Source organism: Pseudomonas sp. BCRC 81390 (assembly GCF_030341915.1).
Taxonomy (GTDB): domain Bacteria; phylum Pseudomonadota; class Gammaproteobacteria; order Pseudomonadales; family Pseudomonadaceae; genus Aquipseudomonas.
The window spans coordinates 72122-129792 of sequence record NZ_JATAAG010000091.1 but is presented as its reverse complement, the minus strand read 5'-3'; the positions used below and the strand labels follow the sequence as shown (position 1 = coordinate 129792).

Annotated in this window: 43 protein-coding genes and 1 pseudogene (1 of these 44 cut by a window edge); 29 read left to right on the top strand and 15 right to left on the bottom strand. The window is 64.2% G+C overall.

The genetic code is table 11. From position 1 onward, the window contains the following. Positions 1-622: the 5' portion of an electron transfer flavoprotein subunit beta/FixA family protein gene (locus tag QSV36_RS25640; protein WP_225778561.1), read on the bottom strand. 128 nt of this gene lie to the left of the window's left edge; the window shows 622 of its 750 coding nt (coding positions 1-622); it begins with the start codon at positions 620-622; the stop codon falls past the left edge of the window. 537 nt (positions 623-1159) lie between these two features. Between QSV36_RS25640 and QSV36_RS25635 the strand changes: the two genes are divergently transcribed. After that, positions 1160-2842 carry an electron transfer flavoprotein-ubiquinone oxidoreductase gene (locus tag QSV36_RS25635; protein WP_289135905.1) on the top strand — a complete coding sequence of 561 codons (1683 nt, stop codon included), beginning with the start codon at positions 1160-1162 and terminating at the stop codon, positions 2840-2842. Positions 2843-2932: 90 nt separating this feature from the next. On the opposite strand, the gene QSV36_RS25630 is transcribed toward QSV36_RS25635, so the two are convergent. The 3 genes from QSV36_RS25630 to QSV36_RS25620 all read right to left on the bottom strand — a co-directional run bounded on the left by QSV36_RS25630 (position 2933) and on the right by QSV36_RS25620 (position 5453). Beyond that, positions 2933-4255 (bottom strand): MFS transporter, encoded by a 1323-nt coding sequence (locus QSV36_RS25630; protein WP_289135903.1) that lies wholly within the window; start codon positions 4253-4255, stop codon positions 2933-2935. 71 nt (positions 4256-4326) lie between these two features. Next, complete coding sequence (locus QSV36_RS25625) at positions 4327-4806, bottom strand: histidine kinase (protein WP_289135901.1); 480 nt, start codon at positions 4804-4806, stop codon at positions 4327-4329. Between the two features lie 170 nt (positions 4807-4976). Beyond that, positions 4977-5453, bottom strand: coding sequence for a sigma-70 family RNA polymerase sigma factor (locus QSV36_RS25620; RefSeq protein WP_289135899.1), 477 nt, complete (start codon positions 5451-5453; stop codon positions 4977-4979). 247 nt (positions 5454-5700) lie between these two features. Here QSV36_RS25620 and QSV36_RS25615 point away from each other — a divergent pair, with 247 nt between their 5' ends. Genes QSV36_RS25615 through QSV36_RS25605 form a run of 3 tightly spaced genes read left to right on the top strand, consistent with a single transcriptional unit; the run spans position 5701 to position 10245 of the window. Next, the gene (locus QSV36_RS25615) at positions 5701-6873 is read left to right on the top strand and encodes an efflux RND transporter periplasmic adaptor subunit (protein WP_289135897.1); all 1173 of its coding nucleotides are present in this window, start codon (positions 5701-5703) and stop codon (positions 6871-6873) included. Beyond that, entirely contained in the window at positions 6874-8838 is a 1965-nt protein-coding gene (locus QSV36_RS25610; RefSeq protein WP_289135895.1) for a MacB family efflux pump subunit, read from the top strand. A 3-nt stretch (positions 8839-8841) separates the two neighbouring features. Next, positions 8842-10245 (top strand): efflux transporter outer membrane subunit, encoded by a 1404-nt coding sequence (locus QSV36_RS25605; RefSeq protein WP_289135893.1) that lies wholly within the window; start codon positions 8842-8844, stop codon positions 10243-10245. A gap of 18 nt (positions 10246-10263) precedes the next feature. Here the strand turns inward: QSV36_RS25605 and pvdP are convergent, their stop codons facing one another. Then, positions 10264-11874: a pyoverdine maturation tyrosinase PvdP gene (gene pvdP / locus QSV36_RS25600; RefSeq protein WP_289135892.1), complete on the bottom strand. Its 1611-nt coding sequence runs from the start codon at positions 11872-11874 to the stop codon at positions 10264-10266. Positions 11875-12061: 187 nt separating this feature from the next. On the opposite strand from pvdP, the gene pvdM reads away from it, so the two are divergent. Both pvdM and pvdN read left to right on the top strand, forming a co-directional pair. Continuing rightward, positions 12062-13408: a pyoverdine-tailoring dipeptidase-like protein PvdM gene (pvdM, locus tag QSV36_RS25595; protein WP_289135891.1), complete on the top strand. Its 1347-nt coding sequence runs from the start codon at positions 12062-12064 to the stop codon at positions 13406-13408. A 16-nt stretch (positions 13409-13424) separates the two neighbouring features. Continuing rightward, complete coding sequence (gene pvdN / locus QSV36_RS25590; RefSeq protein ID WP_289135890.1) at positions 13425-14717, top strand: pyoverdine-tailoring periplasmic protein PvdN; 1293 nt, start codon at positions 13425-13427, stop codon at positions 14715-14717. A gap of 38 nt (positions 14718-14755) precedes the next feature. Here pvdN and QSV36_RS25585 read toward each other — a convergent pair whose 3' ends face one another. Beyond that, entirely contained in the window at positions 14756-15724 is a 969-nt protein-coding gene (locus QSV36_RS25585) for an alpha/beta hydrolase (RefSeq protein ID WP_289135888.1), read from the bottom strand. A gap of 139 nt (positions 15725-15863) precedes the next feature. On the opposite strand from QSV36_RS25585, the gene QSV36_RS25580 reads away from it, so the two are divergent. After that, complete coding sequence (locus tag QSV36_RS25580; protein WP_289135886.1) at positions 15864-16985, top strand: cupin-like domain-containing protein; 1122 nt, start codon at positions 15864-15866, stop codon at positions 16983-16985. A gap of 38 nt (positions 16986-17023) precedes the next feature. On the opposite strand, the gene QSV36_RS25575 is transcribed toward QSV36_RS25580, so the two are convergent. The 4 genes from QSV36_RS25575 to QSV36_RS25560 form a co-directional block, all read right to left on the bottom strand. Beyond that, a complete protein-coding gene (locus QSV36_RS25575) occupies positions 17024-18415 on the bottom strand; it encodes an aspartate aminotransferase family protein (RefSeq protein ID WP_289135884.1) in 1392 nt (463 codons plus the stop codon). 218 nt (positions 18416-18633) lie between these two features. Continuing rightward, complete coding sequence (locus QSV36_RS25570) at positions 18634-19956, bottom strand: ATP-binding protein (RefSeq protein WP_289135882.1); 1323 nt, start codon at positions 19954-19956, stop codon at positions 18634-18636. Further along, positions 19953-20636, bottom strand: a complete 684-nt coding sequence (locus tag QSV36_RS25565) for a response regulator (protein ID WP_289135880.1) — start codon at positions 20634-20636, stop codon at positions 19953-19955. The genes QSV36_RS25570 and QSV36_RS25565 overlap by 4 nt, the downstream gene beginning before the upstream one ends. Before the next feature lie 112 nt (positions 20637-20748). Next, positions 20749-21312 (bottom strand): nucleotidyltransferase family protein, encoded by a 564-nt coding sequence (locus QSV36_RS25560; protein ID WP_289135878.1) that lies wholly within the window; start codon positions 21310-21312, stop codon positions 20749-20751. Positions 21313-21574: 262 nt separating this feature from the next. Here QSV36_RS25560 and dsbD point away from each other — a divergent pair, with 262 nt between their 5' ends. From dsbD to dsbG, 3 genes are read left to right on the top strand one after another with little or no spacing between them, the layout of a single operon-like run. After that, a complete protein-coding gene (gene dsbD, locus QSV36_RS25555) occupies positions 21575-23287 on the top strand; it encodes a protein-disulfide reductase DsbD (RefSeq protein ID WP_289135877.1) in 1713 nt (570 codons plus the stop codon). Beyond that, on the top strand, positions 23287-24123 hold the full coding sequence (locus QSV36_RS25550) for a TlpA disulfide reductase family protein (RefSeq protein WP_289135876.1): 837 nt from the start codon (positions 23287-23289) through the stop codon (positions 24121-24123). Before dsbD ends, QSV36_RS25550 begins: the two co-directional genes overlap by 1 nt. A 1-nt stretch (position 24124) precedes the next feature. Then, the gene (gene dsbG, locus QSV36_RS25545) at positions 24125-24883 is read left to right on the top strand and encodes a thiol:disulfide interchange protein DsbG (RefSeq protein WP_289135874.1); all 759 of its coding nucleotides are present in this window, start codon (positions 24125-24127) and stop codon (positions 24881-24883) included. 325 nt (positions 24884-25208) lie between these two features. On the opposite strand, the pseudogene QSV36_RS25540 reads toward dsbG, so the two are convergent. Continuing rightward, positions 25209-25553: pseudogene (locus tag QSV36_RS25540) on the bottom strand (phosphopantetheine-binding protein); the annotation flags it as partial. A 381-nt stretch (positions 25554-25934) separates the two neighbouring features. Here QSV36_RS25540 and QSV36_RS25535 point away from each other — a divergent pair. The 6 genes from QSV36_RS25535 to QSV36_RS25510 all read left to right on the top strand — a co-directional run bounded on the left by QSV36_RS25535 (position 25935) and on the right by QSV36_RS25510 (position 30573). Further along, entirely contained in the window at positions 25935-26141 is a 207-nt protein-coding gene (locus QSV36_RS25535; protein ID WP_289135872.1) for a hypothetical protein, read from the top strand. Positions 26142-26207: 66 nt separating this feature from the next. Continuing rightward, positions 26208-27074, top strand: coding sequence for an McbB family protein (locus QSV36_RS25530; protein ID WP_289135871.1), 867 nt, complete (start codon positions 26208-26210; stop codon positions 27072-27074). Further along, the gene (locus QSV36_RS25525; protein WP_289135870.1) at positions 27071-27862 is read left to right on the top strand and encodes a SagB/ThcOx family dehydrogenase; all 792 of its coding nucleotides are present in this window, start codon (positions 27071-27073) and stop codon (positions 27860-27862) included. The genes QSV36_RS25530 and QSV36_RS25525 overlap by 4 nt, the downstream gene beginning before the upstream one ends. 3 nt (positions 27863-27865) lie before the next feature. Next, positions 27866-29071 (top strand): YcaO-like family protein, encoded by a 1206-nt coding sequence (locus QSV36_RS25520; RefSeq protein WP_289135869.1) that lies wholly within the window; start codon positions 27866-27868, stop codon positions 29069-29071. Further along, complete coding sequence (locus QSV36_RS25515; protein ID WP_289135868.1) at positions 29068-29826, top strand: ABC transporter permease; 759 nt, start codon at positions 29068-29070, stop codon at positions 29824-29826. Before QSV36_RS25520 ends, QSV36_RS25515 begins: the two co-directional genes overlap by 4 nt. Beyond that, positions 29827-30573 (top strand): ATP-binding cassette domain-containing protein, encoded by a 747-nt coding sequence (locus tag QSV36_RS25510; protein WP_225778586.1) that lies wholly within the window; start codon positions 29827-29829, stop codon positions 30571-30573. Between the two features lie 238 nt (positions 30574-30811). Here the strand turns inward: QSV36_RS25510 and QSV36_RS25505 are convergent, their stop codons facing one another. Next, positions 30812-43765 carry a non-ribosomal peptide synthetase gene (locus QSV36_RS25505; protein WP_289135866.1) on the bottom strand — a complete coding sequence of 4318 codons (12954 nt, stop codon included), beginning with the start codon at positions 43763-43765 and terminating at the stop codon, positions 30812-30814. Positions 43766-44058: 293 nt separating this feature from the next. On the opposite strand from QSV36_RS25505, the gene QSV36_RS25500 reads away from it, so the two are divergent. After that, positions 44059-44589 (top strand): RNA polymerase factor sigma-70, encoded by a 531-nt coding sequence (locus QSV36_RS25500; protein ID WP_225778588.1) that lies wholly within the window; start codon positions 44059-44061, stop codon positions 44587-44589. Between the two features lie 130 nt (positions 44590-44719). Here the strand turns inward: QSV36_RS25500 and QSV36_RS25495 are convergent, their stop codons facing one another. After that, a complete protein-coding gene (locus tag QSV36_RS25495; RefSeq protein WP_289135864.1) occupies positions 44720-45733 on the bottom strand; it encodes a GNAT family N-acetyltransferase in 1014 nt (337 codons plus the stop codon). Between the two features lie 64 nt (positions 45734-45797). Next, positions 45798-46598, bottom strand: coding sequence for a substrate-binding periplasmic protein (locus QSV36_RS25490; RefSeq protein WP_289135974.1), 801 nt, complete (start codon positions 46596-46598; stop codon positions 45798-45800). 170 nt (positions 46599-46768) lie between these two features. Between QSV36_RS25490 and QSV36_RS25485 the strand changes: the two genes are divergently transcribed. Together QSV36_RS25485 and ppnP are read left to right on the top strand one after the other, a co-directional pair. Further along, a complete protein-coding gene (locus QSV36_RS25485) occupies positions 46769-47320 on the top strand; it encodes a 3'-5' exonuclease (RefSeq protein ID WP_289135862.1) in 552 nt (183 codons plus the stop codon). Between the two features lie 72 nt (positions 47321-47392). Then, positions 47393-47677 (top strand): pyrimidine/purine nucleoside phosphorylase, encoded by a 285-nt coding sequence (ppnP, locus tag QSV36_RS25480; RefSeq protein ID WP_289135860.1) that lies wholly within the window; start codon positions 47393-47395, stop codon positions 47675-47677. A gap of 113 nt (positions 47678-47790) precedes the next feature. On the opposite strand, the gene QSV36_RS25475 is transcribed toward ppnP, so the two are convergent. Next, positions 47791-48483 (bottom strand): alpha/beta family hydrolase, encoded by a 693-nt coding sequence (locus tag QSV36_RS25475; protein ID WP_289135859.1) that lies wholly within the window; start codon positions 48481-48483, stop codon positions 47791-47793. 50 nt (positions 48484-48533) lie between these two features. Here QSV36_RS25475 and ccoN (QSV36_RS25470) point away from each other — a divergent pair, with 50 nt between their 5' ends. From ccoN (QSV36_RS25470) to QSV36_RS25425, 10 genes are all read left to right on the top strand, one after another. After that, the gene (gene ccoN / locus QSV36_RS25470; RefSeq protein ID WP_186674827.1) at positions 48534-49958 is read left to right on the top strand and encodes a cytochrome-c oxidase, cbb3-type subunit I; all 1425 of its coding nucleotides are present in this window, start codon (positions 48534-48536) and stop codon (positions 49956-49958) included. Between the two features lie 13 nt (positions 49959-49971). After that, positions 49972-50580, top strand: a complete 609-nt coding sequence (gene ccoO / locus QSV36_RS25465; RefSeq protein ID WP_289135857.1) for a cytochrome-c oxidase, cbb3-type subunit II — start codon at positions 49972-49974, stop codon at positions 50578-50580. Positions 50581-50585: 5 nt separating this feature from the next. Then, a complete protein-coding gene (locus QSV36_RS25460) occupies positions 50586-50777 on the top strand; it encodes a cbb3-type cytochrome oxidase subunit 3 (protein WP_225778595.1) in 192 nt (63 codons plus the stop codon). Beyond that, positions 50774-51715 carry a cytochrome-c oxidase, cbb3-type subunit III gene (ccoP, locus tag QSV36_RS25455; RefSeq protein WP_289135855.1) on the top strand — a complete coding sequence of 314 codons (942 nt, stop codon included), beginning with the start codon at positions 50774-50776 and terminating at the stop codon, positions 51713-51715. The genes QSV36_RS25460 and ccoP (QSV36_RS25455) overlap by 4 nt, the downstream gene beginning before the upstream one ends. Before the next feature lie 453 nt (positions 51716-52168). After that, positions 52169-53611, top strand: coding sequence for a cytochrome-c oxidase, cbb3-type subunit I (gene ccoN / locus QSV36_RS25450; RefSeq protein WP_170030923.1), 1443 nt, complete (start codon positions 52169-52171; stop codon positions 53609-53611). Continuing rightward, positions 53611-54219 (top strand): cytochrome-c oxidase, cbb3-type subunit II, encoded by a 609-nt coding sequence (gene ccoO, locus QSV36_RS25445; protein ID WP_289135854.1) that lies wholly within the window; start codon positions 53611-53613, stop codon positions 54217-54219. The genes ccoN (QSV36_RS25450) and ccoO (QSV36_RS25445) overlap by 1 nt, the downstream gene beginning before the upstream one ends. Positions 54220-54224: 5 nt before the next feature. Further along, a complete protein-coding gene (locus QSV36_RS25440; protein ID WP_289135973.1) occupies positions 54225-54422 on the top strand; it encodes a cbb3-type cytochrome oxidase subunit 3 in 198 nt (65 codons plus the stop codon). After that, positions 54419-55399 carry a cytochrome-c oxidase, cbb3-type subunit III gene (ccoP, locus tag QSV36_RS25435; protein ID WP_289135853.1) on the top strand — a complete coding sequence of 327 codons (981 nt, stop codon included), beginning with the start codon at positions 54419-54421 and terminating at the stop codon, positions 55397-55399. Before QSV36_RS25440 ends, ccoP (QSV36_RS25435) begins: the two co-directional genes overlap by 4 nt. Before the next feature lie 320 nt (positions 55400-55719). After that, on the top strand, positions 55720-57141 hold the full coding sequence (gene ccoG, locus QSV36_RS25430; RefSeq protein WP_289135852.1) for a cytochrome c oxidase accessory protein CcoG: 1422 nt from the start codon (positions 55720-55722) through the stop codon (positions 57139-57141). A 15-nt stretch (positions 57142-57156) separates the two neighbouring features. Further along, positions 57157-57671: FixH family protein (locus QSV36_RS25425; RefSeq protein WP_289135851.1), on the top strand; the 515-nt coding region annotated here is incomplete at its 3' end.

The following is a 57671-nucleotide window of genomic DNA, read 5'->3' as shown; positions in this document are numbered from 1 at the left end:
CCAGCGCGTCTGGAGTGATGGTCTCCAGCGGCTTCTTCTTGGCCTTCATGATGTTCGGCAGCGACGCGTAGCGTGGCTCGTTCAGGCGCAGGTCGGTGGTGACGATGGCTGGCAGGTTCAGAGCCACGGTCTGCAGGCCGCCGTCGATTTCACGGGTGACGTTCAGCTTGTCGCCAGTCACTTCTACCTTGGAGGCGAAGGTGCCCTGGGCAAAGCCGGTCAGCGCGGCCAGCATCTGGCCGGTCTGGTTGTTGTCGCTGTCGATGGCCTGTTTGCCAAGGATGACCAGTTGCGGCTGCTCCTTGTCGACAACGGCCTTCAGCGCCTTGGCCACGGCCAGGGAGTTCAGTTCGTCAGCGGCTTCCACCAGGATGGCGCGGTCGGCGCCCAGGGCCAGGGCGGTACGCAGTTGTTCCTGGGCAGTGGCCGGGCCGACGGAGACGACGACGATCTCGGTCGCAACGCCCTTTTCCTTCAGGCGCACGGCTTCTTCCACGGCGATTTCGCAGAAGGGGTTCATGGACATCTTGACGTTAGCAAGGTCGACGCCGGAGTTGTCCGCCTTGACGCGAACCTTGACGTTGTAGTCGACCACTCGTTTGACAGCTACAAGAACCTTCATGGATTCCTCGTTACTCTCCGGTGAATAGATAGTCGCCTGGGGCCATGCCCGGCGATGCGCGTGGGTACAAGGGCACCTCCAAAAACGTACCGGGAGGCAGTAACTTCACAGTGACCGAACAGTCTTGTCCGGACGCTTGCGTCAAATACTCACGGGTCATTTTCTGTCGTGGCGTGTAAACTCCACTACAAACCGGCCCAAGGCCGCAAAACCCTGCTCCACACCTGGTCTTTAGAGGTGTACCTGCGCCCGGCTGCAAGCCTACGGCGAACGTAAAACCGCTCGTATCTTGACCGTAACACCCAATCCGGTCAATACGGCAAATCGGTCACCCTCCAGCCGCGCTCCAGTGATTTTACTGGCCTGCGGCAAATTCAAACAAACGTTTGTATTGGACCCGCCAAGTGGTGTAGATATAATGCGCGGCCAAGACAAAACGGTGTAGTCCGTCATTTGCCCAGCTACAGCTCCGCCGCTGCATAGAACCGCGGCGAATGCCCTGCGCACCCATAAGACCAAGCAACAGCACGAGCCTTGATGAGTAGGAGAGAACCAGTGGAACGCGAATACATGGAATTCGACGTGGTCATCGTCGGCGCCGGCCCGGCAGGCCTGTCCGCCGCCTGCCGCCTGAAGCAGAAGGCCGCCGAAGCCGGTAGCGAAATCAGCGTCTGCGTGGTGGAAAAGGGCTCTGAAGTCGGCGCCCACATCCTCTCCGGTGCGGTGTTCGAACCGCGTGCCCTGAACGAGCTGTTCCCCGACTGGAAAGCCCTTGGCGCGCCACTGAACACCGAAGTGAAACGCGACGACATCTACGTGCTCAAGGATGCCGGCAGCGCGACCAAGGTGCCTGACCTGTTCGTGCCCAAGACCATGCACAACCACGGCAACTACATCATTTCGCTGGGCAACCTGTGCCGCTGGCTGGCCCAGCAGGCCGAGAACCTCGGCGTGGAAATCTACCCGGGCTTCGCCGCCCAGGAAGCGCTGTTCGATGACAACGGCGTGGTCCGCGGCATCGTTACCGGTGACCTCGGAGTGGACCGCGAAGGCAACCCGAAGGACGGCCTGTACACCCCGGGCATGGAATTGCGCGCCAAATACACCCTGTTCGCCGAAGGCTGCCGTGGCCATATCGGCAAGCAGCTGATCAAGCGTTTCAACCTTGACAGCGAAGCCGATGTCCAGCACTACGGCATCGGTCTGAAGGAAATCTGGGAAATCGACCCGGCCAGGCACGAACAGGGCCTGGTGGTGCACACCGCCGGCTGGCCGCTGGATGTGATGGCCAAGGACAACACCGGTGGTTCGTTCCTCTATCACCTGGAAAACAACCAGGTGGTCGTCGGCCTGATCGTCGACCTGTCCTACGCCAACCCGTACCTGTCGCCGTTCGACGAATTCCAGCGGCTTAAGCACCACCCGGTGATCAGCCAGTACCTCGAAGGCGGCAAGCGGATCAGCTACGGCGCCCGCGCGATTGCCAAAGGTGGTTTGAACTCGCTGCCGAAAATGGTGTTCGATGGTGGTGCGCTGATCGGTTGCGACCTGGGCACCTTGAACTTCTCCAAGATCAAGGGCAGCCACACCGCGATGAAGTCCGGCATGCTGGCGGCCGAAGCGGTCGCCGAAGCGCTGGCCGCCGGCAGCGAAGGCGGCGACAAGCTGAACGGCTACGTCAGCGCCTTCAAGGCCAGCTGGTTGTACGAAGAACTGTTCGCCAGCCGCAACTTCGGCGCGGCCATCCACAAGTTCGGGCCGATCCTCGGTGGTGCGTTCAACTATGTCGACCAGAACTGGTTCGGTGGCAAGCTGCCGTTCACCCTGCACGACACCAAGCCGGACTACGCCTGCCTGAAACTGGCCGCCGACTCGCAGAAGATCGACTACCCGAAACCGGACGGCAAGCTCAGCTTCGACAAGCTCAGCTCGGTATTCCTCTCCAGCACCAACCACGAAGAGGAACAACCTTGCCACCTGAAGCTGACCGACCCGAACATCCCGATCGCCAGCAACCTGCCGCTGTACGACGAGCCGGCGCAGCGCTATTGCCCTGCGGGGGTGTACGAAGTGGTGAGCCAGGAAGACGGCAGCAAGCGCTTCCAGATCAACGCGCAGAACTGCGTGCACTGCAAGACCTGCGACATCAAGGACCCGGCCCAGAACATCACCTGGGTCACCCCTGAAGGCGCGGGCGGGCCGAACTACCCGAACATGTAAGCCTCTGCCCTTGCGCTAATGAAAAGCCCCCGGTTCTCACGAGCCGGGGGCTTTTCTGTTTTACCTGTTGCCTGGCGGTACTGGCCGCGCCTACAGGCATCGCGTCGGCAGGAAGTCGGGCTCGCTCGTCGGCAACGGCTCGCGACGCCCGAAACAGAGCGCCGTCAACAACCCCACCGTGCCCATGATCAGGCAGAACCCGGCACACACCCACGGGCTCCATGGCATCAATGCAACCAGCGCCAGTGGTGTGGTGCTGGCCCACAGTGCGTAGGCCACGTTGTAGGTGAAGGAAATACCCGACACACGGATCTCGGCCGGGAACAACCCGACCATTACCGACGGCACCACCCCCACCACGCCACAGCACAGGCCGGCCAGTGCATAGGCCAGCCAGGTCATGCCCCACTGCCCTACCAGGCTGGCGTACAACACGCCGATGCCCAGCGGCAGCAGCAGGCTGTAGAGCATCAACGCGCGCCAGGCGCCGACGCGGTCGACCAGCAGGCCGGCCAGCACGCAGCCGATATTGAGAAACACGATACCCACGCTGCTCAGGGCAAAAGTGTGCCCGGCCGTCATGCCGAAGCGCTGCTGCATCACCGTCGGGGTAATCACCACCAGCACCACCACGGCGGAGGTCAGCACACAGGTCAGCAGCGCCGCCGGGATCAACGCCGGCCGGTGTTCGCCCAGCACCTGCCGCAGCGGGAAGCGCACCGGCTGTTGCTGGCGCGCACGCAAGGCAAGGAACACCGGGGTTTCGCTGAGCCAGCGGCGCAGCCATACGCCCACCACGCCAAACACGCCGCCCAGCAGGAACGGGTAGCGCCAGGCATGGTCGAGGATCTCCTGCGTAGTGAACAGCTGCGCCAGCAAGGTCGCAGTCAGCGCCCCCAGCAGGTAGCCGAAGGTCAGCCCCGCCTGCAGGAAGCCCAAGGCGTATCCGCGCCGTCCGGCCGGCGCATGCTCGGCGACGAAGGTCCAGGCGCTGGGCACTTCGCCGCCCACCGCCGCGCCCTGCAGAATGCGCAGGGCCAGCAGGATCAGCGGCGCCGCATAGCCGATGTCGGCGTAGGTCGGCATCACCCCGATCAACAGGCACGGCAGGGCCATCATCAGGATGCTCAGGCTGAACACCCGCTTGCGCCCCAGGTGGTCGGCGAAGTGCGCCATCAGGATGCCGCCCAGCGGTCGCGCCAGGTAGCCGGTGACGAAAATCCCGAAGCTTTGCAGCAGGCGCAGCCATTCGGGCATCTCGGGCGGGAAGAACAGCTGGCTGAGGGTGAGCGCAAAGAACACGAAGATGATGAAATCGTAGATTTCCAGCGCGCCGCCCAGCGCCGCCAGGCCCAGGGTCCGGTGGTCGCCGCGGCTGAACCGGGACGGGCGAGCGGTATCGTTGGCAGTCATGGCAGGGTCCGCAAATCGGCAAAGGCCGAAAGGATAGCAAATAGCGGCCCCCTTGCCCCGCCTGCGGCGTGCTAGCGGTTGAACACCGTGTGGGCGAAATTGGCCCGTGCCACTGGCCGTGCCGGTGCCGCGGGCAGCGTGCCCGGCAGTGGCAGCTTGCCGACCTGCAGCGGCGTATCGATGATCGCCATGAACGCCTGCAGCGCCTCATTGTCAGGCACCTGCGGCAGGCTCAGGCTGACCGCCTGGCGCTCGGCCTGGGGCACCGAAGGTACTTTCACCTGGGTGGAGTGATAAAGCAGGGCATGCTGGATCTGGGTGCTGACACGGCAGAAGCGCTCCAGGTCGACCCCGGCATGGCTGGCCAGCTCGATATTGCCCAGCAGCAGGTGGAACGGCTGCAAGGCACACAGCACCAGGCGCTGCAGCTCCTCGAAGCTGTCCACGGGTGCGATCCGGTAATAGCCCAGGCCATTGAGCAGCCGTTCCAGCTGCAGGCGCTGGCACGGGTGTGCATCGGCGATAAGGATGCGCAAGGTCTTGTTTGCCATGGGTCGGGCCTGGGCAGTGGGGTAATGGGTACGCTCCATGACCGTACTGCGCCAGTGACGGCTACTGCCTGGTCGAGGCCTGGCAGGGGTCTACCTTGATAGAAGTCGGGAAAGACGCAGAAATCAAGTGACTGGGCGAGGGAATTTGCAGTCGCCTGGCTGGCCGTTAATCAGCATTCCCACTCGCGCATGCGCACCCGGCAGTGCTTCATGGCGTTGACGATGTGTTTTTCCACCAGGCTGCGGGAAATACCCAGGTGGTCGGCGATCTGCTGGTGCGACAGGCCATCGAGCTTGCGCAGCAAAAAGCAGTCACGGCAAACCTTGCCCAGCTCATCCAGGGCACGCTGCATCAGCGCCAGGCGCTGGTCGAGCTGCATGTCGTGGGCCGGCGCCGGGGTGTGCCAGCGCTCGTCGCTGTCCAGCACCTCCAGCGGTTCGGCCTGACGTACCAGGTGGCGCCGGTGGCGGTCGACCACCAGGTTGAGCGCGGTGCGGTACAGGAAGGCACGCGGGTGCTCGATGCGTTCGCCGTCGGTGCGCTCCAGCACCCGCAGGTAAGCATCGTGCGCCACGTCTTCCGCGGCCTGGCGACTGCCCAGGCGCGCGGAAAGGAAGCCCACCAGTTCGCGATAGTAATGTTCCACGACGTTACCTGAGATCGTCCTGCCAGCCTGCCCAGAAAGCCCTTTCAGGCAGCGCGCGGGACCGAGTGATGTCAGCCTGAGATCTTACAAATTATAATGATTCTCAGCAACACGGTATGGCTGTAGAGGTTCAGCGCCTGTCAGATCGAGCGCCACATCTCTGTAGCCGCGCCAGTCCCAGGCGATAACCGCTAAATCCCCTTCTGCCGCTTTCGTCTATCTGGCACCCACTCGGCTGGAAGTGTGCATGAGACCTTTACCCAACACCCGTCGCCGGGCCCTGCTCGTCGGCCTGGGTCTGCTCGGCCTGGGCGGCCTGCTGGCCTGGACCACCCCGCCCTACGCTGCACCACCGCCCAGCACGGTCGCCGTGACCCGCGCCGACATCGAAAGCAGCGTCACCGCACTCGGCACCCTGCAGCCAAGACGCTACGTGGATGTCGGTGCCCAGGCGTCCGGGCAGATCCACACCCTGCATGTCGAAGTCGGCGACACCGTACGCAAAGGCCAGCTGCTGGTCGAGATCGACCCCTCGACCCAGCAGGCCCGGCTGGATGCCGGCCGCTACTCGATCGACAACCTCAAGGCCCAGCTGGCCGAGCAACGCGCGCAGTTCCAACTGGCCCGGCAACAGCTCAAGCGCCAACGTGACCTGGCCGCTGCCGGCGCCACCCGCGACGAGGACGTGCAAACCGCCACTGCCCAGCTCAACGTCACCCAGGCACGCATCGACATGTTCCAGGCGCAGATTCGCCAGGCCCAGGCCAGCTTGCGCAGCGACGAGGCCGAGCTGGGCTACACCCGCATCTATGCGCCGATGGACGGTACCGTGGTAGCCGTGGATGCCCGCGAGGGGCAGACCCTCAACGCCCAACAGCAAACCCCGTTGATCCTGCGCATCGCCAGGCTCTCGCCAATGACAGTATGGGCACAGGTATCGGAAGCTGACATCGGCAAGGTCAAGCCCGGCATGACCGCCTACTTCACCACGCTGGCCGGTGGCAAGCGCCGCTGGACCAGCACCGTGCGCCAGGTACTGCCGGTGCCACCCAAACCACTGGAGCAGGCCAGCCAGGGCGGCGGCAGCCCGGCCAGCGTCAGCAACGGCAGCGCTGGCAACCAGGTGGTGCAGTACAGCGTGTTGCTGGATGTCGACAACCCGGACGGTGCGCTGATGGCCGAGATGACCACCCAGGTGTTCTTCGTCGCCGGCAAGGCCAGCCAGGTGCTGACCGTGCCACGGGCTGCGCTGGACGACGCGGATGGCCTGCACCTGGCGCGTGTGCTGAGCCGCGACGGCAAGGTCGAACAACGCCAGGTTCGCACCGGCCTCAGCGACCGCCTGCGGGTGCAGGTCCTCGACGGCCTCAATGAAGGCGAACGCCTGGTCATCGGCGCCCCTGGCGTCAGCGGAGGCTGAATGAGCACACCCCTGATCGAGCTGGTCGACATCCGTAAATCCTTTGGCGGCGTCGGCTCCCCCAAGGTCGATATCCTGCATGGCATCAGCCTGCGCATCCACCCCGGCGAGTTCGTCGCCATCGTCGGCGCCTCCGGTTCAGGCAAGTCGACACTGATGAACATCCTCGGCTGCCTCGACCGCCCTACCTCCGGCAGCTACCGCTTCGCCGGCAAGGACGTGGCCGAGCTGGGCAGTGACGAGCTGGCCTGGCTGCGCCGCGAGGCGTTTGGCTTCGTGTTCCAGGGCTACCACCTGATCCCCTCCGGCTCGGCCCGGGAAAACGTCGAAATGCCGGCCATCTATGCCGGTATCGCTGCCAGTGAACGCCACGCCCGCGCCAGCGCCCTGCTCGGCCGCCTGGGCCTGGCCAGCCGTACCGACAACCGCCCGCAGCAGTTGTCCGGCGGCCAGCAGCAGCGGGTATCGATCGCCCGCGCCTTGATGAACGGCGGTCATATCATCCTCGCCGACGAACCCACCGGCGCGCTCGACAGCCACAGTGGCAGCGAGGTGATGGCGTTGCTCGACGAGCTGGCCAGCCAGGGCCACGTGATCATCCTGATCACCCATGACCGCAACGTGGCAGCGCGGGCGCAGCGGGTGATCGAGATTCGCGACGGTGTGGTCATCAGCGATTCGGCCACCAGGCAGCCCCCGGTCGACCCTGGACGAGGGCTGCAGGCCGACCAGTTGCGTCAGCACCTGGAGCGCGGCGCGGCCTTGCGCGGGGCGTGGAAAGGCGAACTGGGCGAAGCGCTGCAGGCCGCCTGGCGGGTGATGTGGGTCAACCGCTTCCGCACCGCCCTGACCCTGCTGGGCATCGTCATCGGTGTTGCCTCGGTGGTCGTGATGCTGGCCGTGGGCGAGGGCAGCAAACGCCAGGTCATGGCGCAGATGGCCGCCTTCGGCTCGAACATCCTCTACCTCAATGGCAAACCGGCGAGCCTTGGCGAACAGGCCGGCACCATTACCCTCGACGACGTCGCCGCCATCGGCCAGTTGCCGCAGGTCCGGCACGTGATGCCGGTGCTCGGGGAAAAGATGATGGTGCGTTACGGCAACCACAGCCAGCGGTTCTATGTGGGCGGCAACAACACCCGCTTCCCCGAGATTTTCAACTGGCCGGCGGTGCACGGCAGCTTCTACAGCGAAACCGATGAAGCCAGTGCCGCGGCAGTGGCGGTGATCGGCCAGAAAGTGCGGGAACAGATGCTCGACCCAGGGCGCGACCCGCTGGGGCAATACCTGCTGATCGGCAATGTACCGTTCCAGGTGGTCGGTATCCTGGCCGGCAAAGGTGCCAGCTCCGGCGACCAGGATAGCGACGGGCGCATCGTGGTGCCCTACTCCGCGGCGGCCATCCGCCTGTTCGGCCAGCGCGACCCGGACTACATCGCCGTCGCCGCTCTCGACTCCACACGGGTCGACGAGACCGAAGCGGCCATCGACCAGCTGCTGCGCCAGCGTCACAACGGGCGCCGGGACTTCGAGCTGACCAACGATGCCGCGCTGATCCAGGCCGAAGCGCGCACGCAGAACAGCCTGTCGCTGATGCTGGGGGCGATTGCTGCGATTTCGCTGCTGGTCGGTGGCATCGGGGTGATGAACATCATGCTGATGACGGTGCGCGAGCGCACCCGCGAAATCGGTATCCGCATGGCTACCGGCGCCCGCCAGCGCGACATCCTGCGGCAATTTCTCAGCGAGGCGGTGATGCTGTCGATGGTCGGCGGCCTGGCCGGCATCGTCCTGGCCCTGGCCATCGGCGCTGGCCTGATGCTGGCTGAGGTAGCGGTGGCCTTCGCCCTGCCGGCCATGCTCGGCGCCTTCGCCTGCGCCGTGGTTACCGGCATCGTGTTCGGCTTCATGCCCGCGCGCAAGGCCGCCCGCCTCGATCCGGTCAAAGCCCTTACCAGTGAATAAGCCATGACTCTGCCCAGCCGCATCTGCCTGCTGACCCTGTGCGTCAGCCTGGCCGCCTGCACCACGCCGCCCACGCCCACCAACGGCATTGCCGCGCCGCTCGCCTGGCAGGGCGCAGCCGCGTCCACCTCGGCACAACGACCGACGACACAATGGTGGCATGCCTTCGCCAGCCGCGAACTGGACCGCCTGGTGCAGCGTGCCCTGCACAATGCCCACGACCTGGCCGCCGCCACGGCGCGGGTGCGCCAGGCCCGGGCCCGCGCAGTTATCGCCGGCGCGCCATTGCTGCCCGAGCTGCAGCTGGGCCTGGACGGCAGCCGCCAACGCCTGCTGCACGGCGAGGGCAACGACCAGCTTGATGTCAACCGCAACGAGCCGACCAGCACCTCATTCGGCGTGCAGCTTAGCGCCAGCTACGAAATCGACTTCTGGGGCGGCCTGCGGGCGACGCGTGAAAATGCCCTGCGCAGCCTCGATGCCAGCCGTTTCGACCGCCAGACTGTCGAGCTGACCCTGGTCAGTGCCGTGGCCGACAGTTATCTGCAGGGGCTGGCCCTGGAAGAACAATTGCGTATCGCCCGCTTGAACCTGCGCAATGCCGAAGACGTGCTGGGCCTGGTCGAAGCGCGCCAGCGCAACGGGGCCGCCACGCGTCTGGAGCTGGCCCAGCAGCGTAGCCTGGTGGCCGCGCAGCAACGTCAGTTGCCGCTGCTGGAACAGCAGTGGCAAGACAGCCGGGTCACCCTGGCGACCCTGCTCGGTGAACCGGTGCAGTCGCTGCCGAGCAGCCAGGAAGCGATCGCCAGCCTGCAGTGGCCGGCCATCGGCAGCGGCGTGCCCAGCGAACTGCTCACTCGCCGGCCGGACATTGCCGCTGCCGAAGCGCGTCTGGCCGCTGCCAGCGCCAATGTACAAGTCGCCCGCGCGGCCATGCTGCCCAAGCTCACCCTCGGCGCCAACCTGGGGACGGGTGCCGATACGTTCGCCCACCTGTTCGACAGCGCCTACTACACCCTCAGCAGCAGCCTGGTTGCGCCGGTGTTCAACAATGGCCGGCTGCGTGCCGCACGTGAGCTGGCTGAAGCCGAGCAGGCGGAATTGCTGGAGACCTACCGCAGCAGCATCCTGGCCGCTTTTGCCGATGTCGAGAAGGCGCTCAATGCGATCGCTGGCGTGGATCGCCAGCGCCAGTGGCAGGATCAAGAGGTGCAGCAGGCCCGGCTGGCATTCGAGCTGGCGCAACGGCGCTATGGCGCAGGCGCAGAGACCTTGTTGAGCGTGCTGGAAACCCAGCGCACCTGGTACGTGGCGCAGGACCAGCAGGCGCAACTGCGCCTGGCCCGGTTGCAGGGCAGCGTGGCGTTGTACAAGGCCTTGGGCGGGGGATGGGTGGTCAACCAGTAGGGCCGGTACAGGCAGCGGCTAGTTCCGCACCTTCAGGTTGCGCGCATACCACGGTCGCTGCGGCACCCTGGGCTGCAACTTGTCGAACAGGCCGTCATCGCTGTAGATGATGCGCAACGCCAGCTTCATCGTTTCCGGGTCCATCTCCACACTGCGCCCGGGCCGCAACCCCGGCACCGTCGAACAGCCATGCGTGTCCGGCCCCAACCACGGGTCCGCCACGGTCACCCAGCGCCCTGGCGCGAACCACGGCACACCGTTGACCTGCAGGCGCCTGACCTCGCCAGGGTGCAAGCGCTCATGGGCCCCGAACCAATCCTCGATGCGGTCGTCGATCCAGCCATGGAAGCGCCAGAACACCGGGTTCACATGGGAGGAGAACGGGTCGCCGAGGAAATCGTTCTGCGCAGCGAACCAACGCTCGGCAAAATCATCCGGCGTGCGCGCCGTGGGCACAGGCATGCCATTGGCGGGGTCACGCGGCACCGATGCCCAGCGCATGTGCAACCAGTCGTGCAGGCCCAGTTCCAGTTCCGAGCCGAACTGCGCCAAGGTCAGCGTGCTGAGGTATTCCGGGTCGGTATAGCGCGCCTCCCAGACCTGGAAATTGCCGTGGAAGGTATCCGCCGCCTTGATGTCGCGCACCCACTGGCTGTACGCCGCGTCACCGCTGGCCAGCCAGGTCGGCGGCAGGGCATTGCCGTCATGGTTGTCGAAGTAACGGGCGAAGCCGACGCGGTCGCGCTCCAGTTCCGGCTGCGGCAGCGGGAAGCGCGGCCAGGAAGGCAGGTCTTGCAACGCACGGGCGCTGCCCAGCATATGCCGGTGCATGAACAGGAAGTCCTCGCCCGAGCCATTGCGGTCCTTGTGCCGCCCCCGCGCATCACGCTCGCGGTCACGCGGCCCGGGTTGCCAGCCCAGGCCACGCAAGGCCGCCTGCTTGTCCTTGGCCAGCTTGTGCCATTTGTCCCGCGCGGCGTGCCACAGCTGGTGGAACAGGCGATGCTCCGGAGCGACCAGCCAGGCCAGCAGTTGCGGGTTCAGCGGGGTCCGTTCGCGGGCTTCCGGGAAGGTGCGTTTCAAGGCCACGAACTGGTTATCCTGCAGCGGCAACGACAACGCCCGGTCGAGGCAGGCAACGCGCCCATTGAGGGTGGCCGGCCCGGCGTTGCCGAAGCGGCCCCATACCTCGTCCAGCACGACATGGCATTCATAGCGCGCCTGGGATGAAAACAGCCGCCAGCGCAAGGTGCCCGGCTTGTCCGCCAGCAAGTCGCCGACCACGCGGTAGCGCGGTTCCGCCTCCGCACGCAGGCGCTCGGGGGTATCCAGATAACCGCGCAGGGCGCGGCCATTGCCTGCAACATCAAGAAACAGCTCCAGGTCGCCCGCCGGCAAGCCCTGCAGGCCCGCCTCCTCGCCCAGCAGGGTCAAGCGCCAGACGCCGCGCAGGGTATCGCCCAACTGCTGCAGGCCGGTATCGGCCAACTCGACGACGGCCTCGCCAGGCGTCTCCGGAAATTCCTCGGCGGCGCTCTGCCGCTGCTGGTACAGCGCACCCACCGCAGCGGGCACCACCACGCCCGTCAATGCCACACCGGCGATGAAACCGCGTCGCGAAATCGTCATTGCATACCTGTGCATTCATTGCGGCCATGGAGCACGGCCCGTCCAAGGCTAGAACGTTGCATGGGCGGCGAAATTTAACCGTGCATGGCCAACGGCCGCGGTTAAATTTCTGCGCTGCAGGCTCGTCCACTGCAGGTAGCGGCGGCCTCTGTGCCCATCCCTCGACGGTGAACCAACTGAGACCAAGATGACGACTTCACGCTGGAACAAAGCCCTGTTTATCAGCCTGGCCACTGCGCTTGGCGCTGGCGCCGGGTTTGCTGCCTGGCACTATTTCGCCACGCCCGCGGGCTATTCCAGAGAGGTGACCCGCCAGGCCAACGACCTGCAGGAACGCATCCTCTCGTTCGACAGCCATGTGACCCTGCCGCTGACCTTCGGCACCGAAGGCAGCGAGGCGGACAAGGACGGCGCTGGCCGCTTCGACCTGGCCAAGGCTGCACGCGGGCGGCTGTCCGGCGCCGCCCTGAGCATATTCGCCTGGCCCGAATCGTGGACTGGTAACGCAGGCCCGCACCGCCCTACCCCGGGCTTCGTCGAGGCCGCCCGGCATACCCAGGAGGTGCGCTACAACGCCATCAGCGCCATGGTTCGCGACTTCCCGCAACAGGTTGGCATCGCCTACACCCCGCAAGATTTTCGCCGCCTGCACGGCGAGGGCAAGTTCGCGGTGCTGCTCAGCATGCTCAATGCCTACGCCCTGGGCGACGACATCGACCAGCTCGACCGCTGGGCGGCACGCGGGGTGCGCATGTTCGGCTTCAGCTATGTGGGCAACAACAGCTGGGCCGATTCGTCGCGCCCGTTGCCGTTCTTCAATGACACTGCCGATGCCCTGGGCGGCCTGTCGCCGCTCGGCAAGCGCGCCGTGCAACGGCTGAATGACCTGGGCGTGATCATCGATGTGTCGCAGATGTCCAGCAAGGCACTGGCCCAGGCCGTCGCCCTCAGCCGCGCGCCCGTGGTGGCGTCGCACTCGGCGCCACGGGCCATGGTTGACATCAGGCGCAACCTCTCCGACAAGGAACTGCAACTGATCAAGGACAGCGGCGGCGTGGTCCAGCTGGTAGCCTTTTCCACCTACCTCAAGCCGCTGAGCAGCAAGACCCAGGGCAAACTCAACGCACTGCGCGCCCGCTACGCCCTGCCGCCGCTGACCGACCTCAACTACGCACTGATGCCGGGTGACCCGGTGATCGCCGGCTGGCCCGAGCAGAAGGTCGGCCAGTATGCCAACGAGCTGTACGGCATCCTCGAAGAAGAACCCCCGGCCACCCTCAAGGACTACGGCGACGCCATCGACTACACGGTGCGCAAGGTCGGCATCGACCATGTCGGCCTCAGCTCGGACTTCAACGAAGGCGGCGGCATCGACGGCTGGCAGAACGCCAGCGAGGCACGCAACGTCACCGCCGAACTGATCAGCCGCGGTTACTCCGAAGCGGATATTGCCAAACTCTGGGGCGGCAATTTCCTGCGCGTGTGGGAGCAGGTGCAACGTGCCGCACAACCTGTCGCCTCTTTATCCCCCTGAACCTGCGAGCCACGTGATGAACGACCGTCGCACCTTCTTAAAACAGGCCGGCCTGCTGGCTGCCGCCTTGCCACTGACAGGCCCCGGCCCGCTGCTGGCAGCTGCCCACGCAGCGCCTGACCCAGCGGCCAGTGGCACCGACTGGGCTGCATTTCGCGGCCTGTTCGAGCTGGACCCTGGGTATGCCCACTTCGCCAACTTTTTGATCACCTCGCACCCACGCCCGGTACGCGATGCCATCGAGGCACTGCGCGCCCGCTTCGACCATCACCCGGCCCGCCTGGTCGACTGGGACAGCCAGTCGGAGTGGAAGCACGAAGCCGCCGTACGTGAATGGGCGGCCCGCTACCTTGAGGTCACACCCCGCCAGATTGCCTTGACCGGCAGCACCACCGAAGGCCTCGGGCTGATCTACGGCGGGCTGAAAATCGCGCCGGGCCAGGAAATCCTCACCACCGTGCATGAGCATTCGGCGGCGCGCCATACCATGGGTTTTCGCACCACGCGCGACGGCACCCCAGTGCGCCGCTTGCGCTTGTTCGACGCCCCCGCCAAGGTCAGCAGCGACCAGGTATTGTCCACCATCGCTGCCGCCATCGGGCCGCAGACACGGGTGCTGGGCATGACCTGGGTGCACTCGGGCAGTGGCGTGAAACTGCCGGTGGGCGAGATCGGCGCACTGGTCCGCGAGGCCAATCGCCGGCGTGACGAGCAGGACCGGATCATCTACGTGATCGACGGTGTACATGGATTTGGCGTCGAAGACATGCGCTTCGCCGATCTCAACTGCGATTACTTCATTGCCGGCACCCACAAGTGGATGTTCGGGCCACGCGGTACCGGGATTATTTGCGCGGCGTCCACCGGGCTTGAGCAGCTGACCCCGACCATTGCCAGCTTTTCCGAGAACGAAGACTTTGCCACGGTGATGACGCCGGGTGGTTACCATGCATTCGAGCATCGCTGGGCGTTGGGCAAGGCGTTCGAACTGCATCTGCAACTGGGCAAGGCCGCTGTGCAGACGCGAATCCACGGGCTAAACGACTACCTCAGGCAACGGCTTGAGGCACTGCCGGGTATCGAACTGGTGACTCCGCGCAGCGCACGCTATTCGGCAGGGTTCACCTTCTTCAGGGTCAACGGACAGGATGCCGACGAGATCGCCCGGCATCTCAACAGCCAGCGCATCGTGGTCGATGCCGTTTCACGGGATGTGGGGCCGGTGGTACGGACGGCGCCGGGGTTGTTGAATACCGAGGCCGAGATCGAGCGGTTGGTAAATGTGTTGGGTCGACGCGTTCACGGGTGACGCCCTGGGGGCGCAACGCGCGCCCCGGCATTCTCGAGTCAGCCCTGCGCCCCGATCCTCTGCAACCACGCCCCGACATCCCGATAAATGTCCCCCACCTGCCCCACGATCCCCGACATGCGCAAAAAGTCATGGGTCAGGCCTTCCACCCGCGCGAAGCGCACCGGCGTGCCGCCCGCCAGCAGCCAGTCCCGATAAGCGATCCCTTCATCGTGCAACGGGTCGTACTCGGCCACGAACAGATACGCCGGCGCCAGCGCTTGCCGCAACGTCGAGCGCAACGGCGACACCCGCCAGTCCAGGCGTTGCTCGGGCTGCGGCACATAGTGCTGGTAGAACCACTCCAGGGTGGGCGTCTCCAGCAGGTAGCCCTCGGCATGCTGGCGATGCGAATCACGCTGGCAGGCCATATCGGTCACCGGATAGAACAGCAGCTGCGCCAGCGGCTTGAATGCCAGTGCCTCGGGTTGCTCGACTGCCATGATGGCCATGACCGCTGCCAGGCTAGCCCCCACACTGTCCCCTGCCAGCACTATCCGGTGCTTGTCCAGTCCCAGCGCCGTTGCCTGTTCAGCCAGCCAGTTGGCGGTGTCCAGTACATCGTGCAGCGCCACCGGAAACGGCTGCTGCGGTGCCAATCGGTAGTCCGCGGCCAGTACCGCGAACTCGCCTAGGGCAGCCAGACGGCGGCACACCGAATCATGCGAGTCGAGGCTGCCGACCACGTAGCCACCTCCGTGCAGGTACAGGATCACCGGCCGCAAGGCGGCAGCGGCCTGGCCCTGGCAGTACAAGCGGGCAGCCAGGTGGGCACCGTCGCGTGCGCTGACCTGCAGCTCGCTGACCATGACGTGGCCCGGCGGGCTGGGGTCGAGCACCCGCGAGCTGCTTTCGAACTCGGCACGGGCCTGGGCCACGTCCATCGCGTGCATGGGCAGGCTCCTGCCCGTCAGCCGGCCGAACTCGACCAGTTCCAGAAATGCCGCCAGATCAGGGTGCAGTGCCATATGGGTTCCTTGGTGGACAATGTGACTCGGGCTCCCCTACGGACGTAGCCGCACACCGAAAAATTACCCGCCCATACGGCTAAATCACTGGCTCAGGCACTCGTCATCCTTGCACAACGAAAAACCGCAGAGGCATACCGTGGACCTTCAGAGCATCCTCAGCAAACTGTTCGCCAACGCCCATGCCGTCGGTATCGAGGGCGTGTTCCAGTTCGTCTTTGGCCAGGACCAGGCGTTCTGGTCGGAGGTACGCGACAGCAGCCGCACCGGTAGCGGCCGGCACAGCGCGCCGGACGTCACCATTGAAGTGGCCGAGCGCGATTTCCTCGGCATCATGGGCGGCACAGCCAACGTCGAGGAGCTGTTCGCCAGCGCGCGCCTGAAGATCAGCGGCAACATGGGCCTGGCCACCCTGCTGCCGCAAATCATCAGCAACGCCCGCCGTGGGGTGACGACGACCAAGGCGGCGATGAACCAGCGCTACCCGACGCCGGCACGCTTCAGCGAACGGGTTTCGGCCGCCCAACCGGTGCAGCGCGAAGTGGCCCGCATCGCCCGCGCCGACATGCCCCTGGCGCGCTTCCACAACGATTATCTGGTGCATGGCATTCCGCTGGTGATCAGCGATGCTCTGCAGGACTGGCCGCTGTTCACCATGGGCCGTGAGGCCTCGCTGGTGCATTTTGCCGAACTGCAGGGCATTACCCGCCACGGCGACTACGTGAAGAAGACGTTCTCCACCGACCGCGACTTCCGCTCCACCTCCATGGCCGATTTCATCGCCTCGCTGGACACCCCGGCCAGGCCCGGCGAAACCCCGGCCTACATGGGCAACAACATCGTGCCGGAAAAGCTGCTGAGGCTGATCCGCTACCCGCAGTATTTCGCCCATGACAAGTTCATCGCGCCGCGCATCTGGATCGGCCCCAAGGGCACCCTGACACCGTTGCACCGCGACGATACCGACAACCTGTTTGCCCAGGTCTGGGGGCAGAAGTCGTTCATTCTAGCCGCGCCGCACCATCGCCCGGCGCTGGGCACCTGGTCGACCAGCCCCAAGGGCGGCCTGGACGGCTGCGATTTCAACCCCGACGCGCCGGATTACCAACGCTTCCCGGCGGCGCGCGAGGTGCCGTTCCTGCGTGTGCTGCTGCAAGCCGGTGACCTGCTGTTCCTGCCCGAGGGCTGGTTCCATCAGGTGGAGTCGGTATCTACCTCGTTGTCGGTGAACTTCTGGGTAGATTCCGGGCGCGGTTGGTAGCCAGGATTGCCGGGGGCGTCCTGCGCCCCCGGCACGATTCAAACAGAAGCAACCAGCGCCTCGGCAAAGCGCTGTGCCACTTCATCGATCTGCTCACCGCTGATGATCAACGGCGGCAGGAAACGCACCACCGCGCCATGCCGCCCGCCCAGCTCCAGGATCAGCCCGCGCTTGAGGCACTCGCGCTGCACCTTGGCCGCCAGCTCACGGTTGGCCTGCGGCTGGCCCAGGGCATCGCGCTGCCCTTGGCCGCCTACCAGTTCCACCCCGATCATCAACCCGCGCCCGCGGATGTCGCCCAGTTCCGGATAATCCCGCTGCAACTGCTGCAGGTGCTGGCGCAGGCGCTGGCCCATGGCCTCGGCATGCTCGGCCAGGCGCTGTTCGACCAGGTAACCGATCACCGCCGAGCCCGCCGCCATGGCCATCTGGTTGCCACGGAAGGTGCCGGCGTGGGCACCCGGCTTCCACGTGTCCAGCCAGTCGCGGTACACCACCACCGCCAAGGGCAGGCTGCCACCGATGGCTTTGGACAGGGTGACCACATCCGGCACGATGCCGGCGTGCTCGAAGGCGAACATGCGCCCGGTGCGGGCAAAGCCGCTCTGGATCTCGTCGACGATCAGCGCCACGCCAGCCTGCTCGGTGATCCGGCGCACGCCCCGGAGCCACTCGACATCGGCCGGGATGACCCCGCCCTCGCCCTGTACCACCTCGAGGATCACCGCGGCGGGCAGGGGCACGCCGCTTTCCGGGTCGAGCAACAGGTTTTCCAGGTAATGCAGGTTGGCCTTGACCCCGGCTGCGCCGCCCAGACCGAACGGGCAGCGGTAGTCATAGGGGTACGGCATGAACTGCACGCCGTTGCCAAGCAAGGCGCCCAGTGGCTGCTTCGGCCCATGGCTGCCCATCAGGCTCAGCGCGCCCTGGCTCATGCCGTGGTAGGCGCCCTGGAAGGCCAGCACGGTGCTCCGGCCGGTGGCACTGCGCACCAGTTTCAGCGCCGCTTCCACCGCATCGGTGCCGGTCGGCCCGCAGAACTGCACCTTGGCCTCACGACGCAGTGCCTCGGGCAAGACACCGAACAGGTCCTGGACAAAGCGGTCCTTGACCGGCGTGGCCAGGTCCAGGGTATGCAGGGGCAGCTCATCGGCCAGTACTCGCTGGATCGCCTCGACCACCACCGGATGGTTATGGCCCAGCGCCAGGGTCCCGGCACCGGCCAGGCAATCGATGAACTGGCGGCCTTCGACGTCTTCTACATGAATGCCACTGGCGCGCTTGAGCGCCAGCGGGATGCGCCGCGGGTAGCTGCGGGCATTGGACTCCTGTTGCTGCTGACGCTGCAGCAAGGGTGAATCGGTGAACTCGTACAAGGCACGCGGCGCGCTGGCCGGCGGGACTTGGGCAACGCAGGAAGCAGTGGACATGGGTGATTCCTCGCAAGCAAGCGAAAGTGCGGGTGTTCGTCGCTTGGAAAACGCTTGAGTGCTGGGAGGATTTAGCAATTGCTGCGGGATTTTTGAAAGCAGGCCCGGCCTCTTCGCGGGGTAAACCCGCTCCCACAGGATTGGCACAGATCTCAGGGTTGATGCAGTACCTGTGGGAGCGGGTTTACCCGCGAAGAGGCCGGCACAGGCAATAAAAATCAATGCCCCGAACGGGCCGGCACCTGCAGCAAAACCCGCAGTCCATCACTGCGGCTGTCGAACTTCAGGCTACCGGCACAACGCTGCACGATCGCCTGCACGATCGCCAGGCCCAACCCGCAACCACCACTTTGGCCATTACGCCAGAAGCGTTCGGTCAAGTGCTCCAAGTCTGCCTCGGCAATTCCCGGCCCATGGTCGCGCACCATGAAGCCAACCTGCCCGTCGCTCATCTGCACCTCCAGCTCCACCGCCTCGTCGCCCCCGTGGCGCAAGGCGTTGTCCAGCAGGTTGCGCAGCGCCGCCACTGCCAGCGGTGCAGGCATGCCCAGATAGACCTGAGTAGCTTCTTCCGGTAGACGCAAGACGATACGCCGGTTGTCGCCGCCGCCAGCGTCCTGGACCGCCTGCCGGGCTACCTGTTCGGCGCTGCACTGCACGCCATCCTCGAACGACAGGCTGCCTTCCACCCGCGCCAGCATCAGCAACTGCTCCAGCGTGCGGTGCATGCGGTCAGTGCCTTGCTCGGCATGCGCCAACGCCTGCTCGCGCACCGCCCCGTCGGTCATGCGGGCTACCTGCAGGTGGGTCTTGATCGCCGTCAGCGGGCTGCGCAGTTCATGCGCGGCATCGTCGGTCAGGCGCCGCTCACGCTCGAGCGTCTGGGCGATGCGCAGGAACAGCTGGTTCTGGGTGTCCAGCAACGGCTGCAGTTCACTGGGCAGGCCCGCCACCTGCAGCGGCTCGACACTGTCCGCGCGCCGGCGGCGCAGCGCGTCGCGCATGCGGTTGAGCGGCTCCAGGCCCTTGCCCAGGCCGATCCACAACAGCCCCAGGCTGCCAAGCAGGGCCATCAGCACCGGTGCCGAGGCCGCCAGCAGGATCGACTGGTTCAGCGCCTCGCGCTCCAGGTGCCGGTCGGCGGTGGTGATACGCACATCGCCATGGTTGTAGGTGAAGGTGCGCCACAGCGCGTCGTCGATGGTCTGGTCACGGAAACCACTGCGCTCGTCGTCCATGGCGCCATCGTGCTTGTGGTTGCTGGCAAGGATCTCGCCACGCAACGAGCTGACCTGGCAGGCCATGCCGTCCGGCACGCTGAACTGGTCGGCAGAGAAATGCGCCTCCTCGCCCTTGGCGGTCAACGGTTGCGGCAGCTGGTCGATGAGCCCGGCGACCATACGCGCCGAGGCCACCAGGCGCTGGTCGAGGGAGAACATCATCTGCTGGCGCAGGTCGCGCAGCATCCACGCGGCAGCCAGCACCCAGATGATCACGAAGGCGCTGCCCAGGATCAGGCTCAGGCGTACCCGCAGGCTCATGATGCGGCCTCTTCCGGCGCCTGCGCCGGGCCCAGGCGGTAGCCCAGGCCGCGCACGGTCTCGACAATGCCATTGCCCAACTTGCGCCGCAGGTGGTGGATATGCACGTTGAGGGCGTTGCTTTCCACTTCGTCGCTGAAGCCGTACACGCAATCCTTGAGCTGTTCGCTGGACAGCACCCGGCCGCGGTTCTGCAACAGCGCCTGGAGCAGCGCCTGTTCACGGCGCGACAGGTCGACCGGCTGCCCGCCAAGGGTAGCCGAGCAGGTACTCGGGTCGTAGCGCAGCGGGCCGTGCTCGATCACGTTCACCGCACGCCCGGCCATGCGTCGCAGCAGGGTGTGCAGGCGTGCAGCCAGTTCGCGCAGGTCGAAGGGCTTGAGCAGGTAATCGTCGGCCCCGGCCTGCAGGCCATCGACCCGGTCGGTGACCGCGTCCCGCGCGGTGAGCACCAGCACCGGCAGCGTCTCGCCCTGCTGGCGCAAACGGCGCAGCAGCTTGAGGCCGTCTTCGTCAGGCAGGCCGAGGTCGAGGATCATCACGTCGAACTGCGCCGCCTGCAGCATCGCCCGCGCAGCGGCGGCGTTGGCCACCCGGTCCACGGTCAGGCCCTGGGCGGTAAGGCCGGCGCAGATGCCGGCGGCGATCAGGTCGTCGTCCTCGCAGAGCAGAACGTGCATGGTTGGGCTCCCGGAGTGATGTGGCTGACAGTGCACCTTGGGCGGATTAAGGCGGGATTATGAACCCTTTCCGAAGGGGTGAGGATGCCGCGTTGTGGCAAACGCTTCGGGCCTACATCACACCCTGCGGCGTATCCACATCCAGCAACACCCCGGCATCCTCCACCTCAACCACCGTACAGCAGCCTTGATGCGCCCGCACCACCGCCCGCGCTCCTTCATCCCCGCTCAACCGCGCCAACGCCGGCCAGAAATCACGCCCGAAGATCACCGGGTGCCCGTACTGCCCTGCATGGCGCGGCAACACGATGGTCGAAGCGCTGGCCGCATCGGCCAGCCGATACAAGGTTGCCGGTTCGATCCAAGGCATATCACCGAGCAGAATGGCCACCGCCTGCGCCTGGCTGTCGCGCAACGAGCCGGCACCGGCAGCCAGGCTGTGCCCCATGCCGGCGGCAGCCTCGGGGCTGGCGACGATGCGGCAATCTCCAGGCAGGCCGAAATCCTCGCCCCGCTCGCCTGCGCGTAACACCACGCGAACGTCAGCGAAGGCTGCCCGGGCCCGCTCCACGCTATGCGCCAGCAGGCTGCGACCATCGGCCAGGGCCACCCGGCGCTTGTCGGCGCCAAAACGCCTGGCGCTGCCTGCCGCCAGCACCAGCGCGACCACACTCACAACCGCACCTGGCGTCTGGGCGACGAAGCCGCGGCGGCCATCGCAGCGCGCTCGGACGTTTCGCTGGCTATTGTCTCAGGCATGGGCAACTCGTAATGGCCGGATCATGCTGCAATGCAACCATTGCCGTGTCGGCATGGCAAGCGCGGTTGATGGTGTCGCGCCGGGGTACGCACCGCCGCTTGCAGAAACAAAGGGTTAACCCTGGGTTAATCGACCCACGCCAGCATGGCCCCATTCCTCGATCTGCCAAGGCGAAGACATGCGCATCCTCCTGCTGTTCCTGACATTGCTGCTGGCCGGCCCGTTGCAGGCCAACCCGTTCGACGTCAAACCTGACTTCCTGCCAGTCGACCAAGCCTTCGTGCTGACCCACGACCGCCAGGCCGACGGCCAGATGCGCCTGTACTTCCAGATCAAGCCGGGCTACTACCTGTACCAGAAACGCCTGAAGTTCGACGGCCTGCCCGTCGACCAACACCCGCAGCTGCCACCGGCCCTCAACCACCACGATGAGTTCTTTGGCGACAGTGCGGTGTACCGCGACCAGCTCGAACTGCTGCTGCCCGCCAGCGCCCAGGGCCAGCTGCGCCTGGGCTGGCAGGGCTGTGCCGATGCCGGCCTGTGCTACCCGCCGCAAACCACGCTGATCGACCTGGGTGGCAGCGTGACGCCGGCAGCCGGGCAAGCCAGTGACCAGGCCCTGGCCAGCGACCTGCAACAGGGCCTCCTGGCCTGGAGCCTGCTGGCGTTCTTCGGCCTTGGCCTGTTGCTGGCCTTTACCCCCTGCTCGTTGCCGATGCTGCCGATCCTCGCCGGGCTGGTGCTGGGCAATGGTGCCAATGCCCGACGCGGCTGGGTGCTGGCCGGGGTCTATGTGTTGAGCATGGCGCTGGTGTACGCCGCCCTGGGCGTGGTCGCCGCGCTGCTGGGTGCCAGCTTGCAGGCCTGGCTGCAGCAACCCTGGCTGCTGGGCAGCCTGGCGGCGCTGTTCGTGCTCCTGGCCTTGCCCATGTTCGGCGCCTTCGAACTGCAACTGCCCGCCGCCCTGCGCGACCGCCTGGACCGCGCCGGGCGCGGCACGCAGGGCGGCAACCTGTATGGCGCGGCCCTGCTCGGCGCGCTGTCCGGGTTGCTGATGGGCCCGTGCATGACCGCGCCATTGGCGGGTGCGCTGCTGTACATCGCGCAGAGCGGCGATGTGTTGCAGGGGGCGCTGGTGCTGTTCAGCCTTGGCCTGGGCATGGGCGTGCCGCTGTTGCTGCTGGTGACCTTGGGCAACCGCTACCTGCCGCGCCCGGGTGCCTGGATGAACCGGGTCAAGGGCGTGTTCGGCTTCGTCTTCCTGGGCATGGCGCTGTACACCGTGCGCGGCCTGCTGCCCGCCGCACTGCTGCTGGCCCTCAGCGGCGGCCTGCTGATCACGCTGGCCTGGGCCGCCTGGCCGGCCCTGCAGCGGCAGCCGGCGTTGCGCGCCATTCCGCTACTAGGCGCCCTCTGGGGTGGCCTGCTGCTGGTGGGCGCGGCGGCCGGCGGCGACGACCTCTGGCAGCCGCTGCGCCCGTTCACCGGCGGTGCTGCGCCGGCCGCCGGCCAGCACGCCGAAGCCACCTTGGTCACCGTCAGCCGCCCCGAAGACCTGCAACGCGAACTGGATGCAGCCAAGGCGCGTGGCCAGTGGGTGATGCTCGACTACTATGCCGACTGGTGCGTGTCGTGCAAGGTCATGGAAAAACAGGTGTTCGCCCGCAGCGACGTCCAGGCCGCCCTGGCCGGCGTGCACCTGCTGCGCCTGGACGTGACCGCCGACTCCCCTGCCAGCCAGGCCCTGCTGCAGCGCTACCAGGTACCCGGCCCACCCAGCATCATCTGGATCGGCCCGGAAGGCGACGAACGCCGCGCACGGCGCCTCACCGGTGAAGTGGATGCGGCCGCGTTCCTGCAACACTGGACCCAGACCAGGAGCCAAGGCTGATGCTGACCGTAACCCTCGGGCCACTGACCATGGCCCTCAACCACCTGCTGATGCTCAGCGCGCTGGTGATCGCCAGCGTGGTCGGCTGGTGGGTCGCCCGGCGTGGCGGCGAAAGCCCGGAATCGGCGCTGTTCAACCTGTTCCTGATCGGCCTGTTGTGTGCACGCGCCGGCTTCGTGCTGGCCTACTGGCCGATGTACCAGGACGACCTGCTGCAGATCATCGACATCCGTGATGGTGGCTTCCTGTTCTGGTCAGGCCTTGCCGGTATCGTGCTCGGTGCCTTGTGGCAGGGCTGGCGCCACCCCGGCCTGCGTCGCCCGCTGGGCTGGGCGCTGTTCAGCGGCGCGCTGTTCTGGAGCCTGGCCAGCCTCGCCGGGCACTTGTACAGCAAAGGCACCGAGCTGCCCGAACTGAGCCTGCGCAATGCCGCCGGGCAATCCGTGGCACTGCACGGCTACCGTGGCCAGCCACTGGTGATCAACCTCTGGGCCACCTGGTGCCCACCCTGTCGGCGCGAGATGCCGGTGCTGCAACAGGCGCAAGGCGACTACCCGCATGTGACCTTCCTGTTCGTCAACCAGGGCGAGACCCCGGAAAATGTCAGCACCTTCCTCGCCACCACCGGCCTGAGCCTGACCCATGTGCTGTTCGACGGTGCCGGCCTGCTGGCCCAGCGCGTCGGTTCCATGGCCCTGCCCACCACCCTGTTCTATGACGCCGACGGGCGGCTGATCGGCAGCCACCTCGGCGAGCTGTCCCGGGCCAGCCTGCGCCACGCCCTGGAGCCTTTCGACCGGGCCGCCGCGCCCGCCCCTGCCGCACAAGGAAACTGACATGCGACTGACTGCACTGCTGCCCCTGTCCCTGGCCCTTCTGGCTGCCCCGGCCTTGCAGGCCGAAGAGCTGCCCAAGGCGATTCAGCAACTGCAAGCCAAGGGCGCCGAGATCAAAGGCAGCTTCGACGCCCCCAACGGCCTGCGCGGGTATGCCGCCGAGTACCAGAACAATGGCCTGGCGCTGTACCTCACCCCCGATGGCAAGCATGTGCTGGTGGGCAGCCTGTTCGACGAACAGGGCAAGGACCTGAGCGCCGAGCCGCTGAAACAGCTGGTGTATGCACCGATGAGCAAAGCCCTCTGGGCAAAGATGGAAAAAACCGCGTGGATTGCCGATGGCAAGGATGATGCGCCACGCAAGGTCTACCTGTTCAGCGACCCCAACTGCCCGTACTGCAACATGTTCTGGGAACAGGCGCGGCCGTGGGTAGAGTCGGGCAAGGTGCAGTTGCGCCATATCATGGTCGGCATCATTCGCGAGGACAGCCCGGGCAAGTCGGCGGCGCTGCTGACGGCGAAAGACCCGGCCAAGGCGCTGCACGAGCACGAGAAGGCCGGCAAGGCGAGCACGCTGAAGCCGCTAGACGAGGTGCCTGAGGCGGTGCAGCAGAAACTGGCGGCGAACATGGCATTGATGGAAGAAATGGGGCTGCAGGCAACCCCGGCGATCTTCTATCAGGATGAGCAGGGCAACCTGCAGAACCAGCAAGGCGCGCCACGGCCGGAGTTACTTGGGAAGATTCTCGGCAAGCGCTGAAAGGTACGGTGCCCGCACCGGCCTCTTCGCGGGCAAGCCCGCGAAGCAGGCGACGCGGAGGATGGCACCGGCTGCGCCGGTGTTCGCGGCTGAAGCCGCGCCCACAGGGTAGTGTCAACGCGAAGCCAGCGCAGTCCCACAGGTGTAGTGTCAACTCGAAGCCTGCGCAGTACCTGTGGGAGCGGCCTTGTGCCGCGAAGCAGGCGACGCAGTGGATGGCACCGGCTTCGCCCATGTTCGCGGGGCAAGCCCGCTCCCACAGGAATAGGACATTTGAGCAAGACAGTTACTCCCACAAGGGGCGGTGCCGACCTCACCTGCCAGGTCACAACCCCTCCAGCTCGGCCATCAGGTCACTGAGCCGGTCGGCCTTGTGGTCATCCAGCACACTGCCCTGCAGGCCCTGCACATATTCGGCCAGCTCCGCCACCGTGCTGCACTCGAACATCGCCCGCAACGGCACGTTCAGTTGCAGCTGCTTCTGCACCCGCGAGGCGATCTGCGTGGCCAGCAGCGAATGCCCGCCCAGCTCGAAGAAGTTGTCGTGCATCCCCACCCGCTCGACCTTGAGCACATCGGCCCAGAGACCCGCAAATAGCTCGTCCAGCCCAATGTGTGGCGCCTGGTAGGCCTCGCTGTGCTGGCGGTCGATGTCGATGGCCAATAGGGCCATCTGTAGCACCTCTACAAAGTGGCGTGTCCGCTGGACCACGATCATTTTTACATTCCGAAACACTAACCTGCACGTCGAAAACGATAAACATCTTTTTGCACCACCCATCGCAAAAAGAACACTCACTACTGAAACACACACTAATCCTATGTAAAACACAAACCAGCCCTACTTCAAAACCGGACATTTCTTACACTTAGAACCACTCGAGTAATTTTCATAAGAGATGCCATTCAGACAAATCTTACAAAACCAGTCACAACTCAAACAGTCAGCTAGCAGTCCGAACAGCGAAGCACCCCCGGTATATTTGACGCATATGAAATATAAGCCTAAACCCACAGAACCCCGGCGTTCGGGGCAACTGAGGAGATTTCAATGGACACTCAATTTGGCATCAACTTGATGGATCTGACCTCCGACAATAACTGCGATATGGAGGCCGAGTTCTTTGGCGGTTCAGGAGGAGCAGGTGGATGCGGCGGTAGTGGCGGCTGTGGTGGCGGTGGCGGATGCAACGGCGGAAGCGGCGGCTGCGGCGGAAGTGGTGGCAACGCTATCACCCAGGTAGAGCGAGAGGTCTGATTCATAACTACACGCGGGCATCTGCGTTAGCCAACGCTGGTGCCCGTTTCAATCGAAGGAGCCGAAATGAAAACTCTAAGGATATACAATTACGAAATCCTTAATTTTGACGCGCAACCTACAGTGTTCTCGAGTACAGGCTTTACCCGAATCACCGACCCCAAAATTGCACAAGCTCTTGAGCACATAACTGAAAGACAGTCAAAACACATAGAACAGCATGAGCTTGAGCAAATTCTTGAAAGTGAATCACTCCAACCCGAAAGGGCCCTACGCTTTCTGAAATCCATATCAATAATTGGAGAAGCCACTCGGCTACCCCATTTCAAAAATGTTATTGCATGCATTGACTGGGAAATATCAGACACCTTAAAAAACCATATAGAAAGAAATCCCGAAAATAAAATACAAATCATAAAAACATCCGAACTCAATACAAACATACGCACGACCCCAACCCTATTTTTCCTTGCCTACTTAAAACTGAAACCCGAGGAACTCAGGAAGACTTATAGCGAACTATCGAAAAACAACCCTGATTGCGGAATCAGCGTAGGGTTCGTCAGCAACAATTTCTTCCATATAACCGAAACCTATATTCCTTCACTTGGGAACCCCTGCGCTTTTTGCACCTTGGACCGTATAGCACACTACGAAAATCTGCGAGCAAGCCAACATCACTGGAGCAAGATATGGAGTTTTTGCCAGTCAAATAACATCGATCTCCCCACGACCCCCATTAATGACCTGCAGCGCACCCTCATCTTAGGGACTATCACCACTTTCGCCAACAAATTCACCGACTTTCAAAAATCCAGGTTCACCCAGGACCAAGCATTACTTTCAAGAACACTGAATCTGACTGATGGTACATTCACCGAAGACAGCAGCATCCACTGGCCCCTTTGCCAATGTATTGGAGAAGCGCCATGAGCCTACCTCACGACCATTACCTAAGATTCGTGCCCTCAGAAACACTGGACGAAACCTTGACATTTCACGCCAAGGGAAATTACACCCTCCATAACGCAAGCCGACATGCCACCACTTTACATCACATTCCAACAAGAGAAATCGAAGCATTAACGGGAAACGAACTACCGCTCAATATATTGGAAAGCGAAGTTACCGACTCAGCCTTCAACCTACCGCCTCTCAAACCAGACCACTGGTTGAAAAGGAATGAGTCATGCGACTGGTTTACCGAAAGACATTTAACTTTTGACACTATCCAATCATTAGCCGCTCCTTTATTAACCCAAGACGGGCACCCCTATAAAAGAGGCTATCCAAGCGGTGGCGCGCTCTACCCTATCGAAGTATTTTTTGTGAACCTGGAGAACAAAATCAGCTACTGGCCATCTGAGTGCAACACCTTGCACCTGCTACCCACTTCGCGGGCATTTGAAATCCACAGTCCTCGAATAGACGCCAAAAAACTTTCACGCGCGATTAAATCCGAAGTTTTCAATATCGGAAGCCCAGCACTTGCTCTGATTTACCTAGTCTACCTGCCGAAAGCACTATTTAAATATCGCTACAGGGGCTATCGCTTAGCGCTCATGGAAGCAGGCTCCATGTACATGCTGATGGATTTACGCTGCAAAGAACTAAATTTAAAGAGCAGGCCATGGTCAGGTTTCACTGATCACGAGATAACAAAAAATCTAAATCTCAACCCTGCGCTTTTCCTCCCGCTATGCATTCAATTCGTGGGCTAATGCATGAACATATACAACGAAATACATTCACTCGCGCGTGCGGACTTCGAGCTTCACCGCCCGAGCGCAGTCACTCATTTCCCACACAGCGTAGAGTGTGGCAGCCGTTGGCACACCTATGGATCAAGTAGTGGCTGGTCAGCCTCAGTAGCAACCAGCGCTGTGGGCGAACATTTTGAACGAAAGCACTTCTATTTGGACGTGCCAATACATGACAGGAACAAGTTAGGCGCAGGGCTGACGCCTGATGAGTTCGGAGCACTTGCCAACGCATTTTCACAGACAGCAATGCCTGATCGAAAAAACTGCCTTCACTCGCATACATTCGATCGCACGCATGTCTACAGAGTCCGTGATTTAACCAAATGTGCAATTCCAACGGCATTGATTTCCATTACGCCCTGCAGAAACCCCATTGACAACGAAATCTACCCTATACGAGACACCTGTGGATGTAGCGCGCATATAACCGTTGACCGCGCAATACTTGGTGCGCTCAAAGAGGCTATGGAGCGACAATTTTTACTCAGGTTTTGGCTAACAAAAACTTGCACAGGCAAAATTAACTACAGCGACGCGTGTTCAGCGCCTTCAAATCGACCTAGTCTTGCGCTTTTTAAAGAATTAGGAAAAACAGGGGATCTCTGCATTCTGAATCTTACCGATGAGCGCTTCCCTGGCTACTGCATCCTGCTTTGCTATGGCAACCGGAGCGGGAGGAACCAACGCGTCAGATATTGTGCGGGCATGGCTTATTCCGACGACCTGAGTAGCGCGCTGGAAAAATCGATAATTGAACTATGGCAAACCTTTCGATTCATGCACTCATTCTACTTAAGAAACAAAGAACTTAGGGAAATCGAAGACCCTTACCTGAAATATTTTCTGGAGAATAATCGCTATAATACTTTTACCGACATCACCACAGCTATCGAAAACGATCCAAATCGAAGTAAACCAACCAACACCTCCCCGCTCACCAGCGCAGCGCTTATCACACGCTTACGAGAGCTACACCTTGATGGCTACCTATACCTATCATCCATGAACTCAGCCACGAAAAACCTACATTATTGCAAATATATTTCCCCCCACCTGTTCCTGCACATGAACAACGCCGCCCACTTCAATATCCAGAACCGCTACTCGAATCAATTTAAAAGGCAGATTATTCCACGACAACTCAGCAGAATGGTACCCTTCCCATGACCAGCAGCAATCCACACCTTCCCCCCAGGGCAAGAAAGCTCTATAACATTTCAATCATTTTAATAAAAGAACACCTTAGAGAACCCTCCAGTCTGTTGTGGACTGCCTTCGCGCCCTGCATGCTGTTCTTTATCATGAGCCCGAGCTATCTGAGCCCGGACAAAACAACTCAGGCCTATCTATCATACGCTGGTTGGTTTTACGCCTACATTTCAGCAAACGTAGCTTTTTTTGGCTTCAGCTTTTACCTTATTGGCAGAAGAGAAAGCGGCTTCATCCGCTCGTTTATATATCAAAAGGAATCAATTCGGCTTTTTCTTTCGTCCCACATGCTCAGCTACTCGCTGCTAAGCCTCATTTATGCTTCTTTATTCTACCTGCTCACCAAACCTATGCATGGAAATTATTCAGCGTATGAATACCTCTACATAATGGCCTGTTTTTTTACCAGCTACCTGGGTTTTTCCTGTATGGGGTTCGCCATAGCCGCCCTGCCTATCAAATTTGGCACAGCCAGTACCCTTTTCTCACTTTTATCATTCCTCATGCTGATGTCGAGTTACCTAGGTGCAACCACAGGAAAAGAGCACGAGCAACTGATCGCACTCGTCAATCCTCTGCACCTGAGCAATCGAATTTTCCGCGGCGAAATTCCACTACTACTAGCGTTCCCCGCGGCATACCTCCTCTCGCTGACTGGCTTGTACTTGACAGTAAGTCATTTCAAAGTCCAGCCTATCTGGAGCCGATACTAAATGCGCACACTTATCATCAACGAGCTATCGTTTTCATACAAAGACAAGCCCTTACTCCACAGCCTCAACCTGCACCTCTCGTCAGGTGAAGCGGTGGGCATATTAGGATGCAATGGCGCTGGCAAAACGACACTTTTCGATCTGATTTGCAAACTTAGAAAACCTGACCATGGCGAAATTCACAACTACGCTAAACACCCGGCTTATCTTACGCAGGTTCTGACGCCACCGCCGCAACTGCGAATGCTTGAAGTGTATGACCTCATTATCCATTTAAATGCCCCATCAAATCTGTGCCTTTCTGAAGCGCTGCCTCGGCTTAAAGCATGGTCGCCTGAGCTCTGTAAACGCTATTCGGATATTTCCAGAAAAAAGGCATCTACTTGCAGCTATGGTGAAATCCGCAGTTTTTTCACTCTGACACTGTTACTGATGGGCAGTGATCTGATCATACTTGACGAACCCACGGCTGGCGTAGACCCGGAGTTTCGACACTTTATCTGGCTTGGAATTAAACACGCTTGCAGCGAAGGGGCCAGTGTCTTGGTTTCATCCCATTACACGCAGGAGATCGCGGCCAATTGCAGCCGGTTCTACATGCTCGCCCATCATCAACTTGAAGCGTTCCATAGCGGAAGCCAGTTCCTGGCTCGCTATCAAGCGGCGTCTTGGGATGAAGCGTTTATCAACGCAACGATGTCGCGGGATAACGTGATGCTGCAAAGCGATAAGCAAGGCAACCTGTAAAGCCAGCAAGGGACGCCACGGCCGGAACTGCCGAGCAAGATGCTCGGCAAGCGCTGAAATAGCGCTTCGCGCGCTTTGCGGCAGGCGCGGCCTTGCGTCGCGAAAGGGGCGCAAAACGCCCCCAACAGTTCAGCTCTGCCGCAAGTATCGCCGGGGCCGCGTTGCGCCCCTTTCGCGACCCAAGGCCGCTCCTGCAGGGCCAGCGACAAGGTCCCAGGCGGCGTGATAGCGGTGGAATCTACAGCTCTTCGAACGCCGCCATCAGGTCCCTCAGCCGGTCGACCTTGGCCTCGTCCAGCGCACTGCCCTGCAGGCCCTGCACATATTCGGCCAGCTCCGCCACCGTGCTGCACTCGAACATCGCCCGCAACGGCACATTCAGTTGCAGTTGCTTCTGCACCCGCGAGGCGATCTGCGTGGCCAGCAGCGAATGCCCGCCCAGCTCGAAGAAGTTGTCGTGCATCCCCACCCGCTCGACCTTGAGTACATCGGCCCAGATTTCCGCCAGCAGCGCCTCCAGCTCATTGCGCGGGGCCTGGTACGCCTGGCTGTGCTGGCCGCCGATGTCGATGGCCGGCAAGGCGTTGCGGTCGAGCTTGCCGTTGGCATTGTGCGGCAGGCTGTCGAACCAACCCCAGTGCAGCGGTACCATGTACTCCGGCAACTCGGCCCGCAGGCGCTGCTTGAGCTGCTCCAGCAACGCAGCATCGGCGCTGAAGCCCTGGTGCGCCACCAGGTAGCCGACCAGGTGCTTGCCATTGACGCCCTCCTGCACGCCAACGGCGGCATCGCGGATCTCGACCTGCTCGTGCAGGCGCGCCTCGATCTCGCCCAGTTCGATGCGGTAGCCACGAATCTTCACCTGATGGTCGATGCGCCCGATGTACTCGAGCACACCATCCGGGCGCTGCCGCGCCAGGTCACCGGTGCGGTACAAGCGCTCGCCTGCGGCGCCATGGGGATGGGGGACGAACGCCAGCGCGGTACGCACCGGGTCGCCGACATAACCACGGCCGACCCCGATACCGGCCACGCACAGCTCACCCACCGCACCCAACGGCACCAGCGCCTGCTCCCCGTCGAACAGGTAAAGGCGGTTGTTGTCGGTCGGCCGGCCAATTGGCAGGTAGCTGCCGTGGGTCGAGGCGGCATCGACGCGGAAGAATGCCACGTCGTCGGAGCATTCCGCCGGGCCGTAGGCGTTGACCAGGCCAATCTGCGGATAACGCTGCAGCCATTGCGCGGCCAACTCCGGCGGCATGGCTTCGCCGGTCGGCAGCATCCAGCGCAGGCCGTCGAGGGCCTGGTGGTCGCTGGCCAGCATGCCCTGGATCAGCGACGGCACGCTTTCCAGCACGCTGATGCCGGTGGCCTGTACATGCGCCAGCAAGGCCTGCGGGTCATGGGCGATGGCGTTCGGCACGATCTCCACCCTGGCGCCGAACAGCGGTGCGGCAAGGAACTGCCAGACCGAAATGTCGAAGCTCTGCGAGGCGGTCTGGGCGATCACGTCGTGCTCGCTGAGCGCCAGGTAGGGTACCTTGCTCAGCTGGTTGTTGAGCATGCCGCGCTGCTCGACCATCACCCCTTTCGGCAGGCCGGTGGAGCCTGAGGTGTAGATCACGTAGGCAAGGTTGCCCGGCGCGCTGTAGATACCGGGGTTGTGGCTGGCCAGCGGGCTGGCCTGGGCGTCTTCCCACACCAGCAACTGCGGGCGTGCCGTCGCCTCCAGCGCTTCCAGCAACTGCCGAGCTTGCCCGGCACAGGCCGCGCTGCACACCAGCACGGGGGTTCGGCTGCGCTGGATGATGCTTTGCAGGCGCGCCGACGGCAGGCTCGGGTCCAGCGGCAGGTAGCCGGCACCGGCCTTGAAGCTGCCGACGATCATGCCCAGCAATGGCAGCCCGCGCTCGGCCAGCAGCGCCACTGGCTGGTCAACCCGCACACCCGCCGCAATCAAGGCATGGCCCAGGCGGTTGGCCGCCAGGTTCAACCCGGCATAGTCATAGGTCGCCTCCAGGCAGCGCGCCACGGTACGTTGCGGGTGCGCAGCGACCTGCGCCTCGAACTGGGCGATGTAGCTCTGCGCCAGCGGGTAGGCCCGCGTGGTGCGGTTGCAGTCCTCGAGCAAGAAGCGCTGTTCCTCGGCGCTCAGCAGCGGCAGCGCACTCACCTCCCCGGCAAAGCCTTGCACCAGCGCCAGCAGCAGGCGCTTGAACTCGGCCAGCAGGCGCTCGACGGTCGGGTAGTCGAAGTAGCGCTGGTCGAACGACAGGTGCAGGCCAAGCTCATCGCCCGGGTAGCACACTGCCGTCAACGGGAAGTTGGTGTGGGTGCGGCCCGAGTCGGAACTGGCGTTCAGGTGCTGGGCATGGTCGAGCACGGCGGTTTCGACCGGCGCGTTCTCGAACACGAACAGGCTGTCGAACAGCGGCTGGCCCTTGGGCAGCTCGCTGCATTCCTGAATCGCCACCAGCGGCAGGTATTCGTACTCGCGCAGTTCCATGTTGCGCTCCAGCAAGCCTTGCAGCCACTGGCGCACACTGCAGCGCTGGCCGGCCGCCGGCAACTGCACGCGCAGGGCGACGCTGTTGATGAACAGGCCGACAGTGCGCTGCATCTGCGGCAGGCTCACCGGTCGCCCGGCCACGGTCACGCCAAACACCACGTCGCGGTCGCCGCTGTAGCGCGCCAGCACCAGGGCCCAGGCCGCCTGGGCAAACGTGTTGACGGTAAGCTGGTGGGCCTGGGCCAGTTCACGCAGGCGCACGCCGTCGTCTGCCGCCAGGCGGGTGTAGCAGTCGCCGACGACCATGCCGCTGCCGGCGTGCTCATGGCGTAGCGGGCGGTCGCTGGGGATGGCGGTGGCGCGTTCGAAACCAGCCAGGCTGGCCTGCCACCAGGCGCGGGCATCGTCCAGGCCCTGGCGTTGCAGCCAGCCGATGTAGTCGCGGTAGCGTGGCGGCACGGGCAGTTGCGCCTGCCGGCCCTCGCCGAGGGCCTGGTAGATTTCGAAGAAATCGTTCATCAACAGCGAGCGGCACCAGGCATCGATCAGGATGTGGTGGTTGCTCATCATGAACCAGTAGCGCTCGTCGGCCACCCGCACCAGGCGCAGGTGGAACGGCGCTTCGCTGAGCAAGGCGAAGCCAGCCTCGCGCTCCTGCTTGTGCAGGGCCTGCAGGCGCTGCTCCTGGGCGTCATCGTCGAGGCCGCGCCAGTCCTGGTAGTCCAGTGGCGTGTTGCCGGGTTTATGGATGATTTGTAGCATCGCCTCGCCGGTGTTCCAGCTGAACGATGCGCGCAACGCCTCGTGCCGTGCCACTACCGCTTGCCAGGCCTGGGCGAAGCGCTCGGGGTCAAGGGCACTGTTGATGCGGTAGCGGTCCTGCATGTAGTACAGGCCGGTACCCGGTTCCAGCAAGGTGTGCAACAGCATGCCTTCCTGCATTGGCGTCAGCGGGTAGACGTCCTCGATCTGCGCAGCCGGCACCGGCAAGGCGTCGATCTGCGCCTGAGTCAGCTGTGCCAGCGGGAAGTCGGACGGCGTGAAGCTGCCGTTGCCATCGGCCAGGCAATGCTCGATCAGCGCCAGCAACTCCTGGCGATAGGCCTCGGCCAGGCTGGCGATGGTGCGCTCGTCATAGCGCTCGGTGCTGAACGTCCAGCGCAATTGCAGGGCGCCGCGATACACCTGGCCATCGACACTCAACCAGTTGGGCAGCGGCGCATCGGCAGCGTGGGCCTGGCCGGCGGGGGTGTCCAGCGGCTGGAACAGCGCCGCGCTGTCAAACTGCTGGTCGAACTGGCCCAGGTAATTGAAGGTGATACGCGCCTGCGGCAATGCCGCCATCTGCTCGCGCACCGTCGCATCGGCCAGGTAGCGCAGCACGCCGTAGCCCAGGCCTTGGTGCGGCACCTGGCGCAGTTGCTCCTTGATGCACTTGATCGAAGCGGACCGCGCCGCATCGTCCTCACCCGGCAGCGGGCGCAGGCTGAGTGGGTAGGCATTGGTGAACCAGCCGACGCTGCGGGTCAGGTCCATGTCTTCGAACAGCCCGTCGCGACCATGGCCCTCCAGTTGCACCAGCACCGCCTCATCACCGCTCCAGCGGCACAAGGTACGCGCCAGCGCGGTCAGCAGCAGGTCGTTGACCTGAGTGTGATACGCCGCCGGCGCCCGCTGCAGCAAATGCCGGGTCTGCTGCGCATCCAGGCTGATGGCCAGGGTACGGGCGTGGCGCTGCAGGTTGCCGCCCTGCGGGTGATCGCAGGGCAGTTCGTGGCGCACGCCCGCCAGCTGTCCTTGCCACCAGCCGAGCTCGTCGCGCAGCGAATCGCTGCCGGCATAGCTGGCCAGGCGGGCCGCCCAGTCGCCCATGGCGTGGGTCTTGGCCGGCAGCGGCTGGCCACGGTACAACGCCTGCAGGTCTTCCAGCAGCACCCGCCAGGACACGCCATCCACCACCAGGTGATGGATCGCCAGCAACAGGCGCTGGCTGCCCTGCCCGTCCCGCACCAGCAAGGCACGCAGCAGTGGCCCCTGCTGCAGGTCGAGACTGCGTTGCAGGTCGGTGTACAACGCCTGGCAATCGGCGAAGTCGGTAACCGTCGCGCGCCACAGCAATTGCCCGGCGTCAGGCTGGGCGTACGCGGCCTGCCAGCGGCCGTTGGCCTGGCTGAAGCGCAGGCGCAGGCTGTCGTGGTGCCGCACCAGGGCGGCGAGCGCCTGCTCCAGTGCCGCTTCGTCCAGCGTCTGGCGGGCTTGCAGCAACACCGCCTGGTTCCAGTGCTGCGGCTGCGCCAGGTCGGTGTCGAAGAACCAGTGCTGGATCGGGGTCAGGCCGACCTGTCCCTGGCGCAGGCCCTGGTCGATGCTGCTGGTGGCTTCGCTGTGGCGAACGACGGCCGCCAAGGCCTGGAGGGTCTGGTGCTGGAACAGGTCACGCGGGGTGAACTGCAAGCCGGCCTGGCGGGCCCGGCTGACCACCTGGATCGACAGGATCGAATCGCCGCCCAGTTCGAAGAAGTTGTCCTGCACGCCGACCTGGGCAAGGCTCAGCACATCGCACCAGATCTGCGCGAGTTGCGCTTCAACTGCATTGCCAGGGGCCTGGTAGTGCTGGCGGGCCTGCTCCAGGTCCGGCAGCGGCAGCGCGCGGCGATCGAGTTTGCCGTTGCCCATCAGCGGCAGGCGGTCGAGCAGGACCAGGTGGGCGGGCACCATGTAGTCCGGCAGATGCCGTCGGGCATCGGCCTTCACCGCTTCACGCAGCTGGCCCTGGGCCGCGCTGTCGGCCGCCGCCTGCCGGCACACCAGGTAACCCACCAGTTGCTTGCCACCCGGCAAGTCGAGGGCCAGCACCACGGCTTGGTCGACGTCGGCATGCGCCTGCAGGCGGCTTTCGATTTCCCCGAGTTCAATGCGGAAACCGCGAATCTTCACCTGCTGGTCGGCACGGCCAACGTACTCGACCAGGCCATCGCTGCCCAGGCGCACCAAGTCGCCGGTGCGGTACAGGCGCCCTCCTGCGCCGCTGAACGGGTCGGCGACGAAGCGCTCGGCACTGAGCCCGGGGCGGTCGTGGTAACCCTGGGCCAGGCCGGCACCACCGACATACAGTTCACCGATGCCGCCTTGCGGCAACAGGGCAAGGTTTTCGTCGAGGATATAGGCCGTGCGGCTGCCGACGACACGGCCGATCGGCACGCTGCCGAGGTCTGCCGGCAACGTTTCCGGCGCCAGGCAGGCCAGCGGCATGACCACGGTTTCGGTCGGGCCGTAGGCGTTGAACAGCTGCTGCGGCGCAAAGGCCTGGCGAATACGCTGCACATGCTCGCCGGTCAACGCTTCGCCACCGGTGATCACCAGGCGTACCGGCAACTGCTCGCCCTGCCCGGCCAGGTACTGCGCCAACTGGCTGCCATAGCTGGGCGTGAAGCCGAGGATACTGACCCGTTGTTCACGCACCAGCTGGCAGATGTCTTCTGCGCCCCACTGCCCCTGGGCGCGCAGCACCACACGAGCGCCGCACAGCAGCGGCGCCCACAGGCGCTCGCTGGCAGCATCGAAGTTGATCGAGTAGAAGTGCAGCTCGCAGTCGTGACTGCGCATGCCAAATGCCGAGATCACTGCCTGGCAGTGCATGGCGAATTCGCCGTGGCTGACGATTACCCCCTTGGGCTTGCCGGTGGAACCGGAGGTATAGATCAGGTAGGCCTGGTGCTGCGCCAGGTTGCGGTTGTCCAGCGGCGCATCGCTGTAGGCCGACAGGCTGGCCGTGTCGTCTTCCAGGCTCCAGCAGGCGACCCCTGCGGGCAGCTCGCCGAGGCTTTGCAGCAGCGCGCGCTGGCTCAACAGCAGGCCGATGCGGCTGTCTTCGATCATGTAGCGCAGGCGGTCGAGCGGGTACTCCGGGTCGAGCGGCACGTAGGCGCCGCCGGCCTTGAGAATGGCCAGCAAGCCGACCACCATGTGCAACGAGCGCTCCAGCGCCAGGCCCACGCGCACCTGCGGGCCGACCCCGCGCTCGCGCAGGGCGCGGGCCAGGCGGTTGGCTTGCTGGTCGAGCTCGGCATAGGTGAGGTGCTGGCCGGCAAAAGTCAGCGCAACGGCGTGCGGGGTGCGCGCCACCTGGGCGGCGAACAAGCCATGCAAGGTCTGGTCGAGGCCGGGGGCGTGCTCGCCGTGCAACTGGCCCGCCAGCACCTGCTGTTCGGCGCTGCCCAGCATCGGCAGCTCGCACAGGCGCTGCTGTGGGTCGTCCAGCAGGCCGCCCAGCAGCTGCTGCCAGTGCTCGGCCATGCGCGCGATGCGCGGTTCGTCGAACAGGTCGCGGCTGTACGTCAGGCAGCAGCCCAGGCGGCCGTCAAGGTCGGTCACCTCCAGGTACAGGTCGAACTTGGTGGCGCTGGCATCGTTGACCAGGTAGTCCACCTGCATGCCGGCCAGCGTACGGCTTTGCTGGAAAGCCCAGCGCTGGACGTTGCACATCACCTGGAACAGCGGGTTGTAGGCGCTGCTGCGCGGTGGCTGCAGGGCTTCCACCAATTGCTCGAATGGCAGGTCCTGGTGCGACTGGCCTTCGATGGCAGCCTGGCGCACCTGCTCCAGCAAGGCATGGGCAGTCATCTGCCCGTCCACCTCGCAGCGCAGCACCTGGGTGTTGAGGAACGCGCCGATCAGGCCTTCGCTTTCCGGGCGGATGCGGTTGGCCACCGGCGCGCCGATGCGCAGGTCGCGCTGGCCGCTGTAGCGATGCAGCAAGGCGGCCAGGGTGGCGGTCACGGTCATGAACAGGGTCAGCCCGCGTTGGCGGTTGAAGGCGTGCACGCGGGTGACCAGCGCCGGGTCCAGTTCGAAGCGGTACAGCTCGCCACGGTGGCTTTGCACCGGCGGGCGTGGGCGGTCGGCGGGCAACGCGAGCACCGGGTGCTCATCGCCCAGGCGCGCCTGCCAGTAGGCCAGCTGGCGCGCACCCTCGCCGCTTTCCAGCCATTGCCGTTGCCACACGCTGTAGTCCAGGTACTGCACCGGCAACGGCGGCAGGGGCGATTCGCGGTCATCGACGAACGCCTCGTACAGCTCGCCCAGTTCGCGGGCAAAGATGTCCATGGCCCAGCCTTCGGTGACGATGTGGTGCAGGGTCAGCACGAAGAAATGCTCGCGTTCTTCGGCCTTGACCAGGCAGGCGCGCAGCAGCGGGCCGCGCTCCAGGTCGAAGGGCTGGTGCGCCTGGTCGTCGGCCAGTTGCCGCAGGCGTTGCTGGCGGGCTTCGGCAGGCAATGCGCTGAAGTCCTGCCAGTCCAGCTGCAGGCGGCCATCTTGTGTCACGCACTGGTACGGCACGCCGCCAATGCTGGGGAAGGTGGTACGCAGGGTTTCATGACGCACCACCAGCGCCTGCAATGCACGCTCGAAGGCTTCCACATGCAGGGTTCCGCGCAGGCGTGCCATGCCGCCGACGTTGTACGCCGGGCTATCCGGCGCCATCTGCCAGAGGAACCACATGCGCTGCTGCGAGTACGACAGCGGCACTGCCTGACGGCGGTCGACGCGGGCGATTTCGCCTTGCAGGTTGCGCTCGCCGGCGGCACGGATACGCGCGATCTCGGCACAGAAGGCGCCCAGCTCGCTGGTATCGAACAGGGCCTTGAGCGGCAGCTCGACATCGCAGGCCTGGCGCGTGCGCGATACGATCTGGGTGGCCAGCAGCGAGTGGCCGCCGAGGGCGAAGAAGTCGTCCTGCAGACCAACGCGCGGCAGGTTCAGCACCTCGCACCAGATGGCCGCGACCTGCTGCTGCAATGGGCTGTGTGGCGCGACGTGCTCACGCTGCTGCCACACCGGGGCCGGCAGCGCCTTGCGCTCGACCTTGCCGCTGGGGCCCAGCGGCATCTGCGCCAGCGGCACGAGTTGTGCCGGCACCATATAGGCGGGCAACTGCCCGGCCAGCACCGCCAGCAACTCGGCTGGCTGGGCGCTGCCGCAGTAGTAGCCGACCAGTTGCGCACCGACGGCATCCTGGTGCACCAGCACCAACGCCTGTTCGACATTGGCTTGCGCCAGCAGGCAGGCCTGGACCTCCTCGGGCTCGACCCGGAAGCCTCGCACCTTGACCTGCTGGTCGAGGCGGCCCAGGTATTCCAGGGCCTCGGTCTGTACCTGCCAGCGGGCACGGTCGCCGCTGCGGTACAGGCGTTCGCCATGGCCATCGACCCGGGGCACGAAGCGCTCGGCGGTAAGGCCTGGGCGGCCCAGGTAGCCACGCGCCAGGCCGGCGCCGCCAAGGTACAGCTCGCCCGGCACGCCGGGGGCAGTGAGTTCAAGTTCGTCGTCCAGCACCCGGCACAGCACATTGGCCAACGGCCGGCCGATCGGTGAACGCTCACCATCCGTCGCCTGGCAGTGCCAGTGGGTGACGTTGATGGCGGTTTCGGTCGGGCCGTAACGGTTGTGCAACTGCACCTGCGGCAGCACCTGCAGCACACGGTCACGCAACGCCGCGGGCAGCGCCTCGCCCCCGGAAAACACCCGGCGCAGGCTGGTGCAGGCCTGCGCCAGCGGTTCCTGGATGAAAACCTGCAGCAGAGGCGGCACGAAATGCAACGTGGTCACGCCATGGGCCTGCACCAACGCGGCGATGCGCTGGGGGTCGCGGTGCTCGCCAGGGCCGGCGAGCACCAGCTTGCAGCCTGTGACCAGCGGCCAGAAGCATTCCCACACCGAAACATCGAAGCTGACCGGCGCCTTCTGCATCAGCACGTCGCTGTCGTTCAGCGCATAAGTGTTCTGCATCCACTGCAGGCGTTCGGCCAACGCTGCGTGGGTGTTGCCTACGCCCTTGGGTCGGCCGGTGGAGCCGGAGGTGTAGATCACGTACGCCAGGTTGTCGCCGTGCAAATGCAGCCCTGGCGCATGGCTGGGCCAGCTGTCCAGGTGCAGCTGGTCGAGGGCGATGGCGCTGACCCCGTCGACCTGCGGCAGCTGGCCCAGCAGGCCGCTGTGGCTCAGCAGCAGGCGGGCACCGCAGTCGGCAAGCATATAGGCCAGGCGCTCGGCCGGGTAGTCGACGTCCAGCGGCACATAGGCACCGCCGGCCTTGAGAATCGCCAGCAGGCCGACCAGCAATTGCGGCGAGCGTTCGATGGCAATGGCCACACAGGTATCGGGGCCGACCCCCTTGTCGCGCAGGTAATGGGCCAGGCGGTTGGCTTGCTGGTGCAGCTCGGCATAGTCCAGGCTGCCCCCCTCCCAGACCAGCGCGGTGCGCTGCGGGGTGTTGCGCGCCTGTTCATTGAGCTGCTCGACCAGCAGGCACTGCGGCGCTACGGCCGGTGCCTGGCCCCAGCCCAGCAGTTGCAGGCGGCCGGGCTCGTCGAGCAACTGCACCTCGCCAAGGGCCCGCTGCGGCGCAGCGCACACCTGCTCCAGCAGGGCCAGCAGGTGCTTGGCCAGGCGTTTGATGGTAGCGGCTTCAAACAGGCCGGCGGCGTAGTCGAAGGCCAGGCTCAGGCGGCCCTGGTGGTCCTCCTCGCTGTGCAGTTGCAAATCGAACTTGGCCTCGCGGCTGTGCCACGGCAACTCCTCGGCCAGCAGGCCCGGCAGGCGGCGCAGGGCCGACAGGTCGCGTTGCTGGTGGTTGAACATGACCTGGAACAGGCCTTGCTCGCGGGCCGCGGGCAAGGCTTCGACCAGTTGCTCGAACGGCAGGTCCTGGTTGGCCTGGGCTTCCAGGGTGGCTTGGCGCACCTGGGCCAGCAGCTGGCTGAACGACAGGCGGCCGTCGAGTTGCGCGCACATCACCTGGGTATTGATGAAGAAGCCGACCAGGCCCTGGGTTTCCAGGCGCGGACGGTTGGCGTTGGGCACGCCGACGCGGATATCGGCCTGGCCGCTGTAGCGGTACAGCAGCGCCTGCCAGCCGGCCAGCAAGACCATGAACAGGCTGGCTTGCTGCTCGCGCGCCAGGCCCTTGAGTGCCTCGCTGAGGGCGGCCGGCACCTTCACCTGCAACCGGGCAGCCCGGTGGTCGCGTTGGCTGGCGCGCGGCTGGTCGGTGCACAAGTCGAGCACTGGCGTTTCCTCGCCCAGGCGCACCTGCCAGTAGCGCAGCTGACGCTCGGCCTCGCCTTCGGCCAGCCATTGCCGCTGCCAACTACCGTAGTCGGCGTATCCCAGGGGCAACGGCGCCAGATTGGCCTCCAGGCCCTGGCAGCGGGCAGCATACAACCTGGCGAATTCATCCAGCAGGATATTCAGTGACCAGCCATCAGCGACGATGTGGTGCAGGGTCACCCACAGCTGATGGTCTTCATCGCCCAGGCGCGCCAGGGTCACCCGCAGCAGCGGGCCCCGGGTCAGGTCGAAGGGCTGGCAGGCTTCCGCCTCGCGCTGGGCGGCAACCTGTTCGGGTGCCTGGCCTTCGAGGTCCAGGCGGCGCAGCTGGAATGGCGCTGACGGCAGGATGCGTTGCAGGGCCTGGCCGTGTTCTTCGCTGAACACGGTGCGCAGTGACTCATGGCGCTGCACCAACGCCTGGAAGGCCGCTTCCAGGGCACGTTGGTCCAGCTCGCCACGCAGGTGCAGGCCAGCCGGAATGTTGTAGGCCGCCGCCTGCGGCTGCAATTGCCACAGTAGCCACAAGCGGTTTTGCGCCAGCGACTGGGGCAGTGCCCGGCCCCGCTCCAGTGGGGCGATGGCAGTGGCCCGGGCGCCGTCGACAGCAAGCAGCGCTGCCACTGCCTGGCTGTAGTCGGCCAGCACGGGCGCCTCGAACAACGTGGCCAGGTTGAGCGTGATGCCCAGTTCATCGGCCAGGCGAGCGGTGGCCTGGGTGGCGGCGATGGAGTTGCCGCCCAGCAGCAGGAAATGGTCGTCTGCCGCCACCGCCTCCACCTCGAGGACGTCGCGCCATACACTGGCGATACGCGCCTGCAACCCCGCAGCGCTTGCCGGCCTGGCGTCGGCCAGGTTGACGTCAGGGAACCGGGCATAGCAATCCAGGCTGCCATCTTCCATGCGCAAGCGGCAGGCCGAGCGTTGCAGCTTGCCGCTGGAGGTCTTGGGCAACGCACCGGGGTTCAGTAGCAGGACCACCGCCGGGGCCTGGCGGCAAGCATCGGCGACGACCTGGCGCAGGGTGTTGATCAGGTCGTCGGGCTTGAGCGCCTTCTGCACGTTGCGGCTGACTTCGACTGCCACGCCGATGCCCTCCTCGCCCTGGTGCTCGACGGCAAATACTGCCACCCGGCCTTTGCGCAGCACCTCGACTTCGCGTTCGAGGGTTTTTTCCAGGTCCTGCGGGTACAGGTTCTGCCCGCGTACGATCAACAGGTCTTTCAGGCGCCCGCTGACGAACACTTCGCCGTCACGCAGGAAGCCCAGGTCGCCGGTACGCAACCAGGTCTGGCCGTCCATTTCGACGAAGGTGCGGGCACTGGCTTGCGGGTTGCGCCAGTAGCCCCGGGCGACGCTCGGGCCGCTGGCCCAGATCTCGCCGACCTGGTTGTCGCCCAGTGGCTGCAGCCGTTGCGGGTCGACAATACGCAACGCATGCCCGGGTTGCGGGTAACCGCAGCTCATCAGCACGCTGCCCTGGCCCGGCTCGGCGCGGTTGGCGGCGAAGGCCTCGGTGTCCAGTTCCAGTGCGGCGATACCCTGGCCCCGGCGGCTACCGCTGACGAACAGGGTCGCTTCGGCCAGGCCGTAGCTGGCGAAAAAGCTCTGCGGGTCGAAGCCGCAGGCACGGAACTTGTCGGCGAAGGTGGCCAGGCTGTCCTGGCGGATCGGCTCGGAGCCGGAATAAGCCACGCGCCAGCGGCTCAGGTCGAGCCCGGCCAGGGCGCCCGCGCTGACCCGCTCGCTGCACAGGCGGTAGGCAAAGTCAGGGCCACCGCTGATGGTGCCGCCGTATTCGCTGATGGCCTGCAACCAGCGCAACGGCCGGGCCAGGAAATAGCCCGGCGACATCAGCACACAGGGCACACCGCTGAAGATCGGCTGCAGCAGGCCGCCGATCAGGCCCATGTCGTGGTACAGCGGCAGCCAGCTGACGATCACGTCGTCGGGGTTGAGATCGATGCCGAAACCGCGACGGATCAACTGCTCGTTGGCGACCAGGTTGCCATGACTGACCTGCACGCCCTTGGGCAGCGCGGTGGAGCCGGAGGTGTACTGCAGGAAGGCAATGTCATCCCCCCTCAGGGCCGGCTCGCGCCAGTCCGCAGCCAGCGCCGGGTCGAGGCCGTCGACCGCCAGCAGCGCAGGGGCATTGGTCCTGCTCAGCGCCTCCAGCCCCTGCAGGCTGCCTTGCAGCGCAGCCACGGTCAGCAGCAGGCGCGGTTCGGCGTCGTCGATGATCGACAGCAGGCGTTGCTGGTGGTGCTGGCGCGCCGACTCCGGCGGGTAGGCGGGCACCGCGATGACGCCCGCATACAGGCAGCCGAAGAACGCCGCCACGTAGTCCGGCCCACTGGGGAACAACAGCACCGCACGCTCACCGAAACCGACCCGCGCCTGCAACGCCGCGGCGATGGTGCGCGCACGTTGGTCCAGTTCGCGGTAGCTGAGCACCGCCTGCTCACCGGGAGCGTCGGCCAGAAAGCGCAAGGCGATCCGGTCCGGGGTCTGTGCGGCGCGTTGGGCCAGGGCCTGGGCCAGCGAGAGCGGGAGTTCGAAGGCGTCCGTCATGGGGTGTTCCTGCCAGTGTCTGGTGGAGGCGGGCCGGCTGCTGCGTGAACGTCGGCGAGCAGCGTACGGCGGCCGGATGTACACAGGGGAACGTATGGGCAGGGGGAGAAATTAGCGGGGCCTGACTTGCCAGGCGCCCCCTCCCAAGGCATGCCTTCCCGAAACCAGAACTCGTTCGTAACAATTACATTTCTCATTTGACAATCATTATCACTATGAATAGGTTGTCGCACGTCGTAGGAAGCTTCCCATAGCTGGAAGCGTCCTTTCCCCTCTGTGACAAGGTGATTTCCATGGCGGAACAACTATCCACAAGTAAGTGCGATTCACCATTACTGCAGGCCTTCGTCGACAACCGCAGCATCCTGGTCAAGATTGCCGCGCGCATTACCGGCTGCCGCTCGCGCGCCGAAGATGTGGTGCAGGATGCCTTCTTCAGGCTCAGCGCCGCCCCGCAGATCACCTCATCGTTCAAGGCGCAGTTGAGCTACCTGTTCCAGATCGTGCGCAACCTGGCCATCGACCACTACCGCAAGCAGGCGATGGAGTTGAAGTACTCCGGCAGCGAGGAGGAAGGCCTGAATGTGGTGGTGCAGAATGCCTCGCCCGAGGCCACCCACATCAACCTGGCCGCGCTGGATGATATTGCCGAGGCGTTGAACCAGCTGCCACAGCGCACCCGTTATGCGTTCGAGATGTACCGCCTGCATGGAGTGCCGCAGAAGGACATTGCCAAGGAATTGGGGGTGTCGCCGACGCTGGTCAACTTCATGATCCGCGATGCACTGGTGCACTGCCGCAAGATGGCCGGTCGCCAGGCCTGAACCCCCAAGACTGCCGAGGGCATGTGGGAGGGCGTTCACCCACGAACACTGGCGTAGCCAGGGTCAGGCACCGCGTCGCGCGCTCCGCGGGAAAACCGCAGCTACCGCGCCGCACCGCCCTCCCCGGCCCTCACACCAGTTCACAGCGATCGAAAAACCGCTCCCGGCCAAGAATCATCAATGCCGCCCGTTTGTGCGGGAAGTCGAACTCCTTGTCGCAGTGGAAGCACTGATCGTGCAGGTAGCCGATCATCTTGCCGTTGTCGGCGCGCGGCTCGGCCACCACCCGCTGGGTACGCGGGTCATCGAGGAACAGGTAATGCACCAGCGCCGATAGCCAGCTGGCCACCTTGTGCGGCCCGCGATGGCGCTGCTCGCCTACCAGCATGTGGATCCCCCGGTCGTAGTCATCTGCCGGGTAGAACGGTGCGATGCGGTCCTCCTTGGCCCAGTAGGCCTCGAAGTAGGCAAACGGCTCATCATCGAAGCAGCCGATGAGCGGCAGGGTATGCGGGTCGGCCTGGAGTTTGCCGAGGTACTCGCGGTGCTGTGCCAGGGTGCCGGCCTCCTGCCAGAACGCTTCCACCCGCGGGTTGTTCTGCCAGCGGTTGAAGCGCTCCAGGTCTGTCTCGATCTCCAGCGTGCGCAGCGACACCCAGCTGCCCAGGCGCGCATCGAAACGCCGGTACACTTCGCCGCGCGGCTTGGGTGCGCGGCGCGGGTGGCGCTTGCCGTTGCTGAGCTGCATCTGCTGTGGATACGCCTCATGGCCCGACTCGCCCAGCCAGGGCTGCGGCAACTGCCAGAACAGCGCGCGCTCGCACAGGTACTGGCCTGGTTGCTCGGTGGCCAGCAGCAGGCCGCTGAGCAATGCCTGAGTGGGCACCTCCGGCAGGTGCCAGGCCAGGCGCTGGCAAGCGCTGTCGCGGGACAACAACCAATAGCAGGCAGCCCATAACGCCTGCTCGGGGCGCTGCGGGCACATGCGTTCGGGGTAAAGCTGCAAGGGTGCGCCTGCCTCCAGGCGCACGCGGATCAACGGGCGGCCTTCTAGGGACAGGCTCAGCCAGCTGCTCCCCTCCTCGGCACTGAGGCTGCGCCAGCACGGCGCGAAATGGGGCTGCGAAGCGGCATCGAACGGCATGGGCTTGGCTCACGGCAATGAAGAAAAAGGCTCACTGCTGAAAACGTTGCCAACTGGCGGGAATTTAGTCGCGCGTGGGGACCAGCGTGATGCGGTAGGGCTCGAAGATCCGCGCCAGTTCGCCGCTGTCGCGAAGGCCGCGCAGCAGCGTCGCGAACGACTGCCCGCCGATCGGTGCGCCAGGGCGCAGCAAGGCATAGTGGTGGTAGACCTGGTCAATCCGCTGTGAAGACACCAGCTGCTCACGGCTGGCCGGGTTGCGCGCGAGGAAATCGCTGAGGTAGGAACGCGTGACCAGGGCAATGTCGGCACGCCCGGCCTGCACCATCAACAGGTTGCTGTCATGCGAATAGGTCAGGGTCGCGTTGTAGACCTTGCGCAGGTAGTCCGGGTCCGAATTGAAACCGGCGAACGCATAGTGGTAACCGTTGAACAGCGCCAGGCGCTTGCCGCGCAGGTCGTCGAAGTAATGCTGATCACGGCCATTGGCCTGCCGGGCGACGAATACCTCGGCATCTTCCAGGCCCATGTCCACGGTCTGATGGGCAATTTGCTGCCAGCCCCATTCGGGGTTCTCGAAAATGGCCATGTCGGTGCGGCCTTGCTGGAAATCACCAAAACGCCGCTGGATGGAAGTGGGCACCAGGATGAAACGGTACTGTTGCTGCGCACGGTTCAGCGCATCGACCAGCTGCGGCAGCAGGCCCGTGTCGGCACCCTTCTCGGGGCGCACCGTATAGGGCGGGAAGTGGGCCGCGCCGACCTTGACCTCGATGGCGTCAACCGCCCAGGCAGGCGCCACCAGCCAGGACAGGGCCAGCAACAACAGGGTAGACAAGGCCTTGCGGCCTGACGTTGGAATCAAGACGGACACTCATACGGTTCATGCCTGGGTGCGCTTAAGCTAGGCGTTTTCCCGGTCGGACACAACTGCCGGTTGCGCTGCCCTTGTGCCAAACCTGGGGGCAGATTGCCAGTGGTGCCGGATGCCCACAGATTGGCTACGCTCTAGCAGGATCTGCAAGGGAGCCTGGTATGGGCCAGTGGTTGGTGATCGACCTGGAAGCCACCACCGACAAGGGTGGGTGGCCGGTCACAGAGATGGAAGTCATTGAAATTGGCGCAAGCCTGGTTACCCGCGAAGGCCGCGAAGTGGACCACTTCCAGTGCTTCGTCAAGCCCCGGCGTCGGCCGCAGCTGACCCCGTTCTGCCGCGAACTGACCCACATCAGCCAGGCCGAGGTAGACAGTGCTGCCCCCTTCCACGAGGTGTGGGCAAGCTTCGAGCGTTGGCTCGGGCACCACCGTGGGCAGCTCCAGGCCTGGGTCAGCTGGGGTGACTACGACCGCCAGCAGTTGCATCAGGAATGGCAGCTGCACGGGCTGGACAGCCTGCTGCGGACCCTGCCGCACATCAACCTCAAGCAACGCTTCGCCAAGGCCCGCCACCTGCAGCGCCCAACCGGCCTGAACGGTGCCCTGCAACTGGCCGGCATGCACTTTTGCGGGCAGCAACACCGGGCTCTGGAGGATGCACGCAATACTGCACGGCTGCTGCCCTTGACCCTGCCCGCCAACGGCACCTGAAAGCAGATGACGGGGCCTGAGGGCTTGGGCATACTGGCCAGCCCTTTTCCATCCCCTTTTCAGGAGTCGCCCATGTTCAAGGTCAACGAGTACTTCAACGGCACCGTCAAGTCGATCGCTTTTGCCGGCGAAGAAGGCCCGGCCACTGTCGGTGTGATGGCCCCGGGCGAATACGAGTTCGGTACTGCCAAGCGCGAGATCATGCACGTGGTGTCGGGTGCACTGATCGTGAAGCTGCCAGGCAGCGACAACTGGGAAACCTTCAAAGCCGGCGACAAATTCAACGTGCCGGCCGACAGCAAGTTCCAGTTGCAGGTGAAGGTGGATACCGCCTACCTGTGCGAGTACCGCGACTAAGCGTCGGCCCGTACCGGCCGCTTCGCGGGTAAACCCGCTCCCACAGGTTCACGGCAAGCTTGCGGGCCTGTGCAGTACCTGTGGGAGCGGGTTTACCCGCGAAACATCCAGCACTATTGCGACAGGAATGCCGCAACCTTCTCAGCCGCCGCCTGCAAGTGCTGCTCATGGCTGAACCCCGAAGCCTTCAGCGGTTTCAGGTCATGGTCCGCCGCCACTAGCCAGCTCACCTCGATGGCCGGCGACAGCACATAGCCTGCCACCGTCTCGCGGTTGCCCAGTGCATCCCGCTCGCCCTGCACGATCAACGTCGGCGTGTGCAATTCGGCCAGGTGCTCGACCCGTGGCTTTTCCGGCTTGCCCACGGCATGGAACGGGTAGCCCAGGCATACCAGCGCATCCACCGCCAACGCGTCGGCCACCAGGCTGGCCATGCGCCCGCCCATGGACTTGCCGCCCACGGCCAGCTTGCCCGTGACCAAAGGTCGCACCTGCTGGTACACCTCGCGCCAACATTCGAGCAGCACCTTCTGCGGGTTCGGCGGCCGCTTGCCACCCCCTACCCTGCGCTCGGCCATGTACGGGAACTCGAAGCGCACCACCGCGACCCCAAGCGCCGCCAGCCTTTGCGCCATTTCATTCATGAACCCGCTGTCCATTGGCGCCCCCGCGCCATGGGCCAGGATCAGGCAGCCCTTGTAACCGCCACTGCCCTGTAGCCGCGGGGGATCGCAGCGCAAGCCTGGGACATTTCCGACCTTCGCCCATTGATCCCCGTCAATACCGGCACTTTGCCCATTAATCATGCTTGCCTCGCTGTAAAGCCTGCCAAATAACCGTGGATGGGAACCCATACATGAACACAACCAGCAGTACCGCCTATAACTACAAGGTGGTCCGCCAATTCGCCATCATGACGGTGGTGTGGGGAATCGTCGGGATGGGGCTCGGCGTCTTCATCGCCGCCCAGCTCGCCTGGCCTTTCCTCAACTTCGACCTCCCCTGGACCAGCTTCGGCCGCCTGCGTCCCCTGCATACCAATGCGGTGATCTTCGCCTTCGGCGGCTGTGCGCTGTTCGCCACCTCCTATTATTCGGTGCAACGCACCTGCCAGACCACCCTGTTCGCACCGGGCCTGGCCGCGTTCACCTTCTGGGGCTGGCAACTGGTGATCCTGCTGGCGGCCATCAGCCTGCCGCTGGGCTACACCAGCTCCAAGGAATACGCCGAACTGGAATGGCCGATCGACATCCTGATCACCATCGTCTGGGTGAGCTACGCCATCGTGTTCTTCGGCACGCTGATGAAGCGCAACACCAAGCACATCTACGTCGGTAACTGGTTCTTCGGCGGCTTCATCCTGACCGTGGCGATGCTGCACGTGGTCAACAACCTGGAACTGCCGGTCAGCCTGACCAAGTCGTACTCGGTCTATGCCGGCGCCACCGACGCCATGGTGCAGTGGTGGTACGGCCACAACGCGGTGGGCTTCTTCCTCACTGCAGGCTTCCTGGGGATGATGTACTACTACGTGCCCAAGCAGGCCGAACGCCCGGTGTACTCCTATCGCCTGTCGATCGTGCACTTCTGGGCGCTGATCACCCTGTACATCTGGGCCGGCCCGCACCACCTGCACTACACCGCCCTGCCCGACTGGGCACAGTCGCTGGGCATGGTGATGTCGCTGATCCTGCTGGCACCGAGCTGGGGCGGCATGATCAACGGCATGATGACCCTCTCCGGCGCCTGGCACAAACTGCGCAGCGATCCGATCCTGCGCTTCCTGGTGGTGTCGTTGGCGTTCTACGGCATGTCCACCTTCGAAGGCCCGATGATGGCCATCAAGACGGTCAACGCCCTGTCCCACTACACCGACTGGACCATCGGCCACGTACACGCCGGCGCCCTCGGCTGGGTGGCAATGATCTCGATCGGTGCCCTGTACCACACCATCCCGAAAGTGTTCGGCAAGGAGCGCATGTACAGCATCGGCCTGATCAATGCGCACTTCTGGCTGGCCACCATCGGCACCGTGCTGTACATCGCCTCGATGTGGGTCAACGGTATCGCCCAGGGCCTGATGTGGCGCGCAGTCAACAGCGACGGCACGCTCACCTACTCGTTCGTGGAAACCCTGGTGGCCAGCCACCCAGGCTTCATCGTGCGCTTCGTCGGCGGTGCGATCTTCCTCAGCGGCATGTTCCTGATGGCCTGGAACACCTGGCGCACCGTGCGTTCGCCGGCGCTCGATGTCGCCCCTGCAAACGCCCAGCTGGCTTGAGGAGACCTGCCTGATGAAACATGAAGTCATCGAGAAAAACGTCGGCCTGCTGGCCCTGCTGATGGTGTTCGCCGTCAGTATCGGCGGCCTGACCCAGATCGTCCCGCTGTTCTTCCAGGACGTCACCAACAAGCCGGTGGAAGGCATGAAGCCCTACACCGCGCTGCAACTCGAAGGCCGCGACATCTACATCCGCGAAGGCTGCGTGGGCTGTCACTCGCAGATGATCCGCCCATTCCGCGCCGAAACCGAGCGCTACGGCCACTACTCGGTAGCCGGTGAAAGCGTCTGGGACCACCCGTTCCTGTGGGGCTCCAAGCGTACCGGGCCGGACCTGGCCCGGGTCGGTGGCCGCTACTCGGACGACTGGCACCGCGCCCACCTGTACAACCCGCGCAACGTGGTGCCGGAGTCGAAGATGCCGGCGTATCCGTGGCTGGTAGCGCAGCCGGTCGACAACAGCCACACCGACACCAAGATGCGCACCCTGCGCACCCTCGGCGTGCCGTACAGCGACGACGACATCGCCGGGGCCCGCGACGCAGTCAAGGGCAAGACCGAGATGGACGCCCTGGTCGCCTACCTGCAGGTGCTCGGCACCGCGATCAAGAACAAGAGGTGAGCGCGATGGAACTGGACATCGGCATGATCCGCGGCCTCGGCACCCTGGTGGTGATGATCGCCTTCATCGGCCTCACCCTGTGGGTATTCAACCGCCGCCGCGACCGTGATTTCGCCGAAGCGCGACTGCTGCCCTTCGTCGACGACCGCCTGCCCGCTGCCGGGCAGGAACCTGCTGTAAGGAGCAATGGGCAATGACCACCTTCTGGAGTACCTACATCAGCGTACTGACCATCGGCAGCCTGATCGGCCTGACCTGGCTGCTGCTCGGCACCCGCAAGGGGCAGAGCAACAGCACCACCGACCAGACCATGGGCCACAGCTTCGACGGCATCGAGGAGTACGACAACCCGCTGCCCAAGTGGTGGTTCTGGCTGTTCGTCGGCACCCTGGTGTTCTCGGTCGGCTACCTGATCCTCTACCCGGGCCTGGGCAACTGGAAGGGCATCCTGCCGGGCTATGAAAATGGCTGGACCGGGGCCAATGAATGGCAGAAGGAAATGGCCAAGGCCGACGCCAAGTTCGGCCCGATCTTCGCCAAGTACGCGGCCATGCCGGTGGAAGAAGTCGCCAAGGACCCCCAGGCATTGAAAATGGGCAGCCGCCTGTTCGCCTCCAACTGCTCGGTATGCCACGGCTCCGACGCCAAGGGCGCCTACGGCTTCCCCAACCTCACCGACCAGGACTGGCGCTGGGGTGGCGACGCGGAAACCATCAAGGCCACGATCATGAACGGCCGCCACGGCGTGATGCCGGCCTGGGCCGAAGTGATCGGCGAGCAGGGCGTGGCGGATGTGGCGGCGTTCGTGCTGGGCGACCTCGGTCAGCGCAGCCTGCCGGAAGGGGCCAAGGCCGACGCGGCCAAGGGCAAGGCTATCTTCGCCGCTAACTGCGTGGCTTGCCACGGCCCTGAAGGCAAGGGCACACCGGCCATGGGTGCGCCAGACCTGACTCACCCGCAGGCATTCATCTACGGGTCGAGCTTTGCCCAGTTGCAGCAGACCATTCGTTATGGTCGCCAGGGTCAGATGCCGGCGCAGGCTGAGATCCAGGGCAACGACAAGGTGCACCTGCTGGCGGCTTATGTGTATAGCCTGTCGCAAGACCAAGCGGCCGAAGCCGTGACCACCAAGTAAGACGCTTCGCGGGTGCACCCGCTCCCACAGGTACCACGCCACATTTGAACGTAGCGCTTGGCCTGTGGGAGCGGGTTCACCCGCGAATGGGCTGCAACGCAGCCCCTCTCCCCGCCTCTCCTCGTCTCACCTCCTCCCTTGCACCCCCTCCGAACACAACTAAGCTTGTTGCCTCAGTGGGCTTCGCTGCGAAAGCACCGAAGCAGACGCGGCGCACGGCCTGTCGCCGCCCCGACAAAAGCCTGACCGATCGATCAGAAAAATATGAAAAACGGTACACATTACAAATATTTATTTGTGTACAATCGGCCGGGCCCGATTACTGCGGGACATCAGTTGACGGGCTCGGGCACGGGTCGGCGTACCAAAGTTGCGTTGCGGTAACCACGGTGGTTATCAATACTGGCGCCGATTTTCGACCAACAAGAACATCAAAACCGTGGAACCTTAGCAATGAGCACAGCAATCAGTCCGACTGCTTATAACTACAAGGTCGTCCGCCAGTTCGCCATCATGACGGTGGTCTGGGGGATCCTTGGCATGGGCCTCGGCGTCTTCATCGCCTCGCAGCTGGTGTGGCCGCAACTGAACCTGGACCTGCCCTGGACCAGCTTCGGCCGCCTGCGCCCGCTGCACACCAACCTGGTGATCTTCGCCTTCGGGGGCTGTGCGCTGTTCGGCACCAGCTACTACGTGGTGCAGCGCACCTGCCAGACCCGGCTGATCTCCGACAGCATGGCCGCCTTCACCTTCTGGGGTTGGCAGGCAGTGATCGTCGGCGCGCTGATCACCCTGCCGATGGGCTACACCACCACCAAGGAATACGCCGAGCTCGAGTGGCCACTGGCGATCCTCCTGGCCATCGTCTGGGTCACCTACGGGCTGGTGTTCTTCGGCACCATCGTCAAGCGCAAGACCAAGCACATCTATGTCGGCAACTGGTTCTACGGCGCCTTCATCGTGGTCACCGCGATGCTGCACATCGTCAACCACATCTCGCTGCCGGTGAGCCTGTTCAAGTCGTACTCGGCCTACTCCGGCGCCACTGATGCGATGATCCAGTGGTGGTATGGCCACAACGCGGTGGGCTTCTTCCTTACCACCGGCTTCCTCGGCATGATGTACTACTTCGTGCCCAAGCAGGCCGAGCGGCCGATCTACTCGTATCGCCTGTCGATCGTGCACTTCTGGGCGCTGATCACCCTGTATATCTGGGCCGGCCCGCACCACCTGCACTACACCGCCCTGCCCGACTGGGCACAGTCGCTGGGCATGGTGATGTCGATCATCCTGCTGGCACCGAGCTGGGGCGGCATGATCAACGGCATGATGACCCTGTCCGGCGCCTGGCACAAACTGCGCACCGACCCGATCCTGCGCTTCCTGGTGGTGTCGCTGGCGTTCTACGGCATGTCCACCTTCGAAGGCCCGATGATGGCCATCAAGACCGTGAACTCGCTGTCGCACTACACCGACTGGACCATCGGCCACGTGCACGCCGGCGCCCTCGGCTGGGTGGCGATGATCTCGATCGGTGCCGTGTACCACATGATTCCGCGCCTGTATGGCCGCGAGCAGATGCACAGCGTCGGCCTGATCAATGCGCACTTCTGGCTGGCCACCATCGGTACCGTGCTGTACATCGCCTCGATGTGGGTCAACGGCATTACCCAGGGCCTGATGTGGCGCGCCATCAACGATGACGGCACCCTCACCTACTCCTTCGTCGAAGCCCTGCAGGCCAGCCACCCTGGCTATATCGTCCGCGCCCTGGGCGGTGCGTTCTTCGCCAGCGGCATGCTGCTGATGGCCTACAACGTGCTGCGTACCGTCCGTGCCGCCAACCCGGCACAGGCAGAGGAAGCCGCCAAGATCGTCGTCGTGGGAGCGCACTGATGAAGCATGAAGCCGTCGAGAAGAACATAGGCCTGCTGGCCTTCTTCATGGTCATCGCCGTGAGCGTCGGTGGCCTGACCCAGATCGTCCCGCTGTTTTTCCAGGACGTCACCAACAAACCCGTCGAAGGCATGAAGCCGCGCACCGCGCTGGAGCTTGAAGGCCGCGACATCTACATCCGCGAAGGCTGCGTGGGCTGCCACTCGCAGATGATCCGCCCGTTCCGCGCCGAAACCGAGCGCTACGGCCACTACTCGGTAGCCGGTGAAAGCGTCTGGGACCACCCGTTCCTGTGGGGCTCCAAGCGTACCGGGCCGGACCTGGCCCGGGTCGGTGGCCGCTACTCGGATGACTGGCACCGCGCGCACCTGTACAACCCGCGCAACGTGGTACCGGAATCGAAGATGCCGTCCTACCCGTGGCTGGTCGAGCACAAGCTCGACGGCAAGGACACCGCGAAGAAGATGGAAGTGCTGCGCACCCTCGGCGTGCCGTACAGCGACGCCGACATCGCCGGGGCCCGCGACGCGGTCAAGGGCAAGACCGAAATGGACGCCCTCGTCGCGTACCTGCAAGGTCTTGGCACCATCATCAAGAGCAAACGGTGACGCTGATGGATATCGGGATGATTCGCGGCCTGGGCACCGTCGTGGTGATGGTGGCGTTCGTGGGCCTGGCGCTGTGGGTGTTCAGCCCGCGGCGGAAAAAGGACTTCGACGAAGCGACCCAACTGCCCTTCGCGGATGACCCCTCAGCCTGCCGCCACGTCGAGCAAGAGCACGCAAAAGCTTCTGGGAGCAAACAACAATGACAACCTTCTGGAGTCTGTACGTTACCGTCCTGACCCTGGGCACCATCTTCTCGTTGACCTGGCTGCTGCTGTCGACCCGCAAGGGCCAGCGCGAAGAGGTGACCGACGAAACCGTCGGGCATGCCTTCGATGGCATCGAGGAATACGACAACCCGCTGCCGAAATGGTGGTTCTGGCTGTTCGTCGGCACCATCGTCTTCGCCCTCGGCTACCTGGTGCTGTACCCCGGCCTGGGCAACTGGAAAGGCATGCTGCCGGGCTACTCGTACCTGGACAACGACAAGCAGACCGAGTTTTCCAACGGCCAGCCGGGCTGGACGGGCGTGCACGAATGGGAAAAGGAAATGGCCAAGGCCGACGCCCGCTTCGGGCCGATCTTCGCCAAGTTCGCCGCCATGCCCATCGAGGAAGTGGCCAAGGACCCGCAAGCGCTGAAAATGGGCGCGCGGCTGTTCGCCTCCAACTGCTCGGTATGCCACGGCTCCGACGCCAAGGGTGCCTTCGGTTTCCCCAACCTGACCGACAACGACTGGCGCTGGGGCGGCGAGCCGGACACCATCAAGACCACCATCATGGGCGGCCGCCACGGCGTGATGCCGGCCTGGGCCGAGGTGATCGGCGACCAGGGCGTGGCTGACGTGGCGGCGTTCGTGGTCAGCAAGCTGGATGGCCGCAGCCTGCCGGAAGGCGCGAAGGCCGATGTCGAGAACGGGCAGAAGATCTTCGCCGCCAACTGCGTGGCCTGCCACGGGCCGGAAGGCAAAGGTACCCCAGCCATGGGCGCGCCGAACCTGACCCACCCACAGGCATTCATCTACGGCTCGAGCTTTGCCCAACTGCAACAGACCATCCGTTACGGTCGCCAAGGGCAGATGCCGGCCCAGGCGCAGCTGCAAGGCAATGACAAGGTGCACTTGCTGGCCGCTTATGTGTACAGCCTGTCGCACCAGGACCAGGCGCCGGCCAAGGCCGAATAAGCAGGCCCGGCCTCTTCGCGGGTAAACCCGCTCCCACAGGTACTGCACTGCCTCAGGACCTGTGCGATCCCTGTGGGAGCGGGGTTCACCCGCGAAGAGGCCGGCGAAGATACGGCATTTCTTGCAGGCAGATGACCTGGATCAATTGACACCCGCCATAACACGATTCATGCCACGAACCCAACGCGACTAAAGGTCGCAGTGCGACCCCATACTGCCATCAGCGGCGTATCATGGGCCGCAGAGCGCTAGCAGATTGCGCCAGACTGCGGCCGGCACGCATTGGCCGCGGCGTTTTTCCACTGCCGTGGGACTTGATGATGAGCAAGCAAATTCCGGTACATGACGTCACCCCGCCTGCCAGCAAAGGGAAGGACAAGGACTCCGTCGACCTGTACGCCTCCCGCGAGAAGATCTACACCCGTGCCTTCACCGGCCTGTTCCGGCGCCTGCGCATGGTCGGCGGTGCCGTGCTGTTCCTGCTGTACTTCGGTACCGTCTGGCTGAACTGGGGCGGCCACCAGGCCGTGTGGTGGAACCTGCCCGAGCGCAAGTTCTACATCTTCGGTGCCACCATCTGGCCGCAGGACTTCATCCTGCTCTCGGGCATCCTCATCGTCGCCGCCTTCGGCCTGTTCTTCATCACCGTGTTCGCCGGCCGCGTGTGGTGCGGCTACACCTGCCCGCAAAGCGTGTGGACATGGATTTTCATGTGGTGCGAAAAGGTCACCGAGGGCGACCGCAACCAGCGCATGAAGCTGGACAAGGCCCCCATGAGCGGCAACAAGTTCCTGCGCAAGCTGGCCAAGCACAGCCTGTGGCTGCTGATCGGTTTCGTCACCGGCATGACCTTCGTCGGTTATTTTTCGCCGATCCGCGAACTGGTCATCGAATTCTTCACTGGCCAGGCCGACGGCTGGGCCTACTTCTGGGTCGGTTTCTTCACCCTCGCCACCTATGGCAACGCCGGCTGGCTGCGTGAGCAGGTGTGCGTGTACATGTGCCCCTATGCGCGCTTCCAGAGCGTGATGTTCGACAAGGACACGCTGATCGTGTCCTACGACCCGCGCCGTGGCGAAACCCGCGGCCCGCGCAAGAAGGACCTCGACTACAAGGCCCATGGCCTGGGCGACTGCATCGACTGCACCATGTGCGTACAGGTCTGCCCCACCGGCATCGACATCCGTGACGGCCTGCAGATCGAGTGCATCGGCTGCGCCGCCTGCATCGATGCCTGCGACAACATCATGGACAAGATGAACTACCCGCGCGGGCTGATCAGCTACACCACCGAACACAACCTGTCCGGGCAGAAGACCCACCTGCTGCGCCCACGCCTGATCGGCTACGCGTTGGTACTGGTGGTGATGATCGTCGGCCTGGCCACCGCCTTTGCTACCCGTTCGCTGGTCGGTTTCGATGTCAGCAAGGACCGCGTGCTGTACCGCGAGAACGCCCAGGGCCGGATCGAGAACGTGTACAGCCTGAAGGTGATGAACAAGGACCAGCGCGACCATGTATACGTGCTGGACGCCGCCGGCCTGCCGGACCTCAGGCTCGAGGGCCAGCGCGAGATCCGCGTGGCGGCCGGTGATATCGTCAGCCTGCCGGTGCAACTGTCGATTGCCCCCGAGAAATTGCCCTCGACCACCAACGAAGTCACCTTCATCCTCAAGAGCGCCGATGACAGCGACGCCCAGGTTGAAGCCAAGAGCCGCTTCATCGGCCCACAGATCCGCTAAGAGAGACAACCGACAATGCCTGCCACCGCCACCAGCCCCTGGTACAAGCATCTCTGGCCCTGGATCATCATCGGCATCCTGGCCACCTCGGTGTGCCTGAGCCTGAGCATGGTCAGCATCGCCGTGCGCAACCCGGACAACCTGGTCAACGACAACTACTACGAGGCCGGCAAGGGCATCAACCGCTCGCTGGATCGTGAACTGCTGGCGCAAAAGCTGGGCTTGAAGGCCAGTGTGCACCTCGACGAGCTGACCGGCGAAGTGGAGGTGCGCCTGAGCGGCAGCAGCGACCCGCAGGGCCTGGAGCTGAACCTGATTTCGCCGACCCAGCCGGAGAAGGACCGCAAGGTGCTGCTCAATCGGGTCGAAGCCGGGCGTTATGTCGGGCAGCTGGACGACAAGGTCGACGGGCGGCGCTTCGTGGAGTTGCTCGGCAGTCAGGACGCGCAGGTGTGGCGGCTGTTCGAGGAAGAGAAGGTCGAGCATGGCGTGACCTTGCAGCTGGGCGATGAAGCGCTTCAAGGTGCCGA

Coding starts and splice junctions, on each gene's coding strand:
- QSV36_RS25510 (WP_225778586.1), top strand. CDS start 29,827: ATGCGCACACTTATCATCAACGAGCTATCGTTTTCATACAAAGACAAG.
- QSV36_RS25525 (WP_289135870.1), top strand. CDS start 27,071: ATGAGCCTACCTCACGACCATTACCTAAGATTCGTGCCCTCAGAAACA.
- pvdN (WP_289135890.1), top strand. CDS start 13,425: ATGAACGACCGTCGCACCTTCTTAAAACAGGCCGGCCTGCTGGCTGCC.
- QSV36_RS25625 (WP_289135901.1), bottom strand. CDS start 4,806: ATGGCAAACAAGACCTTGCGCATCCTTATCGCCGATGCACACCCGTGC.
- QSV36_RS25585 (WP_289135888.1), bottom strand. CDS start 15,724: ATGGCACTGCACCCTGATCTGGCGGCATTTCTGGAACTGGTCGAGTTC.
- QSV36_RS25535 (WP_289135872.1), top strand. CDS start 25,935: ATGGACACTCAATTTGGCATCAACTTGATGGATCTGACCTCCGACAAT.
- ccoO (WP_289135857.1), top strand. CDS start 49,972: ATGAAACATGAAGTCATCGAGAAAAACGTCGGCCTGCTGGCCCTGCTG.
- QSV36_RS25605 (WP_289135893.1), top strand. CDS start 8,842: ATGACTCTGCCCAGCCGCATCTGCCTGCTGACCCTGTGCGTCAGCCTG.
- QSV36_RS25550 (WP_289135876.1), top strand. CDS start 23,287: ATGCTGACCGTAACCCTCGGGCCACTGACCATGGCCCTCAACCACCTG.
- QSV36_RS25635 (WP_289135905.1), top strand. CDS start 1,160: ATGAGTAGGAGAGAACCAGTGGAACGCGAATACATGGAATTCGACGTG.
- ccoG (WP_289135852.1), top strand. CDS start 55,720: ATGAGCAAGCAAATTCCGGTACATGACGTCACCCCGCCTGCCAGCAAA.
- QSV36_RS25575 (WP_289135884.1), bottom strand. CDS start 18,415: ATGTCCACTGCTTCCTGCGTTGCCCAAGTCCCGCCGGCCAGCGCGCCG.
- ccoN (WP_170030923.1), top strand. CDS start 52,169: ATGAGCACAGCAATCAGTCCGACTGCTTATAACTACAAGGTCGTCCGC.
- QSV36_RS25460 (WP_225778595.1), top strand. CDS start 50,586: ATGGAACTGGACATCGGCATGATCCGCGGCCTCGGCACCCTGGTGGTG.
- pvdM (WP_289135891.1), top strand. CDS start 12,062: ATGACGACTTCACGCTGGAACAAAGCCCTGTTTATCAGCCTGGCCACT.
- ccoP (WP_289135855.1), top strand. CDS start 50,774: ATGACCACCTTCTGGAGTACCTACATCAGCGTACTGACCATCGGCAGC.
- QSV36_RS25520 (WP_289135869.1), top strand. CDS start 27,866: ATGAACATATACAACGAAATACATTCACTCGCGCGTGCGGACTTCGAG.
- QSV36_RS25505 (WP_289135866.1), bottom strand. CDS start 43,765: ATGACGGACGCCTTCGAACTCCCGCTCTCGCTGGCCCAGGCCCTGGCC.
- QSV36_RS25485 (WP_289135862.1), top strand. CDS start 46,769: ATGGGCCAGTGGTTGGTGATCGACCTGGAAGCCACCACCGACAAGGGT.
- QSV36_RS25610 (WP_289135895.1), top strand. CDS start 6,874: ATGAGCACACCCCTGATCGAGCTGGTCGACATCCGTAAATCCTTTGGC.
- QSV36_RS25440 (WP_289135973.1), top strand. CDS start 54,225: ATGGATATCGGGATGATTCGCGGCCTGGGCACCGTCGTGGTGATGGTG.
- QSV36_RS25615 (WP_289135897.1), top strand. CDS start 5,701: ATGAGACCTTTACCCAACACCCGTCGCCGGGCCCTGCTCGTCGGCCTG.
- ccoN (WP_186674827.1), top strand. CDS start 48,534: ATGAACACAACCAGCAGTACCGCCTATAACTACAAGGTGGTCCGCCAA.
- ccoP (WP_289135853.1), top strand. CDS start 54,419: ATGACAACCTTCTGGAGTCTGTACGTTACCGTCCTGACCCTGGGCACC.
- QSV36_RS25495 (WP_289135864.1), bottom strand. CDS start 45,733: ATGCCGTTCGATGCCGCTTCGCAGCCCCATTTCGCGCCGTGCTGGCGC.
- ppnP (WP_289135860.1), top strand. CDS start 47,393: ATGTTCAAGGTCAACGAGTACTTCAACGGCACCGTCAAGTCGATCGCT.
- QSV36_RS25500 (WP_225778588.1), top strand. CDS start 44,059: ATGGCGGAACAACTATCCACAAGTAAGTGCGATTCACCATTACTGCAG.
- QSV36_RS25570 (WP_289135882.1), bottom strand. CDS start 19,956: ATGAGCCTGCGGGTACGCCTGAGCCTGATCCTGGGCAGCGCCTTCGTG.
- QSV36_RS25565 (WP_289135880.1), bottom strand. CDS start 20,636: ATGCACGTTCTGCTCTGCGAGGACGACGACCTGATCGCCGCCGGCATC.
- dsbD (WP_289135877.1), top strand. CDS start 21,575: ATGCGCATCCTCCTGCTGTTCCTGACATTGCTGCTGGCCGGCCCGTTG.
- QSV36_RS25515 (WP_289135868.1), top strand. CDS start 29,068: ATGACCAGCAGCAATCCACACCTTCCCCCCAGGGCAAGAAAGCTCTAT.
- pvdP (WP_289135892.1), bottom strand. CDS start 11,874: ATGACGATTTCGCGACGCGGTTTCATCGCCGGTGTGGCATTGACGGGC.
- QSV36_RS25475 (WP_289135859.1), bottom strand. CDS start 48,483: ATGATTAATGGGCAAAGTGCCGGTATTGACGGGGATCAATGGGCGAAG.
- QSV36_RS25630 (WP_289135903.1), bottom strand. CDS start 4,255: ATGACTGCCAACGATACCGCTCGCCCGTCCCGGTTCAGCCGCGGCGAC.
- QSV36_RS25530 (WP_289135871.1), top strand. CDS start 26,208: ATGAAAACTCTAAGGATATACAATTACGAAATCCTTAATTTTGACGCG.
- ccoO (WP_289135854.1), top strand. CDS start 53,611: ATGAAGCATGAAGCCGTCGAGAAGAACATAGGCCTGCTGGCCTTCTTC.
- dsbG (WP_289135874.1), top strand. CDS start 24,125: ATGCGACTGACTGCACTGCTGCCCCTGTCCCTGGCCCTTCTGGCTGCC.